The following is a 41,536-nucleotide window of genomic DNA, read 5'->3' as shown; positions in this document are numbered from 1 at the left end:
CCTTGCCGAGGCCAAGCGGCAAGCCAACCACCAGATTGGTGCCGACGTCGCGGATGATATCCTCGGCGATGGCCTCAGGATCGGAAAACAGCTTCGGCATGCATTTCCTTAACCGGGCGAGACAAGAGGGATAGCTAACCAAGAATGCAGCCCGGAGCAATGAGCTATGCTATCGTCATTGCGAGCAGTGGGACTTTCAGGATGACGGTGATTGTATTGTGCCGTTGATACAAGAGGAAACACTCGATGATGAAATTATACTACGCGGCTCACACCTGCGCGCTGGCATCTCACATCGCGCTGGAGGACGCCGGCGCCGAATATTCCACGGTGCGGATCGACTTCGCCGCCCACCAACAACGCTCGCCGGAATACCTCGCCATCAACCCGAAGGGACGCGTCCCCGCTTTGGTCACCGAGCGCGGGATACTGACGGAGACGCCGGCGATGCTCGCCTTCATTGCCCAGAGCTTTCCAAAGGCGAAGCTCGCGCCGCTGGATGATCCCTTCCGCTTTGCCGGGGTGCAGGCTTTCAACAGCTATCTGTGCTCGTCGGTGCATGTGGCCCACGCCCACCGCATGCGTGGGACCCGCTGGGCCGATGATCCGGCCGCGATAGAGGCGATGAAACGCAAGGTGCCGGACTCCGTGGGAGCCTGCTTCGAGCTGATCGAGCAGAAGATGCTGCAGGGGCCGTGGGTGATGGGCGACAGCTATACGGTCTGCGACCCCTATTTGTTCACGCTGGCGCAGTGGATGGAGGCAGACAGCGTGGATATCGCCCGGTTTCCAAAGCTTAGGGATCACCGACACCGAATGTCCGAACGGGCGGCCGTCCGCAAGGCTGTCGCGGAGGAGCTGGGCTGAACAGCATTGCGGCCTTCGCTGATGGTAAGCCCCGGCGACCGCGCGTGATCTCAACCGCGACGACGCGATGCCGCGGACTGCCGTTGCTCTGCGACGCGGCGGTAGAGAGAATCGATCTGCTCCTTGAAACGCGCTTCAATCACCCGTCTCTTGACCTTGAGGGTGGGCGTCAGGCTTCCGTCCGCGATCGTCCATGGAGCGGTGGTCGCGAGGATTGCGCGCACTTGCCAGATGGGCGGCAGGCCGCGCGTCTGGGCCGAGATGCGTGAGAGGATCGCATCCGTCGCGACGGATACATCGAGGTCAGCAGGGTCGATCGCAAGATCACGCGCAAGCCGTAGCCAGCCTTCGCGATTGAGCACGAGGATTGCAACGACGCAGGGCCGTTGGTCGCCGATGACACACGCCTGCTCGAACAGCGGATCGTTCTGGATCGCCGCCTCGACGGCGCTCGGCGCGACGTGCTCTCCGGTCGAGAGAACGAGTATTTCCTTGAGCCGGCCCGTGATGAACACGCTGCCGTTTCGGATCTCCGCGATGTCGCCGGTCCTGAGCCACCCATCCGGCGACAGGGCCTGGGCCGTCGCCTGCTCATTTTGCCAGTAGCCCTGCATGACCGCCGGCGATCGCACGATGAGTTCCGATTGCTCGCCGAGTCTAACTTCAAGGCCGTAAAGAGGTTGACCGACCGAACCGGGCAGGCTGCCCTCGATGGCCGTCGAAGTGACAACGGGCCCGGCCTCGGTCAGCCCGTAGCCCTCGATAAGCGGCAAGCCAAGGCCGGCGAAGAATTGGGCAACCTTGGTCGGGAGCGCGGCCCCGCCGCTCATCGGCACGCGGAGGCGTCCTCCCAACGCGGCAAGGACCCTGCGCGCCACCAAGCGTTCGAGCAACGGCCAGAGCATCCCGCGCGCAACGAAGCCAGGCGCCGGGCCCCGGCCATGCCGAAATTCATGCAGCTCCCAGCCGAGGCTGGCAGCCAGCGCCACGATCCGGCGCTTTAATGGACTGGCTTCCGCCTCGCGGCGCACCGCCTCGTAGATTCGCTCATACAGCCTCGGAACGGCGACAAGTACCGTTGGGCGGATGGTCGTGAGGTCCTCTTGCAATCCCTCGACAGAGCGAGTGTAGACAACGCGCGAGCCTCCCATCATGGGCAAGTAGTAGCCTATCGTGCGCTCGAACGCGTGGGCTAGTGGCAAGACCGACAGAAAGATGTCGCCCGGCAGCGGCGGAATCAGCTTCGTGTTCGCTTCAGCGTTCCACAGGATGGCGGAATGCGTGAGCATCACGCCTTTCGGGCGACCCGTCGTACCCGACGTGTAGACGATTGTCGCGACATCCTGCGGAGCGCAGCGCAACGCACTGGCGTCGGGCCGGCTCTCCGCGAGAGCGCCGAGGAGCGTGGAGAGCCGCCGGTGGCGGTGCGGCGAAACGGGTATCCCATCAAGCCCTTCCCTCACCCAGACGCGCTCAAGGGCTGCGTTGGCGTCGACGAAGGGCGCCAGGGTGTTCCATCGCGCCGCGGTATCGATGAGGCAGAGCCGGGCCCCCGAATCCGCAAGCACGAAAGCTATGCTTTCAGGGCTGTCATGCGCATAAAGCGGCACCGTGATCAGGCCGTTGGCCGCTGCCGCAAGGTCAAATGCCACCCAATCTGTGCCGTTCGGCAGCAAGACCGCGACGCGATCGCCGGGCCGCAGCCCGCTGCCCGCCATCGCCCCTCCGAGGCAAGAGACGCGCTGTCCCATCTCTCGCCATGTCTGCTCTTTCCAAACACCATCCCGATGCTCGCAGTAGGCAACCGCATCAGGGCTACGGTCGACGCGTCTGGCGAAGAGTCCGGGAAGGGTCCCGGCCTCCTCACGGGAGATTATGTCGGTCCGTTCTGGTGGCAGCGGTCGCATTTCCCAACTAACGCACGGTGGTGTCCTTCCGTTTTGATTTCAATCAACACGATCGACCTTCTCAGCGGCGCCATCTGCGGTGGTCAAGGAAGACCAAAGGGCCGCTGTCCGCAGGGCCATCGCAGTGCAGCTTGCCTGAATCGCACTGCAGCGATGCATCAAATGCAAGGCCCTTCCCGCCTGACGCTTCCCTCTGTAGTCTCAGTTCGAAGGCCGTGGCGAGTCACGTCGGGCATAGGCATCGGGAACAACGCCATGGGACATTTGCAGCGCGCGATCATTCTGATCGCCGGGATCATCGCTCTTGGCAGTGGTCTTGGCAGCCCTTGCGCCGCGAAAGTCATCAAATTCGAGATTGTGCGCGTGGAATCGCCGGCGTTCGAGGGACGAACCTTCGGCACGGTCGGCACCTATGACCGTATCGTCGCGCGCGCGACCATCGCGGTGGCGCCCGACAATCCGCACAATACCATCATCGCCGACCTCGACCGCGCGCCGCGCAACGCGCAAGGTCTGGTCGAAGCCGTCACCGATGTCGAGATCCTGCGCCCCACCGTCGCCGCCAAAGGCAACCGCCGGCTGTTCTACGAAGTGCTCAATCGCGGCAGCAAGCTCGGCCTTGCGCTGTTCAACGACATTCCGGTCGTGACCAACGATCTCGCGAAAGCCGCTGACGGCGGCAATGGTTTCCTGATGAATCGCGGCTACACGGTGGTGTGGAGCGGTTGGCAGGGTGACGTCGCGCCGGGTGGCGGGCGAATGACCTTTACGCCGCCTGTCGTGCCCGGCGTCAGCGGGCTTGCGCGTGAAGAATTCATCTTCGACCACATGGATAATCCCGCCAGCGCCACGCTGAGCTATCCCGCCGCCGACCTCGATCCAACCCATGCCAAAATCAGCGTGCGCCAGCGCGAGGCCGATCCGCGTGCGACGCCCGCGGGCCTCGAAGTCAAATTCGAAGGACCAACCAAGATCGCGATCAAGCGTCCGGAAGGCTTCGATGCCGGCGCGATCTATGAGTTCATCTACACCGCCAAGGATCCCAAGGTGATGGGCCTCGGCTTCGCCGCCACCCGCGACATTGTCTCATTCCTTCGCAACGAGAAAGCGGATGCGGCGGGGACCGCCAATCCCGTCGCCGGCCAGATCGACCGCGCGATCGGGTTGGGCTGTCGCAGAGCGGCCGCTATTTGCACGACTATCTCTATCTTGGCTTCAATGCCGACGAGGCCGGCCGCGTCGTCTTTGAAGGGCTGATGCCGCATATCTCCGGGGGCAAGAAGACCTTCACCAACTACCGCTTCAGCCAACCCGGCCGGTCGCCCTACGAACATGCGGACATGCTGTATCCCGGCGCGGATTTTCCGTTCACCTATCCCGTGATCACCGACAGGCTCTCGGGAAAGAAAGACGGCTTCCTGGCACGCTGCCTTGCAGCCGGCAATTGCCCAAAGATCATCAAGACCGACAGCGAGCTCGAATTCTATCAGCAGCGCGCCTCCCTTGTCGTGACGGACACGCAAGGCAGAGCGCTCACGATGCCCGGCAATGTCAGGCTCTTTTTGCTGTCGAACCTGCAGCACTACTCGCTCGCCAACGCCAAATCCGAGATGGCGAAGACCTGCGCCTATCCCACCAATCCCCTGAATGCAGGCCCCTCGGTGCGAGCCTTGCTGGTTGCTATGGATGGCTGGATCAGCAAGGGCGCGTTGCCGCCAAACAGCCGCTACCCCAGCCGCAGCAACGCAACGCTGGTGCCGCCTGCGATCGACAAGGTCGGTTTCCCTCATATCGCGGGCTTCGCCTATCCGAGCCGAATTGCGCAGCCGACGCTGCTCAAATCCGATGAGATGCCGCCCGCCAAGGGCCCCGCCTATCCGGTCTTCGTGCCGAAGACGGATGCCGATGGCCGCGACCTCGCCGGCGTGCGGTTGCCGACGCTGGAAGTGCCGGCGGCAACCCACACCGGCTGGAACGTGCGCAAGGCGGGGTTTGGCGAAGGCGAATTGTGCGACAACAACGGCAGCATGATTCCATTCGCGGCAACCCGCGCGGAACGGCTGAAGAACAACGATCCACGCCGGTCGATGGCGGAACGTTATCCGAACGATGGCGATCGCGCGGCGGCGATAGCGAAAGCAGCGCAGCAACTGGTGCGGGACCGGCTACTGCTGGAAGACGACGCGAAGCTATTCGTTCCGAAGCTCAACTAGCCTTGCACAACCGTCTTGCGGACGGGTTAGGAAAAGTTCACGCTGCCGATAATCAACAGGCGCGGAACAAGCGCGGAACGGGAGGAATTTCATGGCCACGGCGCAGGGTACGCAGGCGATCGAGCGCCGGACCATCGCCAAGGTGTCCTGGCGGCTGCTGCCGCTCGTCGCGCTGGCCTACTGCATCGCCTATATCGATCGCAGCAATATTTCCTTCGCCGCGCTGACCATGAACAAGGACCTCGGCTTCAGCGCCTATATCTACGGCTGGGGCGCCGGAATCTTCTTCTTCGGCTATTTCCTGTTCGAGATTCCGAGCAATCTGATCCTGGAAAAGGTCGGGGCGCGGATCTGGATCGCACGGATCATGATCTCCTGGGGGATCATCTCGGGCCTCACCGCCTTTGTCACGGGGGCGACAAGCTTCCTGATCATTCGCTTCCTGCTTGGGGCGGCGGAGGCCGGATTCTTTCCCGGCATGATCCTGTATTTCACCTACTGGTTTCCTTCCGAATATCGCGGCCGGGTGATCTCGACCCTGTTCATCGCCCAGCCGGTCGCCAACGCGGTGGCGTCGATTGTTTCCGCCGCCATTCTCGAAATGGATGGCGTGCTCGGGATCAAGGGCTGGCAGTGGATCTTCCTGATCGAGGCCGTGCCCGCCATCCTGCTCGGCTTTGTCATCCTTAAGGTGATGACGGACCGGCCGGGGCGCGCCGACTGGCTCAGCGCAGAGGAAAAAACCTGGCTGCAGGCGCGGATCGATGGCGAAAATCGCCAGGTCGAAAGCGCCGGCCGCCTGACGTTGATGCGGGCGCTGGCCGACCCCCGCGTCGTCGCGCTTTCGGCGATCTATCTGATGAGCGTGACGGCGAATTACGGCATCGTCTTCTTCATGCCGCAAATCATCAAGGGTATCGGCCTCACCAACATGATGACCGGCCTGGTGTCCTCGGTGCCCTACATCATCGGCACCATCGGCCTGATCGCGTGGGGCTGGTCATCCGATCGCAACAAGGAGCGCCGCTGGCATCTCATCGCGGCCTCGACCCTTGGCGCCCTTGGTCTGGCTTTCGCGGCGTGGTCCGGCGCTTCCTACTGGGCGCTGATCGGAATGTCCGCGGCCACCGTCGGCATCTACGGCTCGCGCGCCGCCTTCTGGCCGATGCCCTCGCTATTCCTCACCGGCACGGCGGCGGCAGGCGCGATCGCATTGATCAATGCCACGGGCAATCTTGGCGGCTATTTCGGCCCCTTCATCGTCGGCTGGATCAAGGATTCCACCAAGAGCTTTGAAGCCGGGCTGTATTTCCTGGCCGCCTGTTCGTTCGCATGCGCGGTCATCACGTTCTTTGCCGCGCGCGCGGCGGGCGATCCCGCCGCCATGGCGCGCGCCAATGCCGCCGCCGCCGAATAATGAAAAGCCGAACCGAGGAGACGACCCATGCTCAACCGACGCGACCTTCTGCTTGCCTCAATTGCCGCCGGAGTAGCCATGCCCGACCGAGCCGCGCTGGCAATGGCGTCACAACCCACGACGCCGGTGAACTTCGACGTTCCTGCCGGGGCCTGCGACTGCCACACCCACATTCACTTGCCCGAAAAATATCCGTTCTTCGCCGGCCGCGTCTACACGCCCGAGCCCGCATCACCTGAGGAGATGGCGGCGCTGCACAAGGCGCTGCACATCGAGCGCGTGGTGATCGTGACGCCGAGCGTCTACGGAACCGACAATCGGGCAACGCTGGAGGGCATCAAATTCCGTGGCGACACGGGGCGCGGCGTTGCCGTGATCGACGACAAGACGCCGGAGAGCGATCTCGACGCGATGGGCAAAGCAGGCATACGCGGCATCCGCGTCAACCTCGCCACCAGTGGTGTCAACGATCCGAGCATCGGACGCAAACGCCTGGAGGCCGCGATCGAACGCGTGAAGGGACGCGGTTGGCACGTCCAGGTCTACACCAATCTTCCGCTGCTCTCGTCCATCAAGGATGTGCTTGCCTCCTCGCCCGTCCCTGTCGTGTTCGACCATTTCGGCGGTGCGGATGCAGCGCTCGGCCTCGAACAGCCGGGTTGGGCGGACCTCATCGAGGCCGTGAAAAGCGGCAAGGCCTATGTAAAGATCTCCGGCGCTTACCGCCTCTCGAACAAAGGTCCCGACTATCCCGATGCGGTGCCGTTCGCCAAGGCCCTGATTGCCGCGAACGCCGACCGCCTCGTCTGGGGCACGGATTGGCCACACCCGAATTCAACGATCTCTCCGGACAAGAAGCCGACCGAGCTGACGCCGCTGTACCAGATCGACGACGGCCGCCTGCTCAACCAGCTCGCGGTGTGGGCACCGGATGCAGGCGTCCGCAAGAAGATCCTGGTCGACAATCCGGTCCGGCTTTACGGGTTCTGAGAGTCGGCGCGCGACGCCGGCTGCGCCATCGGCCGCAGCATTTCCTGAGGAAAGCTGCGCAACCAGTTGGCGGCCCTGCGCAGTCCGCCGAACGGAAACAGGTGAAACCCGGCAATCGACGCCGTCGCGGTGGGCGGCGCCGATTGCAAGCCGCACACGACCTCGTCCGGCCCGGTCTCCGTCAAGAGCCGGCCGAAACGGCCGATCTGGCCGCGCAGCGACCGCATCGAATTGCCGACGCCGCAGCGGAGCGCGAATTTCATCAGCGTCGCAGGGCTCGCCGGTCCGGCAAGACCGACGATGACGGGAAGGTTGACGCCGCGCGCGTCGAGCTCGCCGATCCAGCCCAGGATCGGCGCGCTTTCGAAGCAAAACTGCGTCACGACATCGACGTCGATGTTTGCCTGCTGCCCCCAGTCGCGCCACGCCTCGAACCCTTTTAAGGTAGCGGAAGCCGTCAGATAGGGATGGCCCTCGGGATGGCCGGCCACGCTCAAGCGCGCAATGCCGCGTCCCTCGATCAATCCGCTGGCGCAGACATCGAGGCCCGAGCGGTACGGGCCTTTCGCAGCCGCGACGTCGCCAGCGATCAGAAGGAGGCGCGTGACATCCGCCTCGCCCCGCGCCCGCGACAGAAAGTCGTCGAGGGCCTGGCGCGACGGCATTTCGCGTGCCGCGACATGGGGCACCGGGTTGAAACCGGCACGGCGCAACGCGACCGCCGTCTCGACATTGTGACGGTAGTCGTCGCCGGGCAGAAAGGTGATCGTCACATCGGTGCCGGGACAAAAATTGTCCCGCAACTCCTGTAGCTGATGTCCGCGCGACGAAACCTCGACCGAGGCCGCCGACAGCAGCTGGGCGAGTTCGCCAGATGAAGCCTGATCAGGTGCGGTCATGGCTCGATCCCGGATCATGGCTAGGCGCGGCGGCGCGAGATCACATAGGTTTCATCGTTGAACCACAAACCGCCGTGCTGTTTCAGCACCCGGTCGGTGGCTTCGAGGTAACGACCGTCGCGGACGACCTCCGAAAGCCTGACGTCCTCGATTTGCGCCACATAGATGGCGGCGTTCCACGCCGCGAACAGCGTTGACGTTCCGATCGGACCGCTGACCTCGTCCGGCAGCGTGTGCATGTGATAGCGAAAGATCGAACGGGCGTCGGAGGAGGCGTTGAAATTGTAATGCCGCGCCTCCGCGCCGAGTTCGTGCTTGACCTGGCGCAGGATGGCATAGCGATCGGTCTTGAAGGGATCGTCGCCGGGCCAGACGTTTTCGATGATCTCGATGCCGGGGTCGTGGCCGTGCGAATGGATGCCGATCAGCCGGCCGCCGGGTCGCAGCGACCGAACCAGCGGGGTCACCACCTTCGAGGCCTTGAATTCGACGCTGGCCCGCGCCCGATAGGGCTGCGAGGCGATCACCAGATCGTAGTCGGCCATCACGCGGCCGGGCCGCGGCATGATCGGGTCGAGCAGAAACGAGTGATCCTCGCGCCGCAAGGTCAGGATGATGGGGCGCGTATAGACCGGATTGCCGGTGGTCGGACTGATTCCGGCGCGCCAGTTTTCGGCCAGAAAGCCTTCGAGCTGTCCGATCTGATCGGCAAAGCCGTGCGCGGTATTGCCCGACAGCGCGACATCCTTCCAGATCAGGCTTTGCGCCGAGGTCGTGGAACGCGGCGTCAGCCAGGGCGCTTCGGCATAATAGAGATTGGTGACGACCAGCACGGTGGCGGGATGCTCGAACAGGCGGTCCGCCATCTTTTCAAGCATCAGCCGCACGTCCTCGTAACTAATCTCCTTGGCGACGACATACAACGGCATGGTCGGAAAGCGGGCGTGCACCGCCCGCATCACCCGCGACAGCACGGTGCCGTCGCCGACGCCGGCGTCGAAGATCCGCAGCGCCGGCGGTGACGGCTGCAGATTGCCGAGCTCGAGCGAAACGCGGTTGGCGATCTCGGTCTTCTCGCTGCAGGTCGAGACGAACAGAAGATATTTCTGCCGGTTGTCGAAAAACCGGAAGCCGGCTGGCGCAATGTCGGCCGCCGCGTTGGCGCCGTTGATCGGCTTGACGACCGCGGACGGTTCGTGTCGCGCCAATGATGGCGCGCTGCGACGCTCGGACAGATAGGCACGGACCTTGTCGAGCGTGCCGGTGGTGATCCTGGCGCCGTCGCGCAATCGCGAGACCAGCTTGCCATCGTTGACGACCAATCGTCCGAAGGTGGATTCCGCGGTCTGGGTCGCGCGGCAATAGTCGCGGATTTCTCCCAGAATCTGATCGGACGTCCTGATTGGACTGGTTGGAGTTTGGCGTTCCGCGTTCCGCATGGCGACCTCCCCGCGGTTTCATCCCTGGATGCCATCAAGGGACGGCGGGGCATGCCTCGTCAACCACAATCCGGGTGGGCAGGAATTGTGGGCATATGCCCCATGCGGCTACCAGTGTGGCGGGTGACTGCCGAGCGGCATCGCAGGAAGCGCCCAGAATGCGGGGGTTTTCGACAACTGCGCCGAATGCCGGATCGACCGCAGCGGACCGAAGCCGGAAGCCACCTCTTCGACAAAAGCGCTGACCGCCTCGCCCTTCAGATCTTCGGTCGCAAGACCATCGGCGACCCGGCCGAGATTCCACAGCCATCGTCCGGTCTGCGCCAGCGACACGCGGACATGCCAGCTGCCGCCTTCGCTGCCCTGGCGCGCCTTCGCCATCATGGTGCCGAATGCCATCAGGTAGCCGGTGGCATGATCAAGGATCTGCGCCGGCAATTCCTTCGGTCCATCGACGCCGGCGGCCTGCCCTTCGGCGTGGTTGAAGCCGGTCGCGGTCTGCACCAGCGAGTCAAAGCCGCGGCGTTCCGCCCATGGCCCGGCGTGGCCGTAGGCCGAGAGCGACACGAAGACGATGCCCGGATTGATCCGCGCCGCCTCTTCCGGCGAGAAGCCGAGGTGAGCCAGCGAACTCGGCCGGTAGCCTTGCGAGAAAATATCGGCCTGTGCGAGCAGCTCGCGCAGCGTCTGCCGCCCCTGCTCGCTCTTGAGCTCGACAAAACTCGACAGCTTGCCGCGGCCGGTATCGATCGTCAGCCAGGGAATCGCCGGCAGATCGGGGCCCGAGATCAGCATCACCTCGGCGCCATGCGCGGCGAGCGTACGGCCCGCAACGGGGCCCGCGATCACCCGCGACAGATCGAGCACGCGGACGCCTGCGAGCGGACGGTCGCCGGCACGCCACGGTTTCGGTGCCGCCTCTCCGATTTTGTCGATGGCGATCACCGGCAATGCGGCCAGCGCGCTGGCCTGCGGCAGCTCGGACCATTCGTCATGTGAGCGCATCATCGCGACCACGCCGCCCACGGCATAGGCCGCGGTCTCGAAGGCCTCGGCGTCCCATTGCAGCAGCGCGGCCTGAACATCGTCGCGTTCCGCCTTGCAGTCCAGCACCCGGCAAACCGCATCGCGGTGATGGGGAAAGTTGGTGTGCAGCCGGACGAAACGCCGGTCGCGGGTCTTGTAGACGCCGGCGATAGTGTCCCAGGCCGGCGGAGGCGGCTTGCCGTCGACGCGCAAATAGCGCTCGCTGCGGCATTCGACCACGGCGTGGCGCATGTCGACCGCGACATCCTGGCTTTGCCCGCTGCGCAATTTATGGATATGCGCGGCAGCGAGCCCGGCCGCGGCGATGCTGGCTTGCGCCGCGGCGGCGAGCCGAAACGACGACGGCAGCTGCGGCTCTTCTCCCGTCAGCGTCACGGCATCGAGTGCGGCAGGCTCGCCGCCGGCCAGAGTCCAGAGGTCGGCGAGGATTTCGCGGGGCGTTGGCATGGTGATTCCTTCAGAGGATGCCGCGAAATTATCAAGCTGTCATCATCCGCGAAAGCGGCCTCACCGTCATTGCGAGCGAAGCGAAGCAAGAAGCAGTCATTCCGGGGCGATGCAAAGCATCGAACTACGATGTGCAATTGCACATCGGAGAATCTCGAGATTCCGGGTCTGGTGCTAACGCACCATCCCGGAATGACTGGCTTCGGAGACTTCGCTCGCAATGGCGGCTGGTCCTAATGAAAATCCCGCGAGGGCGGCAGGATCCGCACGTTGCGGGGATGGCGGATTTTCTGGGCCGGATTGTCGACATGCTCGCGAGGATCGTCATTGAGCGGCTCGACCAGCGCAGGGCCCACCGGCACCGGATGTTTCCGGCCGAATGCGTCATTGGCAAGACCGACGAGATCGCGGGAGCGGTCGAACAGCCGTTCGGCGACCAGATGCACGACCTTCTCGGGGCTGCTTTGAATATAGCCTTCGACCAGCACCAGCCGCGCGCCCATCACTTCTTTGCGAAAGCGCTCCATCACCTTCGGCCACACCACGATATTGGCGATGCCGGTTTCATCCTCCAGCGTCATGAAGACGACGCCCTTGGCGCTGCCCGGGCGCTGGCGCACCAACACCACGCCGGCACAGCGGACATATTGCCGGTCATTGGCATCGGAAACTGCGGCGCAGGCGATGACGCGTTCGCGGTCAAACCCCGGCCTTAAGAATTCCATCGGGTGGCCCTTCAGCGACAGCCGGATGGTCTGATAATCGGCTACCACCTGCTCCGGCAGCGGCATCAGCGGCAAGGGCTGCGCCTCTTCGTCGGGTTGCTCGCGCGCGGTGGCGATTTCGAACAGCGGCAGCGGCACGTCATCAGGCAGACGCCGCACCGCCCAAAGCGCGGCGCGGCGGTCGAGCCCGATGGAGCGAAACGCATCGGCGTCCGCCAGCAGGATCAGCGCCCGCTTCGGCAAACCGGTGTCGCGGGCAAAATCCTCCAGCGAGGTAAACGGACGGCGTTGTCGCGCGGCGACGATGCGCTCGGCCCAGTCTTCCATCTCCCCATCGTCATTCCGGGGCGTCGCGGCAGCGACGAACCCGGAATCTCGAGATTCCGGGTCCGCGCCTAGCGGCGCGTCCCGGAATGACAGCAAGCTTCGCTTCAGCCGCGCCTCGTCGGCATCGGCCCACCTGAATCCGTCGATCTGGCGAAAACCGAGCCGCACGGCGTGATACTTCCCGCTTCGCTCCTCCAGCATATTCTGGGCATGGCTGAACGACACATCGATCTCGCGCACCTCGACGCCGTTCTTGCGGGCGTCGCCGACGATCTGCGCCGGCGCGTAAAAGCCCATCGGCTGCGAATTCAACAACCCGCAGCAAAAGGCATCGGGGTGAAAATGCTTCAGCCATGACGAGACATAGACCAGCTGCGCGAAGCTCGCGGCGTGGCTCTCCGGGAAACCGTAAGAGCCGAATCCCTTGATCTGGTCGAAACAGTTTTTCGCAAATTCCGGGGCGTAACCGCGCGCGATCATGTTGTTGACCATCTTGGCTTCGAACTTGCCGATGGTGCCGACATTGCGGAATGTCGCCATGGCGCGGCGCAGGCCGTTGGCCTCTTCGGAGGTGAACTTCGCGGCCTCGATGGCGATCCGCATCGCCTGTTCCTGGAACAGCGGCACGCCGAGGGTCTTGTGCAGCACCCGGCGCAATTCATCCTTGTCGCCATGCGCTGATGACGGCGACGGATAGACCACCTTCTCCTGGTCGTTGCGCCTGCGCAGATAGGGATGCACCATGTCGCCCTGGATCGGACCGGGGCGAACAATGGCGACCTCGATCACCAGGTCGTAAAATACCCGCGGTTTCAGGCGCGGCAGCATGTTCATCTGGGCGCGGCTTTCGACCTGGAACACGCCGAGCGATTCACCCCGGCACAGCATGTCGTAGACCGGCGTCACGTCCTGCGGGACGCTCGCCAACTCGTAACGCTCGCCCTTGTGGTCCGCGATCAGGTCAAAGCACTTGCGGATGCAGGTCAGCATCCCCAGCGCCAGCACATCGACCTTCATCATGTTCAGCGCGTCGACATCGTCCTTGTCCCATTCGATGAAGGTACGATCGTCCATCGCGGCATTGCCGATCGGCACGTAGGTATCGAGCCGGTCCTGGGTCAGCACATAACCGCCGACATGCTGCGACAGATGCCGGGGAAACTCGATCAGCTCGCTGGCGAGTTCGACCGCGAGCTCGACCATCGGGTTTTGCGGATCGAGCCCCGCCTGCCTGACCTGTTTTTCGTCGAGGCCCTTGCCCCAGCTTCCCCACACCGTATCGGCCAGCGCCGCGGTCACGTCCTCGGTCAGCCCCAGCGCCTTGCCGACGTCGCGGATCGCGCTGCGCGGCCGGTAGTGGATGACGGTGGCGATGATGGCCGCGCGGTGCCGGCCGTAGCGCCGGTAGACATATTGCATCACCTCTTCGCGCCGCGAATGCTCGAAATCGACGTCGATATCGGGCGGCTCCAGCCGCTCCTTGGAAATGAAGCGCTCGAACAACAGATCGACCTTGGTCGGATCGACGGAAGTCACGTCGAGCACATAGCAGACGGCCGAGTTCGCCGCCGATCCCCGGCCCTGGCAGAGGATTTTCTGCGCGCGCGCATAACGGACGATATCGTGCACGGTGAGAAAGTAATGCGCGTAGTTGAGCTTCCTGATCAGGCGCAACTCCTTGTGCAGGACCTTTTTGGTCTTGGGCGAAATCCGGACCGGGAATCTTTTGTGCGCGCCGGCCCAAGTCAGATCTTCCAGATGCCACTGCGCGGTCTTGCCCGGCGGCACCGGCTCGTCGGGATACTGGTATTTGAGCTGATCCAGCGAAAAGCCGATGCGGCCGGCAAACCGCATGGTTTCCGCGATCGCCTCCGGCACGTCGGAAAACAGCCGCGCCATTTCGCCCGAAGGCTTGAGGTAACGTTCGGCATTGGCTTCAAGGCGCGTGCCGATGGTCTCGATGGTGGTCTTTTCGCGGATGCAGGTGAGGACATCCTGCAAGGGGCGGCGCGACGGATGGTGATACAGCACCTCATTGGTCGCCAGCAGCGGCACGCCGGCTGATGCCGCGATGCCATGAAGCCGCGCCAGACGACGGCGGTCATCGCCCCGGTACAGCAGGCTCGCCGCAAGCCATACGCCGTTGGCGCGGCTCTGCCGCAGCCGCTCCAGCACCGCAAGCGCCCCGGCCTCCATAAAACGATGCGGCAACGCCAGAACGAGAAGCTGCCCTTCGGCGAATTCCAGCAGATCATCGAGCCTCAGATGACACTCGCCCTTGGCGGTGCCGTCGCCGCGCTTGCCGCGGGTGAGCAGCTGGCATAGCCGGCCGTAGGCCGCGCGATCGCGCGGATAGACCAGGATGTCCGGTGTATCGTCGATAAAGACCAGCCGCGATCCGATCAGAAGCTTTGGCTTGAATTTGACGTCGGGATGCTCGAGTTCCTTGTAAGCCCGCACCAGGCCGGCCAGCGAGTTATGATCGGCGATGCCGATGGCGGGAAGCCGGAGCTTGCTGGCCTGATGCACGTAATCCTGCGGATGCGATCCGCCGCGCAGGAATGAGAAATTCGTCGTGATTCCGATTTCCGCGTAGGCCGGAGCGGTCACGCGAACAATCCATGCATGAACCAGTTCGGCTGCACGGCCCTGCCCTCCTGCTGCACGATCTCGCGGTCGTAAAGTCCGTCGCGATAGAGCCAGAACCGCAAACCCGCCTCGTCCTCGACGCGGAAATAATCCCGCGTCAACGCCGCGTTTTCCGCGCGCCACCACTCCATGGCGACGCGTTCGGGACCTTCGGCGCGGACCACGGCGTGGGTGGCGCGGCGCCAGACAAACCGCGCCGGCGGCCCATCCGGCACCTGCGCGATGACTTTGATCTGTTCCGGCCGCTCGAACAGCCGCAACGGCCGCAACGGCGGCTCGCCCTCGGCCCGCGCCGGCCAGACGGCATGCGCGGCGGCGGCCAGGTGATGCTGCGCGGCTGCCGCCAGTACCGCGCGCTCCGGAATATGGGTGTCCTGCGGCAGGTGCACGACCACGCGCTTGCCGCCGATGCGCGCGGCGATGCGATCGATCAGGGCGGCCAGTTCGTCATTGTCGTGGACATTGGCGTCGAGATCGCGCTGCTGCTGCACGACGATTTCGGTGCGGCTTGCGGACAGACGAATGAGGTCGAATCCGAAGCCGGGATCGAGCGGATCGCTCAAGGCATCGAGCCGCTCGCGAAACAGCCGGTCGATCACCTCTCCCCTGGTCACGGGCTGGCCGGTATCGACCGCAATGGTGCGGACCGCGCCATCGGTGCGGAAAAAACGGGCTTCCAGCCGCCGCGCGCCCTTGCCCTGCTGCGCCATCGCCGCGACCAGCATCGCGGCCAGCCCCGACAAGGTCGCCGAGATCACGACTTCCGTCGCCACCGGCTCGGCGAACCGCTTTTCCACGATGTAATCCGGCAGCGGCTGGCGCGGGCTGATCGGCGCATCGCCCTGCCCCAGCGCCTGTTCCAGCAGCGCGGTGAAACCAGCGCCAAATCGGGCGGTGATTTCATGGCGGGCGCGGTCCGCCACATCGCCGATGGTTTTCAGGCCGGCGCGGCGCAGGCCCGTGACCACAGCCGCCTCAGCGCCGAGCGCCGACACCGGCAGCGGCCTCACCGCATCGGCTTCCTCGCCGGCGCGGACGATGCGGCCATGGGCATAACGGGTCAGGGTCCGCGCGCACACGGCGGTGCCGGCGATGGCGGCGCTGACCGCAAACCCCTGCGCGGTCAATGCACCGCACAACAGCCGCATCATCGCGGCCTCGCCGCCGAACAGATGCACGCAGCCGGTGATGTCGAGAAACAGGCCGTACGGGGGATCGAGCGCCACCAGCGGGGTGAAGCGGTCGCACCAGGCGGCAATGGCGTTCAGCGCATGAGCGTCGGCGGCCTCATCGGCATCGTACACCTGCACCTCGGGGCAGATGGCGCGGGCATTGGCGAGCGGCAGGCCGACATCGAGGCCGAGACGCGCGGCCGCGTCGTCGAGCGCAAAAATCTGCAGCGCGTTGTTTTGCCTGGCGACGACGATGCTGGGTTCAGAAAACGCTTTAACTTGCTTTGACGCGTTTTCTTCACGCGAACCGGTAACCACTTCTTTTGAAAACGCTTTCGTTGTTTTTTCTGACGCGTTTTCTTTACGCGAACCGGTGTCCACTTCGCTTGAAAACGCTACCTCTTGCGCGAGCTGGCGCTTGATGCGGTCGATGGGCAGGCGCGGCAGCCACAGGCTGAGGATACGCCGCCGGTTTTCCGAAAAGGCACTCATCACATTTCCATTCCATGATCCAGCGGCCGACAGGGCCATGACGGTTGCGGACAAGCTGCGCGTCGAACACCGGCGCGCCCCACGCGCTCCAGGGGGCGGCGGGCGGCGAATGCGCCGCGCGCACGATCCATCTGGTCTCGGCGGTCGACGGCTGGGGCTCCGCCGCCATCCGCAGCACCAGGCAGGTCGCGCCCGAGGCCTGCGCCGCCAGCGTCAGTTTGCGGCTGGCGACGAGGTCGAGCTGCCGCGCCCCGCCCCAGACTTCCAGCACGACGGCGCCGACCGCATCGCAGGCCAGCGCGTCGGCGGCCGTCCGCAGCGCGCTGTCCACATCGGCGGCGCGCACCGTCACCAAAAGACAGGGATCGAGACCGAGTTCACTCAGCCCGCTCATCGACACCGCGCCCGATTCAATTTCGGTGAAATCCTGCCGTATCCACACCAGCGGCCGATGGGGAAGTTTCGTTGCCGCCGCCCGGCCCGCCAGCCCGGCGACAAAACCGGTCGCCGCGGCACTTTGCCGGCCGGCCTCCGCAAACACTTCGTGCATCGCCCCCAAAGCGAGGCCGCCCTGCAGCGTCGCGTCGGCGTCGGCATGCCCGAGCGCCACCCGGCGCGGCGAATACGCCTCGCCATGCGCCTCGATGCGCTCGATATTGCCGCGCAAGCTCGCAAGCGTGTTCGTGCGTGCGCCGGTCATCCGCGCCGCTCCTTAAGAAGGTTGGGCCGCCTGTTGGTTCGGTTCAGGGAGAACCCGCGGCTGGCTCATTTGTTCATGATATGTTCTAATATAAAGCTAACATGGGCAGGAGAGTCAATCGGGATTGAGGGTTTAGTTTTTCATGAGCGATCCCAATGGGATCTACGGATATTCAACGCAGGTCCGTGGTTACCCCTACAAGCGCAGCCATCTGATCGCGTTGCGGCCGACTAAGATATCGGGGAGCAATCCGCCCTCGAGGTGGTGGCCGGGAGAGCGGTAGGGAACGAGGGATACCAGTCTAATGCGAGAAATTGAGCTATGATCACAACTCAAGATGATCTCTGGCCTCGCGTGGAGGCAAAGCTCGGCGAAGCGCAGACCCTGCTCGCAGACATGTCGAGGTGCCTTCAAGGACCCGAGCGAACGCATATGGCGGTTGTCCTGGAAGCTTCCGGTGCAATTGTCGGTCACGATTGGCAGAGTTCGTTCTACTCGCTCGTCGACTCGTTTCTGACCAAGGCGCGCAGTGTTGCTTGGATCATCGAAGCCTGCTTCGGTGATGACCATCGCGGAAGCGCGGAAATGCGAGTTTGGTGGCAGGGCCTTTCGCCTGACGAACAGCGACGCCGGACGGACTTTTCAGATCAGTTTCGAGCTGACAAGAAAGCCTTTTCCGACCACCCGTTGACGACCGAACGGAACGTTTCCGAGCACCGACTCGGCTCTCCGAATATCGAAGGTAAGGTCCATGGCCCCTTCGGGCAGATTCACGCGGCTAATCCAACCAGTCGCATTCCCGATGCTGAGAGCCGACCATTAGAGCCGAGCCTCAGCGACGATACAGCGCTGCAATGGGCGGCCACATTGCCCGCACAACCAGTTCGGCCACGACCAGAGCAATTCACCATCGGCGGCAAACCCCTTTTTCCCGAATGTCAGAACTATCTGGCGCTTGCCCGCGAGCTTGTAAGCAAGGCTCACGCGATTGCGCGAAGCGTGCATGGCAATAATTATCTAACCATCCCGCCATCCTCGTAGGAAACCCCCATGGCAACTGCGTCATCCAGCCTCCAGACCCTGCGCCAAGACGCCGCCCATTGCCGCGCCTGCCCGCTCTGGAAAGACGCGACCCAGACCGTGTTCGGCGAAGGCCCGCCGCATGCGCCGGCGATGCTGGTCGGCGAGCAGCCCGGCGACAAGGAAGACCTTGCCGGCAAACCATTCGTCGGACCGGCGGGGCAGATGCTCGACCGCGCGCTGGAGGAAGCCGGCATCGACCGCAAGAAAGTCTACGTCACCAATGCGGTCAAACATTTCAAGTTCGTCCCGCGCGGCAAGATCCGCCTGCACCAGAAGCCGACGACGCCGGAAATCAGGGCCTGCCGGCCATGGTATGAACGCGAACTGGCCGCGATCAAACCGGCGCTCGTGGTGGCGATGGGCGCCACCGCCGCGCAAAGCGTGTTCGGGAAAATCACGCCGATCAACAAGAACCGCGGCCGCCTGATCGATCTTGATGACGGGATCAAGGCGCTGGTGACGGTGCATCCGTCCTATCTGTTGCGGCTGCCCGATGAAGCCGCCAAGGCGCGGGAATACCAACGTTTTCTCGATGATCTCAGGATTGCCGCGGCGCTGTTGCGAAAATCGGCGCACGCGGCGTGAGGATTCGCGCGAGTCAAATCCGTCACAATCTGTTCCCAGCACTTTCCAGCATGGTCGGTCCAGCTGACGATGTCCGCTCCTGCGGGCAGAACCGACACGCCGTTTAGCCTGAGCGACTTCCGCTTATGACCCAACTGAGACATTGGCTGTGTCTGGCGGCAGTGTCGGGATGCCCTAGTCAAGTCGTCGGTCCAACCGTTAGGATGCCGCCTATTGAGCCTTAGGGGCAGACATGCGGCGGCTGAATTTCTTAGTGTTCTGGGTGGTGGGGCAGTAGCACGGCCCTCGCGCCGCAAGCGGACAGCAATCTGCAACGCTGCGCTTGATCGTTCGAAGTCGGGGGATTTCAAATGATGGCCAATCGTCTTACGTCGCTGGCCGTTTTGGTGATGCTGGCATTCGCAACGACTATCACCTGTGTCTCAGCTCAGAACTCGGCGCTGACTCCCGAACTGCTTTCCAAGATACTCGGCCTGATCGCTCGCGAAGGGATCGAGCGAGACATCCCCCCACTAATAGCAAACGCCTTAGGTCTCTCTGCTACCGGTCAAAGCTGGCCGAGTCGGCAAGAAGTCTACAAAGAAACACAGAGCGGAATCCTTCATTTTATGGCCGTCAGTCGCGGAAACGATCAGGACATTGTGGTCAGTTTACGCAAGCCAGATAACAACCCAGACAATATGTATGTCTTTCGTGTTCGACGCGACGGAACGCTCGTGACGGCGGTGATCTTTGACATTCAGACGCGGCAATTGACTGTGCTCAACCGAGCCGAGGCGCAAAAAAAGCTAGAAGCAGAGATATTGTTTTGGAACGGGCAAAAGTTATTAGAATAATTCGGTGTCGTACCGGCTCATTGCCAACATTTAGAGCGAGCGATGTATACGAGCTTCCTTGGAACCTGCCGCTGCTTTCGATGTAAGGCCGATTCAGAAGCGTACATTCCGACCTATCTATTCAAAACAGACGCCCACAATGCAAGCCAAATATGGTACTCTGCGCCGTCTTGGGTTAGGTACAAAAATCGGTGCCTTTACTTTTTGCGCATGACCGTTATTGGCACCTTTGAGACATGCCGACGGCCTCGGGAAAGGTCCGCTTATCGGGGTAGACCGGAAGTTACCGGCTCACCGTCGAAAGGCGCGCTTCGATGAGTGCAAACGCCGCTTCCGCTCATCGCTGCATCAGGCTTCTGCAATTGATTAAAATTTTCGCGAAATGCTAACCGCCAAGTAACCGCTGCAGCATTATCGCCTCGCTGGTTAGAGCGGTGTTGATGCAAGCGTTCCATTATGCGCTTCCTGTTGGAGGCGCGGATAAATGTCGTTCTATAAAGAGACCGCTATTGCGGTGCCGGCTTTGGCGTTGTTGCTATTCGTTAGTCATACCGTTTTCGGCCCGGATGAGAGCTTCCGCCGTTTAACGACCAACCCCAAGTCCTGGTTGGGCGGCCTGGAAATTCCAGCGGAACGATTTATCGCAAAGCACTTGATCGCCGGTAGTGCGTCCAATGCCAATGAAGATCCTCCCTCGCTCGGGCAAGCTGATGTTGGATACCTTACGCCGGAAGCCCGCATAAGGACCGTATTCGCTCAGTTTGAGCCACGCGGGCGCCGTCGCGCGACCTGAAGGGGCGCATGCTGTCCCTCGTCTAGACCTCCGTCATTCTTGTGGACACCACTTCCGCCAGAGTTCAAATTTTTCGCCGCCTTGTAAGCTGGGTTCAAAGGCGAAAGGAAACTGACATGAGGATCAAGCTGCCGATCACGGTGCTGTCGCTGGTGGCCGCCTTTGCCCTCGTGGCTTTGGTCCCGGCGGCTTTGGCCCAAACGCCGCCGCCGGCAGCCGCGGAAAAGCCGGCCGCGCCAATGAAGCCGAGAGCCGCGCCAGCCGAGGAGGTGGCGTCGAAAGGCGTCTCGATCGCCGAAAAGGCCCAGAAATGTCTCAAGATCCTGGATGATCCCCAAGCCCGGCTGAATTGCTACGACGCTGCCGTCAGGCCGGAACCCAACCGGAATCCGCCGCCCGTCAAGGGCATCCGGGATTGCCGCCACATCGTCGACATCAACGACCGACTGGGGTGCTTCGACGGCTTCGCCCAACAAATTCCAAAGTTCACGCATTAGGGCCCACGGACCGTCGCTTCCGGCAAGCTCTTGCACGTAATAAACCCGCCGGCGCAAAGCGTGTTCGGGAAAATCACGCCGATCGATGAACGACCCAAGCCGGACAATTATATGCTAGTCTCGCGAACCATCAAACGGAGGGCAAGGCGATAGCAATGTTGGAAACGGACAAGCTGTTCGCTGGCTCGATTCCGGAAAACTACGACCGCTATATGGTTCCGCTGATTTTCGAGCCGTTCGCCGCAGACCTTGCACAACAAGCAGCGTCCTTGTCGCCAAGCGCCGTTTTGGAAATCGCCGCGGGCACCGGGGTTGTCACCCGCGCATTGGCGCCAAAACTGTCCCCCGGCGCAAGCTATATCGCAACCGACCTCAACCAGCCGATGCTCGACTACGCCGCTTCGCGACAAGCTCCCGACAGTCGGATCAAATGGCGCCAGGCGGATGCTCTGGCGCTACGGTTTGAAAATGCGGCTTTCGATCTCGTTTGTTGTCAGTTCGGCGCGATGTTCTTTCCCGACCGCTCATCTGCCTACCGCGAAGCAAAGCGAGTCCTGAAGCCCGGAGGACTTTTTTTATTCAACGTATGGGATCGTATCGAGGAGAATGTATTTGCGGATGATGTGACGAATGCTCTCGCACAGATTTTTCCGGACGATCCGCCGCGCTTTCTGGCGCGCACGCCGCACGGCTACCACGATACGGGACTGATCCGTCGCGAGCTGGAGGACGCAGGTTTCTCCCGCGTGGTGATCGAGACGAGAGCCGAACAAAGCCGCGCATCCTCGCCGCGCGTTCCGGCCGTTGCTTATTGTCAGGGAACTGTTCTGCGCAACGAAATCGAGGCCAGAGACGCGGGAAAACTGGAAGCTGCAACCGACTACGCCGCATCCGCGATTGCAGACAGACATGGCAGCGGCGAGGTTGCCGCCAAAATTCAGGCACACGTCATCGTTGCTGTGGTCTAGGTGTTGGAATATCCCGTCCCGGCACTTCGAGACGCTCCGCTGCTACAGCAATTGCGTCGCTTTCGGAGTGAAGCGGACATGAACCGAATGTATGAGTACGCGCCCAAATCGTCTTTCTGAGTGTTCACAGAGCGAGCTGATTTGCCCGACAGGCTATTTTGCGATTTTCGTGTCTAGCGCCTGAACGAAAAATATTTCGCTTTCGCCGTCGGGCAAATCATTGGTTTAAATCCGTGCGTCTCACGGCGAAGGAGGGGCGATCGCGATCGTCACGAACGTGCGGTGAGATGCGATGGACGCGGCAGCCACGACTGACGAGCGTGGTTCGACGAGGACGGCGAAGACGTGTGGTCCTGATGCCCCGACGCTGGCATCAAGTTGGTGGAGGCAACTCCGTCAATGACGGTGGCAAGAAAGCCCGGTCACCGGGGAGAGCGCGCTATAAGCCGTAAACCATTGCGCGGGGAATGCCGGGTGATTCCGGTGTGACCTGACAAACGCGTATGCTTCTTGCTTTCTGCCATTGCATACGCGGCTATCGGGCGCATCGGGCGCCCGGCATTCCCTGCGCCCTCTGATTGGAGGGCGGAAGATTTCTGGCATAGCTCGGGCGAAACGCGCCGCGAGAATGTGAAGGTGTGTTTGGTCGTCATTGCGAGCGGAGCGAAGCAATCCAGCTTTGGTTCAGCAATGAAAGATGGATTGCTTCGTCGCTTCGCTCCTCGCAATGACGGTGGAAGCGTCAATTGTCATTATCGGACCGCGGCGTAGCCCCGAATGCCTCGATGCCCGTTCCAGCACCTTGGATATCTCCGCCGCTGTCATCTAACCTTCAAATCCCTGCGGCAATGATGAACGCTCACTGTATCAGGGGCGTCAGATGACCGATTTTGCACTCAACCAGCCGATCGACGGCACAGACGGCGGGCCGATCCAGCCGGCCTCACGGCCCAACCTCGACAAGGGCTTCAATCCTCTGACCATGATTATCTTTTTCGGCATTCTCGCGGTCGGGCTGCTGTTCGTGGCCTACAGCATCTATGTCGATGTCGATGCCACCGGCACCAAGGTCACGACCTATCTGCCGTATCTCTTGTTGATGGTGGCGTTGCTGATCGCGCTCGGCTTCGAGTTCGTCAACGGCTTCCACGATACCGCCAACGCGGTCGCGACCGTGATCTATACCCATTCGCTTCCGGCCGAATTCGCGGTGATGTGGTCGGGGTTCTTCAATTTCCTCGGCGTGCTGGTGTCGACCGGCGCCGTCGCCTTCGGCATCGTCTCGCTGCTGCCGGTCGAACTGATCCTTCAGGTCGGAAGCAGCGCCGGCTTCGCGATGGTGTTCGCGCTGTTGATCGCCGCCATCATCTGGAATCTCGGGACCTGGTATTTCGGCCTGCCGGCTTCCAGCTCGCACACCCTGATCGGCTCGATCATCGGCGTCGGCGTCGCCAATGCGCTGATGCGCGGCCGCGACGGCACCTCCGGCGTCGACTGGAGCAAGGCCACCGAAATCGGCTATGCGCTGCTGCTGTCGCCGCTGGTGGGCTTTGTCTGCGCGGCCGTGCTGCTGCTGGTGCTGAAACTGATCGTCCGCAACCCCGCGCTCTATGCCGCGCCGGAAGGCAACAAGGCGCCGCCGCTGTGGATCCGCGGCCTGCTGATCCTGACCTGCACCGGCGTCAGCTTCGCGCACGGCTCGAATGACGGCCAGAAGGGCATGGGCCTGATCATGCTGATCCTGATCGGCACGGTGCCGACGGCCTACGCGCTGAACCGCGCCTTGCCGGATTCGCAGGTGGCGCTGTTCGAGAAGAACTCGGCCGCGGCCGCCAGCGTGATTGCGGCCAAGGGCGCCGGCCACAGCATCATCGGCGACCCGCGCCCGGCGGTGACCCAATATGTGTCGCAGCACACGCTCAACGAAGGCACCTATCCTTCGCTTGCCGTGCTGGTGAAGGATGTCGGCGACCAGGTTCAGAAATACGGTTCGCTCAACAAGGTGCCGGCGGAGGCGGTCGGCAACACCCGCAACGACATGTATCTGACCTCGGAGGCGATCCGCTTCCTGATGAAGGACAAGGAGAACGACCTGAACAAGGAAGAGATCGGCATCCTCAACGCCTACAAGGGCTCGCTGGACAGCGCCACCAAGTTCATCCCGACCTGGGTGAAGATCGCGGTGGCGCTGGCGCTCGGCCTCGGCACCATGATCGGATGGAAGCGCATCGTGGTGACGGTCGGCGAAAAGATCGGCAAGACGCATCTCACCTACGCGCAGGGCGCCTCCGCCGAACTGGTTGCCGCCGCCACCATTGGTGCTGCCGACATGTTCGGCCTGCCGGTCTCCACCACGCACGTGCTGTCATCCGGCGTCGCCGGCGCCATGGCCGCCAACGGATCGGGATTGCAGATCGCGACCATCCGCAACATGGTGATGGCGTGGGTGCTGACGCTGCCGGCGGCGATCCTGATATCGGGCTCGTTGTACGTGATCTTCTCGCGCCTGTTCTGATGCCAACGGCACCAGACAATGACCGTCATCCTGAGGTGCCCGCGCTCTCGCGCGGGCCTCGAAGGATGGTCGCGAGTCCGTGCATGTTGCCATCCTTCGAGGCTCGCTTCGCTCGCACCTCAGGATGACGTAGTGAGTCAATGGTCGCGGCCGTTGGTATGATACGGCGGATTTGACATGAGAAAGGCCCGCGTGGTGCGCGGGCCTTGTTACCTGGGATATATAGCTTTGAAACTCCGTCGCGAGGCGTCACGCCGCCAGCGTGTTCTCGACCAGCTTGATCCAGTACGAGGTGCCAAAGACGATGGCCTCGTCGTTGAAATCGTAGGCCGGATGATGCAGGCCCGCGCTGTCGCCGTTGCCGCAGAAAATAAACGCACCCGGCCGCTGCTCCAGCATGAAGGCGAAATCCTCCCCGCCCATCAACGGCACCATCTCCTGAACATTGGCGTCGCCGGCAACCTCCTTCGCCACCTGGATCGCGACATCCGTCTGCGAGGGGTGGTTGACCACCACCGGATAGCCACGTTCGTATTTCAGGTTGATCTTCGCGCCGGTGATGCGCGCCACGCCGTCGACCACCTCGCGCACGCGCTTTTCGACCAGCGCCCGTACCTCGGCCGTCAGGGTGCGGACGGTGCCCTTCAGCTCGGCGGTTTGCGGGATCACGTTGCGCGCGTTGCCGGCGTGGAATTCGCAGATCGAAACAACCGCGGATTCCAGGGGATCGACGCTGCGCGACACGATGGACTGCAACGCCGTGATCAGCTGGGCGCCAACCATCACGGAATCGATCGAGAGATGCGGACGCGCCGCATGCCCGCCGCGCCCTTCGATCGAAATGTCGACGGAATCCGTGGAGGCCATGATCGGACCGGGCCGGATCGCAAACGAACCGACCGGAATGCCCGGGCCGTTGTGCATGCCGTAAACCTGATCGATGGCGAAGCGGTCCAGTAAGCCATCCCTGATCATCGCCGCTGCGCCGGCGCCGCCCTCTTCCGCCGGCTGAAAGATGACAACCGCGTCGCCGGCGAAATTCCTGGTCTCCGAGAGATAGCGGGCCGCGCCAAGCAGCATCGCGGTATGGCCGTCGTGGCCACACGCATGCATCTTGCCCGGCGTCCTGGAGGCGTAAGGCAGTTTGGTCGCCTCCACGATCGGCAGCGCATCCATATCGGCGCGAAGCCCGATCCCCCTGATCTCGCGCTGGCCGGCAGCCTTGCGACCCCTGATGACACCGACGACGCCGGTGCGGCCAAGTCCTGTCGCGATCTCGTCGCAGCCGAACTCACGAAGCCGCTCCGCCACGAAAGCCGCCGTGCGGTCAACATCGTACAGCAATTCGGGGTGTTCATGGATATCCCGGCGCCAGGCCTGGATGTCGGGTTGCAGATCAGCGACGCGATTGACGATGGGCATGGGTAATCTCGGTCCAAACTTCGGGGTATTTGGCCTGTCTAGCACGCTAGCCACGACCCGCCCAATACTCCGCGCGGCGCTGTACAGCGGGCCATCGCGACGCTATGGCCTTGTTTCCCGGGGATGGCTGGCGTGGTGGTGGCTTATGAAGCGGCTTGACGGTGATTTCGACTACATTGTCGTTGGTGCGGGCACCGCCGGCTGCATCGTTGCCAACCGGCTGTCGGCCGACCCCAGGAACCGGGTGCTGATCCTGGAAGCCGGCGGCAGCGATAACTGGATCTGGTTTCACATCCCGGTCGGCTATCTCTTCGCCATCGGCAACCCGCGTTCGGACTGGATGTTCCGGACCGAACCCGAGGCCGGCCTCAACGGCCGCTCGCTGGCCTATCCCCGGGGCAAGGTGATCGGCGGCTCTTCCGCCATCAACGCCATGATCTCGATGCGCGGACAGGCCGCCGACTACGACCATTGGCGCCAGCTCGGGCTGGCCGGCTGGGGTTACGACGATGTGCTGCCCGCGTTCCGCCGGCTTGAGGATCACTTTCTGGGCGACAGCGAGCACCACGGCACCGGCGGCGGCTGGCGGATCGAAGCCCCGCGGCTGTCATGGGCCATTCTGGACGCGGTTGGCGACGCGGCGGAGCAGATGGGAATTCGCAAAATTGCGGATTTCAACACCGGCGACAATGAGGGCGTCGGCTATTTCCACGTCAACCAGAAGCGCGGACGCCGCTGGTCGTCGGCGCGCGGCTTCCTCAAGCCCGCTTTGAAGCGCGCCAATCTGCGGCTTGAAAAGGACGTGCTGGTCGACTGCCTCATCATCGAGGACGGCCGCGCCGCCGGCGTGCGCTTCACCAGCGGTGGCGAAGTCATCGAGGCCCGCGCCAAGGGCGAGGTGATCCTGTGCGCCGGCTCGATCGGCTCAACCCAGGTGCTGCACCGCTCCGGCATCGGGCCGGCGGAATGGCTGACCCCGCTCGGGATCGACAGTGTGCTGGACCGGCAAGGCGTCGGACGAAATCTGCAGGATCATCTGCAGCAGCGCGCTATCTACAAGGTCGATGGCGTACGCACGCTCAACGAGACCTATTATTCATTGATCCGGCGCGGTCTGATGGGCCTCGATTATGCCTTCCGCCGCCGCGGTCCGCTGACCATGGCGCCGTCGCAGCTCGGCATCTTCACCCGTTCGGATCCGCATCGCGAACGCGCCAATATCCAGTTCCACGTGCAGCCGCTCTCGCTCGACAAGTTCGGCGATCCATTGCACCGCTTCCCCGCGATCACGGTGAGCGCCTGCAATCTGCAGCCGACCTCGCGCGGCACCGTGCGCCTTCGCTCGGCGCTGCCGGATCAGGCGCCCTCGATCGCGCCGAACTATCTGTCGACCGGCGAAGATCGTCAGGTCGCCGCCGATGCCATCCGCGCGACGCGGCGGCTGATGAAGCAGCCGGCACTCGCGCCCTATCACCCCGAGGAATTTCTGCCGGGCCCGTCGGTCGGCGACGACGATGCGTCGCTGGCGAAAGCCGCCGGCGATATCGGCACCACGATTTTTCACCCGGTGGGAACCGCGAAGATGGGTACGGCGGGCGATCCGATGGCGGTCGTCGATGAGCGCTTGCGTTTTTACGGGATTGCGGGACTGCGCGTGGCCGATGCCTCGGTGATGCCGACGATCACCTCCGGCAATACCAATACCCCGACCGCGATGATTGCCGAGAAAGGCGCAACCATGATTCTGGAGGATGGGCGCTGATCTGCAAGAAATGTCCTGTCACGACGCGCGCCTGCCATACGCGAGCGACGTCGACCACAAACGCGGCAGGAGATAGCTACGGAAACAGGATTACAGGAAGACCTAACGTTACGCCGACCTGCGCACGGCGTTGTCGACCAGCGTCTTGCCGAGCGACCAGATCGCGCCCGGGACCTTGTGGCTGGAAGCGATCACCTGGTCGAACGCGGTCTCGATCCAGCGGCAATCTTCTTCAGTGATGGTCAGCGGCGGCAACAGCTTGATGGTGTGGCTGCCGTGGCCGGAGACCTGGGTCAGGATCTTGTGATCCTTGAACAGGGGCACCGTGATGAGCTGGCAAAACAGGCCCTTGTTGGCGGTTTCGAGCACGTTCCATGACGCTTTCAACCGCAACGACTTCGGCGAGCCGAACTCCAGGCCGATCATCAGTCCCTTGCCGCGGACTTCCTTCAAAAGCTCATAACCAGGAACCATTCGGGTCAGCGCCAGCCGAAGCTCGGCGCCGCGCTTGGCCGCGGCCTCGATCAGCTTCTCCGACTTCAGTACCTCGAGCGTGGCGATTCCGGCCGCCATCGCCAAATCGTTTTTGGCAAAGGTCGATCCGTGCACGACCGCGCGATCCATCTGGCTGAAAATCTTGTCGAAGATCGCCTTGCGGGTCAGCAATGCGCCGACCGGGACATGACCGCCCGACAGCGCCTTGGAAATCAGGACCATATCGGGTTCGACATTCCAGTGTTCGACCGCGAGAAACCGCCCCGTTCGACCCATTCCGGTCTGGATCTCGTCCGCCACCATCAAGGTGCCATACTTGCGGCAGAGCGCGGCCGCGCCCGGGAGAAATTCGTCGGTGGGCATGTTGACGCCCTTGCCCTGGATCGGCTCGACAATGAAGGCGGCAACTTCGCGCGAGGACAATGCCTGCTCGAGCGCGGCAAGATCATTGAACGGTATCGAGGTGCATCCGGGCAGCAGCGGCTGGAACCCGCCGCGGAAGTTGGGATCGTCGGTCAGCGAAAGCGCACCGTAGGTCAATCCGTGGTAAGCATGGGCGCAGTAGACGATACCCGGCCGGCCGGTGGCGCTGCGCGCGAACTTGATCGCAGCTTCGACACATTCCGCGCCGGAATTGGCAAAAAACACCTTGTCCAGATATGGGACATATTTGAGCAGCCGTTCCGCAAGTACCCCGGCCAGGGTCGAAACATCGAGCTGCACCAGATTAGGCAGATCGCTGTCCAGAACGCTCTTCAACGCCTGGCGCAGCGCCGGATGGTTCCGCCCGATCGCAAAAACGCCAAAACCACTGAGTAAGTCGAGGTAGCGAGCCCCGTCGCGATCGAACAGGTACTGGCCCTGGCCCTTCTGAAAGCCGACATCATAGCCTATCGTCTTCAGGACCCGTACCAGTTGTTCGTTCAAATGGCGCGCATGCAGGGAACTGCGCTGCGACTGCCGATCTGCAAACATCTCGGAAACGTCTAGATTTGAATATGGCATCAGCTACATACTTCGATTGTTGGCCGTTCCGTCAACTGAAAACGCTCAATGCGGCGTTTTGCCCTTCCACCGCATCATCTAATTAAGCACAGGTTTAAACCATGTTGCACTGCCAACGAAACATCATGCGCAAAGTAATATTTACCGGGATATTTTTGGCGACCGGACCCGCGTCCGCCCTGGCGGCGGATCCGACGGGCGACTGGAAGGTCGCCGACGGCGTCGCCAACATCCGTGTCGCCGAGTGCAACGGCAGCATGTGGGGGGCGGTGGCCTGGGAAAAGACCCCGGGCGGGCACGACACCAACAATCCGGACGTCTCAAAAAAGAGCAGGCCGACCCTGGGCATGCCGATCCTGATCGACATGAAGAAGAAAGCTGGCGTCGATCAATGGGAAGGCCAAGTCTACAACGCCAAGGACGGACAATTCTACAGTTCGACGATCAAGCCGGTCGGATCCGACCAGCTTGAAATTCAAGGCTGCGTGCTGGGCTTTCTCTGCGGCGGGGAAACCTGGACCCGCGTCGCAGGTCCAATTCCCTCGAGCCCTGCCAACGGCATGGCCAAGGGCACCCCGAAGTCCCCGGCCGCGCCGAAGACCACGGGATCCGTCAGCCCGGCCGCGAAAACCTCCGGTCAAAAACAGGCGACGGCCGCACCGTCGGCTGATCCGGTCGGCGATATCTGCCTACTCCCCGACATCGCGCGGTTTGCCCATTAGCGCCGGCTGAAACAGCAACACCGCGGCAAGCGTCGTGAGCAGCGAGAGCGCCAACAGCTTGCCCATGCTCGCAGTCCCCGGATGGCTCGACAGCCACAGGCTGCCGAACGCCGTGGCTGTCGTCATGGCGCTGAAAAATATGGCCCGCGTCAGGCTCGACTGCAGCAGATTTGTTTTGCCGGCGCGCCATGCCGTGACGTAATAAATCTTGAATGCCACGCCGACGCCGAGCAGCAATGGCAGCGCGACGATATTGGCGAAGTTGAGCGGCAGCCCGATCAACACGCAGATTTCCATCGTCACAGCTCCGGCCACCAGCAGCGGAACCAGCGTCAACAGCACGTCGGTGATGCGCCGCAAGGTGAGCCAGAGCAGAAAACCGATCACGACCAGCGCCGTCAGGCCGGCATGGATGAAGGCCTTGACGACGGTATCGCCGGATTTGAGAATCGATACCGGTCCGCCGATCGCGTTCGGCTCGGCAGCCAGAACCGCTCCGGCAAACTTGCGCAGCGTGTCGTTGTCGTTGGGGTCGCCGCGCGGCTGCGCCTCGACGCGCGTCAGGCCGTCCTTGGTTTTCCAGCCACGCACCAGATCGGCCGGCAACGTCTTCAGGCTGACCGGCTGGGCCTGCAGCGCGTTCTTGAGTTGATCGAGCACCACCTTCAGCGGGGTGACGAAGATGGCCTGGGTCTTGTCCCGCACGGACTGATTTGAATCGGCGAGCCTTGACAAGGCGTCGGCGAGCCGCCGCGACGCCACTGCCCCCGGCCCCTTGGCGTCGCCGGCGGTCTTCCGCAGACTATCCGCAGTTCCCTTCAGGGCCTCCACGTTCTCCGCGTCCGACGGCGGAGCATCGATCGATTCGGGGTTGAGCGCGGGATTGAGCACCTTGGCGCCCTGGGCGATGAGCTTGAGCTTTTCCGGCTGCTCTTCGGGCACAAAACTGTCCAGCGACATCACGCGGAGGACTTCCGGTACCTTTTCAAGCCGCGCTTCAATCTTCTTCGCATCGGCTTCCGAGTTCGTCATCACATTGATGGCGTTGGCGCCGGTGTTGGGATCTCTCCTCAGATCGAGAAAGGTGGCAATCGATTCGACCTTGGCATTGCGCAGATTGATCGGGTTGAAATCGAATCTGAGGAAATACAGCAGCGGCAGGCCGGCAACCGCAATCAGCAGGGTCCCGACAATGATGCCGACGCGGTGCTTTTCGAGGAAATGATCGACCGGCGCGAGGAACGCGTAGCCAACGGGTTCCTTTTCCCCGGGAGGATTGAGCAGACTGAGCAGCGCCGGCAGCACCGTGATGCTGGAGAGAAAGGCAACCAGCATGCCGACACCGGCGATCTTCCCGAGTTCCGAAACACCCTTGTAGTCGGTCGGCAGGAACGAAAGGAATCCGGCCGCCGTCGCCATTGCGGCCAGTGATAGCGGGACTGCGGAATATTCAGCCGCCTTCTCGAGCGCCGTCTGCAGATCGTTGCTCTTGAATCGTTCCGACCGGTAGCGGACGCTGAACTGGATCCCGAAATCCACGCCCAATCCAACGAACAGGACGGCGAACGCAATCGAAAGCAGGTTCAGCGATCCGACCATCCACAGTCCGACCGCGGTGGTGATCGAAAGGCCGATGAAGAGATTGGCGAATACCGCGGAGATGATCTTCACCGAATGCAGCGCCATCCAGAGAATGAACAGCACGACGAGAATGGTGCCGATACCGTTGACGACAGCGCCATCGGCAACGGTCGCGAATTCCTCGTTGGCGATCGGAACCGGTCCGGTCAGCCTGACCCGCGCGCCATATTCCCCGGCGAGATGGAGATCGCTGGCGGCCTGCCGGATGGCGTCCGTCGCGGCCTTTCCCGGTTCCAGCGCATTAAAATCGAGGATCGGCTTGAATTCGATGAAGGCGCGGCGATCGGCATCGGTCAGAGGTTTATCGCTGACGAGCTCGCGCCAGGAGAACGTCCCGCTACCGTTATTGAGCACATTCTCGACCGTCTGGGCGATCAGGTTGAAGGGCCGCTCGGTGCTGTCAAGCTTGACCTGGCCGCGTTTGATGCCGGCTAATCCGGTTTCCAGCGCACCGGTCAATCCGCGCAGGCTGGGATCGCCGGCCATGATCTCGATCAGCGGCGCGGCGGATCCGAACTGGTTGGTCAGACGGGCAACCTCGGGCACCGGCAGGAACAGCAGCCCGTTCTTTTCAAAGAACTCCCCCGAGCCAAGCGGCTGGACCGATTCGAAATGCTTGGTATCGCCAGCCAGTTTCTGGTCGAGGGCGGCGCTCGCCGAGTTCGTGAGTTCCGGCGTCGGTCCTTCCACCACGGCCAGGATGGTCCTGTCGCGGTCGAAAGCATCGTCGAATTGAATGTCCCGCTTGCGCCAATCCAGATCCGGCGAGATCAACGTGTTGATATCGGTGTTGATCTCAAACTTTCGGGCGGTATAGAAGCCCGCTGCGATCGCCAGGATGAGTGCGATCAGGACGGTGGAGACGGCAAACCGTGTGCAGGCTTTGACAATCGATACAACAATACTTGTCAGCACATTTTTTCTTTCTAATGTTAACAGCCTGCCGGAAACGCCCGCTGTCTAGCGGAGTTCCGCGGTCCAATCTAATGTTGTTTTTGAGCATTTCTTCTACAGGAACATGCCAAAATAGATCAAAACACGCCGAAACCATGCCGGAGGGGCGCAATTACGCAGATTGCCCGCGAAGTGACGAACAAGTGAGGCGAAGCGCTCATCGGCTGCGGTTTGTGAATTACGGTAATATAGCACCTAATCCGACCAAAAGCGCAACCTAACAGCTGCGCCCTGGACAGAACCCTTTTGCGATCCGCCTTTTCTAGCCGGTGTTTTTTTGACACAAAGCGCTGCTCCTCCACATTGACGGAGGTTGGTGCGGATATTGCAATTGTCCGAGCCAGACGGAGATACGGAATGAAGTTGGTGCAACTTGCGTAACGGGCGTCCCATGGAAGTGTATCTTGCGCAGCCTCGCGGGTTTTGCGCAGGCGTCGTCCGCGCGATCGAAATTGTCGAGCGCGCGCTCGAAAAATATGGCCCGCCGGTCTATGTGCGGCATGAGATCGTCCACAATAAATACGTGGTCGAGAGCCTGAAGAACAAAGGCGCCATCTTCGTTGAGGATCTCTCGGAAGTGCCCCCTCACGCCGTTACGGTCTTCAGCGCCCACGGCGTGGCGCGGAGCGTGGAGGAAGAGGCCGCGGCGCGCGGCCTGCCGGTCCTCAATGCCACCTGCCCGCTGGTGACCAAGGTGCACAACCAGGGCAAGCGCTATATGTCGAAGGGCCGGGCGCTTATCCTGATTGGCCATGCCGGCCACCCGGAGGTCGAGGGAACCATGGGTCAGGTCCCCGGCCCCGTGCTGCTGGTCCAGAACGTCGATGATGTCTCGGCTTTGACGATGCCGGCCGACACGCCGGTGGCCTATATCACCCAGACCACCCTCAGCGTGGACGATACCAAGGACATCATTGCGGCCCTCCAGCAGCGTTTTACGGACATCCAGGGCCCGGACATCCGGGATATCTGCTATGCGACACAGAACCGCCAATCTGCGGTAAGGGACCTTAGCAAGCTGGTAGACGTTATCCTGGTGGTGGGGGCCAACAACAGTTCCAATTCGAACAGGCTGCGCGAAATCGGCACCGAAGTCGGCGTTGCGAGTTACCTGATTGCTGATGGCAGCGAGTTGAACCCGGATTGGCTGAAGGACGCCAAGGCCGTCGGCATCACCGCCGGCGCCTCGGCCCCGGAGGTACTTGTTGACGACGTGATCGAGGCCCTGAGGCGCATTGGACCGGTCGCGGTGTCAGTGCTTCCAGGCCGCGAAGAAAATATCGAATTTCGGCTTCCTGCTGAACTAGCGGCGGGCTGATCCACTCCTCTACTTGAGTCCAGAAAGAAACCTGTAATGGCAATACCATTCTTCAAGGAAATGCGTATCGGCGCCTATCTGATGAAGCAGAAGCTGCTGGGCCGGAAACGTTATCCGCTGGTGCTGATGCTCGAGCCGCTGTTTCGCTGCAACCTCGCTTGCGTCGGCTGCGGCAAGATCGACTATCCCGACGCGATCCTCAACCGCCGAATGTCGGCGCAGGAATGCTGGGATGCCGCCGATGAATGCGGCGCGCCGATGGTGGCGATCCCCGGCGGCGAGCCGCTGATCCACAAGGAGATCGGCGAGATCGTGCGTGGTCTGGTGGCGCGCAAGAAATTCGTGTCGCTATGCACCAACGCGCTGTTGCTGGAGAAGAAGCTCGATCTGTTCGAACCGTCGCCCTATCTGTTTTTCTCGGTGCATCTCGACGGCTTGAAGGACCATCACGACAAGGCGGTCTCCCAGACGGGCGTGTTCGATCGCGCGGTTTCCGCGATCAAGGCCGCCAAGGCGAAGGGATTCACGGTCAACGTCAATGCCACGATCTTCGATGGACATGCCGCCGAGGACATCGCCAAGTTCCTCGACTTCACGACAGAACTCGGGGTCGGCGTTTCGATGTCGCCAGGCTATGCCTACGAACGCGCGCCGGACCAGGAGCACTTCCTCAACCGCACCAAGACCAAGAAGCTGTTCCGCGACGTATTCGCGCTCGGCAAGGGCAAGAAGTGGAATTTCATGCATTCCGGCTTGTTCCTGGATTTCCTTGCCGGCAATCAGAACTACGAATGCACGCCTTGGGGCATGCCGGCGCGCAATATCTTCGGCTGGCAGAAGCCCTGCTATCTGCTCGGCGAAGGCTACACCAAGACCTTCAAGGAGCTGATGGAAACCACCGACTGGGAAACCTACGGCACCGGCAAGTACGAGAAGTGCGCCGACTGCATGGCGCATTGCGGTTACGAGCCGACTGCGGCCGAGGCCGCGCTGGGCAATCCGTTCAAGGCGCTCTGGGTGGCGCTGCGCGGCGTGCGCACCACGGGACCGATGGCCCCGGAGATCAGCCTCGAAAACCAGCGGCCGGCGCAGTACATCTTCTCGTCGGAGGTGCAGAAGCGCCTGTCAGATATCCGCCGCGACGAGGCCCTCGCCGCCCAGCAGAAAGCCTCGACAGCCGCGTAGGCTGCGCAGCGCGCGATTGAAATCGATTCCGGTCGAGACCAGCGCGCGCAGCGTCGTCGGATTGCGCGCAACCCCGCGCAGAACCTTGCGCAGATCGATGTCGCCGTTCGGCTTGATCGCGGCCATCGCCAGCGCGGGCAAGGCCCGGCTAGCGGGGTCGCTGATGACGCGCAAGGCCGCAAACGGAAGGCCGGCTTCGGCGGCGTAGGCGGCGGCGATATGGCTTTCCATGTCGACGGCGGCAGCCCCCGTCTGCGAGTGCAGCGCGGCCTTGACGTGCCGGGCCGAGACCACCTGCTCCGCCCCCGCAAGACGGCCCCTGACGATGCGTCGGCGGCCGAGCGCGACGCTGGCGATCAGGTCTTCGTTCAGCGCCAGACCGGCCAGCCAGCGGGCGTCGCCGGCCAGCACTTCCGTCGCCACCACGATGTCGCCGGATTTCAACGAGGGATCCAGTCCGCCGGCCACGCCGAAGCTGATCACGCCCCTGATCGTCGTGGGATCGAAGACCGTAAGCAGCGCCCGCAATTGCTGCGGATCGCTACTGCTGCAGATAACGGTCATGCCCGGCCCGGCCGCAATGCGGGCCTCCTGCACCAGACCAGTCACAATCAATACCGGCCGCGGGTCAATTCGATTGCCCCCGGACGTGCCGTCCCCCGCCCCCAATTTCACATTCCGACCCCTACCACCCTGCTGTTGGTGATCCTTAGATTCCGGTACCGCGCCAACGCCCAGAGCGGAAAGAACTTCGGATAGCCATGATAGCGCAGATAAAATACCCGAGGAAAGCCCGTCGCCGTGTAGTTCGGCTCGTCCCACAGTCCTTTTTCGGTCTGTGTGGCTATTAGGTACTCCACGCCGCGGGCAACCGCCGGGTGCCCAACCTCGCCCGCCGCCATCAGACCAAGCAAGGCCCATGCCGTTTGCGAGGCCGTGGTGGGGGCGCCCTCGAATCCCCGGTAGTCCAGCCGGTAGCTGGTGGCTTCCTCGCCCCAGCCGCCATCCTTGTTCTGGATCGACACCAGCCAGTCCACGGCCTTGCGGATCGCCGGGTCCTGGTGATCCATCCCGGCGGCGTTAAGCGCGCACAGCGCCGACCAGGTGCCATAAATGTAGTTCAGCCCCCAACGGCCGTACCACGACCCCTCCGCCAGCTGGGTCCGGCGCAGATAATCTATCCCGTCCGCAACCGCCTTGCTGCTTTGCGCGGTCTCCCCGAGTTGAGCCAGCATCGAGATGCAGCGGGCCGTGACATCCTCGGTCGGAGGGTCGAGCAGCGCGCCGTGATCCGAGAACGGGATGTTGTTGAGATAATATTCGAGATTATTGACGTCGAAGGCGGCCCAGCCGCCGTCGCGGCTCTGCATCCCCTCAATCCATTCGCGGCCGCGGGCGATCGCGGCATCGTAGGCGGGATTTGGCGCGGAACGACGCGCGCGATCCATCGCCATGACGACGACCGCGGTGTCGTCGAGGTCGGGGTAGTAGGCGTTGTTGTACTGGAACGCCCACCCGCCGGGGCGAACCTCCGGACGCTTCACGGCCCAGTCGCCCTTGACGTCCAGCACCTGCTTGGGCACCAGCCAATCCAGACCCTGTTTGGCCGGCGGCAATGCCTCCTCGCCGCCGGCTTCGATCAGGGCATGACAGGTCAGCGAGGTGTCCCACACCGGCGAAACGCAGGGCTGGCAATAGGCCTCGTGCTCGCCGATCACCAGAAGCTTGTCGAGCCCCTTTCGCGTGACCGCGCGGGGCGGATAATCCGCCGGCTTGCCGAGCACCTCGTACATCATCACGGCATTGGCCATTGGCGGGTAGATCGCACCCAACCCATCTTCGCCGTTCAGCCGTTCCTCGATGAAGGCGATCGCGGCATCGATCGCGCGCGCGCGCAGCTTCTTCGGAAACAGCGGCTCGATCGTCCGCAACACGCTATCCAGTCCGCGAAACAGCAAGAACCAGCCCCAGCTCTGATGCGGCGCCTTGGCCGTCATGCCGATCGAGCGCGGATCCTGCAGGAACAGCTCATCGATGCCCACGCCGCTGACGTTCTTGGCGCGCGGTTTCAATGCCGCCAAGACCATCAGCGGCACGATCGTGGTTCGCGCCCAGTAGGAAATCTTGTTGAGATGAAATGGCGACCACATCGGCAACAACATGATCTCGACCGGCAGCACCGGCACGCAGCGCCACGTCGTCACCCCGAACATGGCCAGCATGAAGCGCGTGAAAACGTTGCTGTGGATGGCGCCACCGCGCGACCGGATCGCCTCGCGCGCACGGACCATGTGCGGCGCGTCCGCGGAATCGCCGATCATCTTCAGCGCGAAATAGGCTTTCACGCTGGCGCTCATCTCGAAATCGCCATCATGCACCAGCGGCCAGCCGCCATGGGCGCCCTGAACCCGGCGCAGGTAATTTGCGATCTTGGCTTCCAGCACGCGGTCGACCGGCTCGCCCAGATAGTGACGAAGCAGCACATATTCCGCCGGGATGGTGCAATCGGCTTCCAGTTCGAACACCCAATGTCCGTCGGGTTGCCGGTAGCCGAGCAACGCACGCGTCGCCGATCCGATACTCGCCCCCAGGGCGCCATCGATCTCGCTTCCACCTGGGCTATTTCCGGAATGCATCTGGTCCGACATCCCCGCCCTTATCCGTCCGGTCTCACCGAAAGCCTGGGTCTGGCCTACCATCCGATCAGGCCTGCCGCATGGCGAGGGCCAGATCGGCGGCGCGGTTACCCGACCGCACCGACCCTTCGATGGTTGCCGGCAACCCCGTATCAGTCCAGTCGCCGGCGAGAAACAGATTTTTCCAGTCCGTGACCGCGCCCGGCCGAAGCGCATTTTGTTCCGGCGTGGCCTCGAACGTGGCGCGGCGCTCGCGCACGATCTGCCAGGGCGGCAGTTCGCCCTGCACGCCCCCGGCCTTGCAGATATCCCGCCAGATCGCCTGCGCGAGTTCCTCGCGCGGCATATCCACCAGCCGGTCGCCATTGCTGATGGTGACCGACAGGCGTTGCGGGAACGCAAACAGCCATTCCACCAGTCCCCCGACGAGCCCGATCAGCGGGGGCATGTCCTTCGGCGGATCGAAGCGGAAATGGGCATTGACGATCGCCCGGAATTTGGTCGGGGTCTTGAGGCCCGGCAGCAGCGACGCGGCCGGGCGCGGCGGAACCGCCATGATCACTGCATCATCGGGCGCGACGGTGACGGTGTCGGTGCCGAATTTCAGTTCGCCAACGCGACCTGCCGAAAGCGAGAATTCGCGCAGCTCATGGCCGAACTGGATGCTGGCGCCCTTGTCCCGCAACAGCTTGATCGCGGGTTCGACCAGAACCGCGCTCAAGCCGTCGCGCGCGATCAGCGGCCGGCAAGCCTGGCCGCCCGCCAGCAAGGTTTCCCGCACAACGGCGCCGGCAAGGCCTGCGGATCCCTCGGGCGGGTCGACGTTCAGCGCCGCCAGCAGCAGCGGCTGTACCAGCCGCTGATACAGCGTTCCCTCACAGGGGATTGCATCCGCGACCCGTTTGCTTTGCGCTGCCCAAATCAGCGGCATCAGCGCCAGATAATCACGCAGGCCGGTGTCAGGCACCCGGCGAGCCTCATCGAACACCCACAGCGGCAGCCGGCGCTCTCCCAGATCGAGCTGCCAACGCTGTCCGGTGGTCAGGTCGACGAAGGGAAACTGGGCGCGTTTCGGTCCCACCAGCCCGGCCTCGGTGCCGATCGACCTTGCGTAAGCCACCGCATGGCGGTTGCCCGAGAGCAAAAGGTGATTGCCGTTGTCGATGGTCAGGTTGGTGGCCGCGTCGAAATATGACCGGCAGCGACCGCCGGCCTGCTGCGTGGCTTCGTGGAGATTCACCCTGTAATTCGCGTTCGCCAGCCGGATGGCTGCCGAAAGGCCCGAAATTCCAGCGCCGATGATGTGGACAATCTTTTGCATCAGATGAAGCCGTAGCGAAGAAGGATGGCCATGCGGGCCAGCTTGTTGAGACGAACCGGATTGCGCGGTACAGCGAACCCTCTAGCGACGAGCAATTCCAGAATTGCGCGATAATATTTCGACATGATCCTTGGCGCGCGCACCACGCGCCGCGGATTGCGGCCCATGACTTCATCCGCTTTCTCGAAATGCGCGCGCGCCCGCGCCACCAGCGGCGCACATACCTTCGGCAGCGCCGGGTCGGAGATGACCTTGAGCGGATCGGTCGAGGTGATGCCCGCATGCAGCAACCCCTCGCGCGGCAGATAAAGCCGGCCGATGGCGGCGTCTTCGTCGATGTCGCGCAGGATATTTGTCAACTGCAGGGCACGGCCGAGATGATGCGCGAGGTCGATTCCATCGTCTTGCGCCAGACCGAACACCCGCACCGACAGCCGTCCGACCGCGCTGGCGACGCGGTCACAATACAGATCGAGCGTCGCGAGGTCGGGCGCACGGATGTCCTGCGGCACGTCCATTTCCATGCCGTCAACGATGGCCAGAAAATCCTCGCGTTGCAGGCCGAAGCTTTGAACCGACGAAGCATAGTCCCGCAACCGGGCCGGCGGATGGCCCTGATACAGCGCGTCGATATCGTCACGCCATCGTTGCAGCGCCGCCAGCCGTTCCGGCCGCGGGCCGTCGGAATCGGCGATGTCGTCGACCTGCCGGCAAAAACTGTAGATCTGAAACATCGCCTCGCGCTGCGCGTGCGGGAGAATCCGCATCGCCGCGTAGAACGAACTGCCCGACGCCGATGTCCCGTAACTCGCATGGGCTTCCGCCGTCTCAAGCGTCATGCGCCGGCCGCCGGTTTTGAAACGGGCCGACGTCCGATCGCCCGCCGGGTCAACTCGCTGACCATTCCGCCGAGGCTGTAGGCGAGCAGTTCGGCTGGACCGAGATGCACCTTCTCGCTCAGGGGATCGCGCACTTTCAGAAGACCGACGATCTTGTCGGCGAAGGCCTCGATCACGGAGATCTCAAGCCCCAGCCTGAGGTCCTTCACTTCGGCGCTGAGCGATTTGCTTTCGTCGAGCAGAATCTCGGTCCTGGCCGCCAGCGCATGCAGGCATTGCAGCAGTGGCGGCGGCGCGCGGGCGGCCCCGAGCGACTCCACCGAGGCCCCGGCGGCGGCGAGCGCGTCGCGCGGAAGATAGACGCGATTGAGATTCCTGTAGTCCTTGCCACAGTCCTGAAGATGATTGTTGATCTGCAGACCGGCGCAGAGTGCATCCGATGCAGCCCAGGTCGACGTGCTCTCGCCGTGGACGTCGAGCATGAACCTGCCGACCGGCATCGCCGAGTATCGGCAATAGTGGATCACTTCATCCCATGTCTCGTAACGAAGCTTGGTCACATCCATCCGAAAGGCGATCAGCACATCGAGGGCATGGCGCGGCGGCATCGAGCGCTCGGCCAGCGCACGTCGCAGATTGACCGCCTCGGGCTGGCTATCACCGCGGCCCAGCAGCTCGGCTTCAAGCAGATCGAGATAGGCCAGCTTTTCGTGCCCACCGAGCGTAGCGTGATCCGCGACGTCGTCGGCGGTTCGCACAAAATTGTAGAACGCGAGGATCAATCCCCGATGGCGCGGGTGGATGATCCACGACGCGACCGGAAAATTTTCGTCGCGGTGAGTCTTGCCGGATCGCAATTCGCTCGCGGTGGTCATCAAAAAACTTGCTACATTCTCATGGGCATAGCATGCACCTTGGGTCTCGCGCATGCGTAGGGATCGCAGACCCCATATAGGGGAATACGACACCAAAACCAATGCCATCCGCGATCTCCCGCAGATTGAGTTCGCCTCCGAGCTAGGCCGATAACGGCCCGGCGGCGGCTGGCTGAACGCGCTTATTGCCCGTGGTCGACCAGAACCTTATTGCAGGCCACGGTCAATTTGGGGCGAACTTGCTGAAGGCAGGCCAGAACGGTCAGGTCGTCATCATTCATGACGGGACGACAAAATTTTTGGACATCGTGAGCACAGGCCTTTTGCTCCTCCGGTGTGCCGCTACGCTGCTGCTGCTGCGGCGTTGGCTCGGCGATGGCACCGGTCGGGGCCGACAGCGACAGCAGGGTGACTACCAAGAAAAATTTACGCATCGTTTTCCTTTATTATTCTGCAGGCAGAGAATTCCAACCCGACTAGCACAGGGCATCACCGGGGCAGACTATTCAGATTGCATATGCCGCGAACCGCAGCGACGAGACGACCAAAAGCGCTGCCAAATGCGGCCAAATTTACGGCGGCCCGGCCTCGAATGGCGGGCGCCGGCGATCGATCCAAGAGCCAGTATAACCAATTGGTATTACACAATATTCCTGGAAGCATCTTTTCGCGCGGCCAAATACAGCTGGGCGCTGCTTGACGATATCCGAAACTTCCCACGCCCCGCGAGCAAGAAAATGCCGTTCGCCTCATCAATCCGCTCGCGTTTTTCGACAAGGTCCGATGCCAGGTT

The 41,536-nt window shown here is 62.7% G+C and carries 31 protein-coding genes and 1 pseudogene; 16 read left to right on the top strand and 16 right to left on the bottom strand.

Features of this window, described 5'->3' with window-relative positions; genetic code table 11:
* The first annotated feature begins 246 nt into the window (after positions 1-246).
* Positions 247-867, top strand: a complete 621-nt coding sequence (locus E8A46_RS28815; RefSeq protein WP_291568411.1) for a glutathione S-transferase N-terminal domain-containing protein — start codon at positions 247-249, stop codon at positions 865-867.
* A 50-nt stretch (positions 868-917) separates the two neighbouring features.
* On the opposite strand, the gene E8A46_RS28810 is transcribed toward E8A46_RS28815, so the two are convergent.
* Positions 918-2,774 (bottom strand): long-chain fatty acid--CoA ligase, encoded by a 1,857-nt coding sequence (locus E8A46_RS28810; protein ID WP_291568409.1) that lies wholly within the window; start codon positions 2,772-2,774, stop codon positions 918-920.
* Between the two features lie 255 nt (positions 2,775-3,029).
* Here E8A46_RS28810 and E8A46_RS28805 point away from each other — a divergent pair, with 255 nt between their 5' ends.
* From E8A46_RS28805 to E8A46_RS28790, 4 genes are all read left to right on the top strand, one after another.
* On the top strand, positions 3,030-4,031 hold the full coding sequence (locus E8A46_RS28805) for a hypothetical protein (protein ID WP_291568407.1): 1,002 nt from the start codon (positions 3,030-3,032) through the stop codon (positions 4,029-4,031).
* Positions 3,965-4,987 carry an alpha/beta hydrolase domain-containing protein gene (locus E8A46_RS28800; protein ID WP_291568405.1) on the top strand — a complete coding sequence of 341 codons (1,023 nt, stop codon included), beginning with the start codon at positions 3,965-3,967 and terminating at the stop codon, positions 4,985-4,987. Before E8A46_RS28805 ends, E8A46_RS28800 begins: the two co-directional genes overlap by 67 nt.
* Positions 4,988-5,078: 91 nt before the next feature.
* Positions 5,079-6,404 carry an MFS transporter gene (locus tag E8A46_RS28795; protein ID WP_291568403.1) on the top strand — a complete coding sequence of 442 codons (1,326 nt, stop codon included), beginning with the start codon at positions 5,079-5,081 and terminating at the stop codon, positions 6,402-6,404.
* 27 nt (positions 6,405-6,431) lie between these two features.
* The gene (locus E8A46_RS28790; protein WP_291568401.1) at positions 6,432-7,394 is read left to right on the top strand and encodes an amidohydrolase family protein; all 963 of its coding nucleotides are present in this window, start codon (positions 6,432-6,434) and stop codon (positions 7,392-7,394) included.
* Here E8A46_RS28790 and E8A46_RS28785 read toward each other — a convergent pair.
* From E8A46_RS28785 to E8A46_RS28760, 6 genes are all read right to left on the bottom strand, one after another.
* The gene (locus tag E8A46_RS28785; protein ID WP_291568399.1) at positions 7,382-8,293 is read right to left on the bottom strand and encodes a hypothetical protein; all 912 of its coding nucleotides are present in this window, start codon (positions 8,291-8,293) and stop codon (positions 7,382-7,384) included. The genes E8A46_RS28790 and E8A46_RS28785 overlap by 13 nt on opposite strands.
* 20 nt (positions 8,294-8,313) lie before the next feature.
* Positions 8,314-9,732 (bottom strand): hypothetical protein, encoded by a 1,419-nt coding sequence (locus tag E8A46_RS28780; RefSeq protein ID WP_291568396.1) that lies wholly within the window; start codon positions 9,730-9,732, stop codon positions 8,314-8,316.
* A gap of 108 nt (positions 9,733-9,840) precedes the next feature.
* A complete protein-coding gene (locus tag E8A46_RS28775; RefSeq protein ID WP_291568395.1) occupies positions 9,841-11,226 on the bottom strand; it encodes a CoA transferase in 1,386 nt (461 codons plus the stop codon).
* 233 nt (positions 11,227-11,459) lie between these two features.
* Positions 11,460-14,888, bottom strand: coding sequence for an error-prone DNA polymerase (locus E8A46_RS28770; RefSeq protein WP_291568393.1), 3,429 nt, complete (start codon positions 14,886-14,888; stop codon positions 11,460-11,462).
* Positions 14,885-16,417, bottom strand: coding sequence for a DNA polymerase Y family protein (locus E8A46_RS28765; protein ID WP_291568415.1), 1,533 nt, complete (start codon positions 16,415-16,417; stop codon positions 14,885-14,887). The genes E8A46_RS28770 and E8A46_RS28765 overlap by 4 nt, the downstream gene beginning before the upstream one ends.
* A 43-nt stretch (positions 16,418-16,460) precedes the next feature.
* Complete coding sequence (locus E8A46_RS28760; RefSeq protein ID WP_291568390.1) at positions 16,461-17,291, bottom strand: DNA repair protein; 831 nt, start codon at positions 17,289-17,291, stop codon at positions 16,461-16,463.
* Between the two features lie 321 nt (positions 17,292-17,612).
* Between E8A46_RS28760 and E8A46_RS28755 the strand changes: the two genes are divergently transcribed.
* The 7 genes and pseudogenes from E8A46_RS28755 to E8A46_RS28725 all read left to right on the top strand — a co-directional run bounded on the left by E8A46_RS28755 (position 17,613) and on the right by E8A46_RS28725 (position 24,568).
* Complete coding sequence (locus tag E8A46_RS28755; RefSeq protein ID WP_291568389.1) at positions 17,613-18,332, top strand: hypothetical protein; 720 nt, start codon at positions 17,613-17,615, stop codon at positions 18,330-18,332.
* A gap of 21 nt (positions 18,333-18,353) precedes the next feature.
* Positions 18,354-18,959: pseudogene (locus E8A46_RS28750) on the top strand (UdgX family uracil-DNA binding protein); the annotation flags it as partial.
* A gap of 350 nt (positions 18,960-19,309) precedes the next feature.
* Entirely contained in the window at positions 19,310-19,795 is a 486-nt protein-coding gene (locus tag E8A46_RS28745; protein ID WP_291568385.1) for a hypothetical protein, read from the top strand.
* Positions 19,796-20,279: 484 nt separating this feature from the next.
* Positions 20,280-20,588 (top strand): hypothetical protein, encoded by a 309-nt coding sequence (locus tag E8A46_RS28740; protein ID WP_291568383.1) that lies wholly within the window; start codon positions 20,280-20,282, stop codon positions 20,586-20,588.
* A 116-nt stretch (positions 20,589-20,704) separates the two neighbouring features.
* Entirely contained in the window at positions 20,705-21,085 is a 381-nt protein-coding gene (locus E8A46_RS28735) for a hypothetical protein (RefSeq protein WP_291568381.1), read from the top strand.
* 155 nt (positions 21,086-21,240) lie between these two features.
* Positions 21,241-22,053 (top strand): class I SAM-dependent methyltransferase, encoded by an 813-nt coding sequence (locus E8A46_RS28730; protein ID WP_291568379.1) that lies wholly within the window; start codon positions 21,241-21,243, stop codon positions 22,051-22,053.
* A gap of 880 nt (positions 22,054-22,933) precedes the next feature.
* On the top strand, positions 22,934-24,568 hold the full coding sequence (locus E8A46_RS28725) for an inorganic phosphate transporter (protein WP_291568378.1): 1,635 nt from the start codon (positions 22,934-22,936) through the stop codon (positions 24,566-24,568).
* Positions 24,569-24,817: 249 nt separating this feature from the next.
* On the opposite strand, the gene E8A46_RS28720 is transcribed toward E8A46_RS28725, so the two are convergent.
* Entirely contained in the window at positions 24,818-25,990 is a 1,173-nt protein-coding gene (locus tag E8A46_RS28720) for a M20 aminoacylase family protein (RefSeq protein ID WP_291568376.1), read from the bottom strand.
* Positions 25,991-26,135: 145 nt separating this feature from the next.
* Here E8A46_RS28720 and E8A46_RS28715 point away from each other — a divergent pair, with 145 nt between their 5' ends.
* Positions 26,136-27,752, top strand: a complete 1,617-nt coding sequence (locus E8A46_RS28715; RefSeq protein WP_291568374.1) for a GMC family oxidoreductase N-terminal domain-containing protein — start codon at positions 26,136-26,138, stop codon at positions 27,750-27,752.
* Between the two features lie 108 nt (positions 27,753-27,860).
* On the opposite strand, the gene hpnO is transcribed toward E8A46_RS28715, so the two are convergent.
* A complete protein-coding gene (gene hpnO / locus E8A46_RS28710) occupies positions 27,861-29,252 on the bottom strand; it encodes an aminobacteriohopanetriol synthase HpnO (RefSeq protein WP_291568371.1) in 1,392 nt (463 codons plus the stop codon).
* Positions 29,253-29,377: 125 nt separating this feature from the next.
* Between hpnO and E8A46_RS28705 the strand changes: the two genes are divergently transcribed.
* A complete protein-coding gene (locus E8A46_RS28705; RefSeq protein ID WP_291568369.1) occupies positions 29,378-29,974 on the top strand; it encodes a DUF2147 domain-containing protein in 597 nt (198 codons plus the stop codon).
* On the opposite strand, the gene E8A46_RS28700 is transcribed toward E8A46_RS28705, so the two are convergent.
* Positions 29,942-32,530 (bottom strand): MMPL family transporter, encoded by a 2,589-nt coding sequence (locus E8A46_RS28700; RefSeq protein ID WP_291568367.1) that lies wholly within the window; start codon positions 32,528-32,530, stop codon positions 29,942-29,944. The two genes, E8A46_RS28705 and E8A46_RS28700, sit on opposite strands and share 33 nt — an antisense overlap.
* A gap of 430 nt (positions 32,531-32,960) precedes the next feature.
* Between E8A46_RS28700 and ispH the strand changes: the two genes are divergently transcribed.
* Positions 32,961-33,887, top strand: coding sequence for a 4-hydroxy-3-methylbut-2-enyl diphosphate reductase (gene ispH / locus E8A46_RS28695; RefSeq protein WP_291568365.1), 927 nt, complete (start codon positions 32,961-32,963; stop codon positions 33,885-33,887).
* Positions 33,888-33,923: 36 nt separating this feature from the next.
* The gene (gene hpnH, locus E8A46_RS28690) at positions 33,924-35,072 is read left to right on the top strand and encodes an adenosyl-hopene transferase HpnH (RefSeq protein WP_291568363.1); all 1,149 of its coding nucleotides are present in this window, start codon (positions 33,924-33,926) and stop codon (positions 35,070-35,072) included.
* Here hpnH and E8A46_RS28685 read toward each other — a convergent pair.
* The 6 genes from E8A46_RS28685 to E8A46_RS28660 all read right to left on the bottom strand — a co-directional run bounded on the left by E8A46_RS28685 (position 35,013) and on the right by E8A46_RS28660 (position 41,177).
* The gene (locus E8A46_RS28685) at positions 35,013-35,747 is read right to left on the bottom strand and encodes a phosphorylase (RefSeq protein WP_291568361.1); all 735 of its coding nucleotides are present in this window, start codon (positions 35,745-35,747) and stop codon (positions 35,013-35,015) included. The genes hpnH and E8A46_RS28685 overlap by 60 nt on opposite strands.
* A complete protein-coding gene (gene shc / locus E8A46_RS28680) occupies positions 35,744-37,708 on the bottom strand; it encodes a squalene--hopene cyclase (RefSeq protein WP_291568414.1) in 1,965 nt (654 codons plus the stop codon). Before shc ends, E8A46_RS28685 begins: the two co-directional genes overlap by 4 nt.
* A 67-nt stretch (positions 37,709-37,775) precedes the next feature.
* Positions 37,776-39,029, bottom strand: a complete 1,254-nt coding sequence (hpnE, locus tag E8A46_RS28675; protein WP_291568359.1) for a hydroxysqualene dehydroxylase HpnE — start codon at positions 39,027-39,029, stop codon at positions 37,776-37,778.
* A complete protein-coding gene (hpnD, locus tag E8A46_RS28670) occupies positions 39,029-39,868 on the bottom strand; it encodes a presqualene diphosphate synthase HpnD (protein WP_291568357.1) in 840 nt (279 codons plus the stop codon). Before hpnD ends, hpnE begins: the two co-directional genes overlap by 1 nt.
* The gene (hpnC, locus tag E8A46_RS28665) at positions 39,865-40,743 is read right to left on the bottom strand and encodes a squalene synthase HpnC (RefSeq protein WP_291568355.1); all 879 of its coding nucleotides are present in this window, start codon (positions 40,741-40,743) and stop codon (positions 39,865-39,867) included. The genes hpnD and hpnC overlap by 4 nt, the downstream gene beginning before the upstream one ends.
* Before the next feature lie 182 nt (positions 40,744-40,925).
* The gene (locus tag E8A46_RS28660) at positions 40,926-41,177 is read right to left on the bottom strand and encodes a hypothetical protein (protein WP_291568353.1); all 252 of its coding nucleotides are present in this window, start codon (positions 41,175-41,177) and stop codon (positions 40,926-40,928) included.
* Between the last annotated feature and the right edge of the window lie 359 nt (positions 41,178-41,536).

The sequence above is a fragment of the Bradyrhizobium sp. genome (genome assembly GCF_004799445.1).
Classification (GTDB): domain Bacteria; phylum Pseudomonadota; class Alphaproteobacteria; order Rhizobiales; family Xanthobacteraceae; genus Bradyrhizobium.
The sequence above is the reverse complement of the archived record's forward strand: the minus strand, read 5'-3'. Positions and strand labels throughout refer to the sequence as shown.

Coding starts and splice junctions, on each gene's coding strand:
- E8A46_RS28815 (WP_291568411.1), top strand. CDS start 247: ATGATGAAATTATACTACGCGGCTCACACCTGCGCGCTGGCATCTCAC.
- E8A46_RS28810 (WP_291568409.1), bottom strand. CDS start 2,774: ATGCGACCGCTGCCACCAGAACGGACCGACATAATCTCCCGTGAGGAG.
- E8A46_RS28805 (WP_291568407.1), top strand. CDS start 3,030: ATGGGACATTTGCAGCGCGCGATCATTCTGATCGCCGGGATCATCGCT.
- E8A46_RS28795 (WP_291568403.1), top strand. CDS start 5,079: ATGGCCACGGCGCAGGGTACGCAGGCGATCGAGCGCCGGACCATCGCC.
- E8A46_RS28790 (WP_291568401.1), top strand. CDS start 6,432: ATGCTCAACCGACGCGACCTTCTGCTTGCCTCAATTGCCGCCGGAGTA.
- E8A46_RS28785 (WP_291568399.1), bottom strand. CDS start 8,293: ATGACCGCACCTGATCAGGCTTCATCTGGCGAACTCGCCCAGCTGCTG.
- E8A46_RS28780 (WP_291568396.1), bottom strand. CDS start 9,732: ATGCGGAACGCGGAACGCCAAACTCCAACCAGTCCAATCAGGACGTCC.
- E8A46_RS28775 (WP_291568395.1), bottom strand. CDS start 11,226: ATGCCAACGCCCCGCGAAATCCTCGCCGACCTCTGGACTCTGGCCGGC.
- E8A46_RS28760 (WP_291568390.1), bottom strand. CDS start 17,291: ATGACCGGCGCACGCACGAACACGCTTGCGAGCTTGCGCGGCAATATC.
- E8A46_RS28755 (WP_291568389.1), top strand. CDS start 17,613: ATGATCACAACTCAAGATGATCTCTGGCCTCGCGTGGAGGCAAAGCTC.
- E8A46_RS28745 (WP_291568385.1), top strand. CDS start 19,310: ATGATGGCCAATCGTCTTACGTCGCTGGCCGTTTTGGTGATGCTGGCA.
- E8A46_RS28740 (WP_291568383.1), top strand. CDS start 20,280: ATGTCGTTCTATAAAGAGACCGCTATTGCGGTGCCGGCTTTGGCGTTG.
- E8A46_RS28735 (WP_291568381.1), top strand. CDS start 20,705: ATGAGGATCAAGCTGCCGATCACGGTGCTGTCGCTGGTGGCCGCCTTT.
- E8A46_RS28730 (WP_291568379.1), top strand. CDS start 21,241: ATGTTGGAAACGGACAAGCTGTTCGCTGGCTCGATTCCGGAAAACTAC.
- E8A46_RS28725 (WP_291568378.1), top strand. CDS start 22,934: ATGACCGATTTTGCACTCAACCAGCCGATCGACGGCACAGACGGCGGG.
- E8A46_RS28720 (WP_291568376.1), bottom strand. CDS start 25,990: ATGCCCATCGTCAATCGCGTCGCTGATCTGCAACCCGACATCCAGGCC.
- E8A46_RS28715 (WP_291568374.1), top strand. CDS start 26,136: ATGAAGCGGCTTGACGGTGATTTCGACTACATTGTCGTTGGTGCGGGC.
- hpnO (WP_291568371.1), bottom strand. CDS start 29,252: ATGCCATATTCAAATCTAGACGTTTCCGAGATGTTTGCAGATCGGCAG.
- E8A46_RS28705 (WP_291568369.1), top strand. CDS start 29,378: ATGCGCAAAGTAATATTTACCGGGATATTTTTGGCGACCGGACCCGCG.
- ispH (WP_291568365.1), top strand. CDS start 32,961: ATGGAAGTGTATCTTGCGCAGCCTCGCGGGTTTTGCGCAGGCGTCGTC.
- hpnH (WP_291568363.1), top strand. CDS start 33,924: ATGGCAATACCATTCTTCAAGGAAATGCGTATCGGCGCCTATCTGATG.
- shc (WP_291568414.1), bottom strand. CDS start 37,708: ATGCATTCCGGAAATAGCCCAGGTGGAAGCGAGATCGATGGCGCCCTG.
- hpnE (WP_291568359.1), bottom strand. CDS start 39,029: ATGCAAAAGATTGTCCACATCATCGGCGCTGGAATTTCGGGCCTTTCG.
- hpnD (WP_291568357.1), bottom strand. CDS start 39,868: ATGACGCTTGAGACGGCGGAAGCCCATGCGAGTTACGGGACATCGGCG.
- hpnC (WP_291568355.1), bottom strand. CDS start 40,743: ATGACCACCGCGAGCGAATTGCGATCCGGCAAGACTCACCGCGACGAA.
- E8A46_RS28660 (WP_291568353.1), bottom strand. CDS start 41,177: ATGCGTAAATTTTTCTTGGTAGTCACCCTGCTGTCGCTGTCGGCCCCG.